This window comes from Bradyrhizobium sp. CCBAU 11434, from assembly GCF_028128895.1.
GTDB classification, from domain to species: Bacteria; Pseudomonadota; Alphaproteobacteria; order Rhizobiales; family Xanthobacteraceae; genus Bradyrhizobium; species Bradyrhizobium zhengyangense.
This window is the reverse complement of the sequence record NZ_LBJX01000095.1, coordinates 112,987-169,282: the sequence shown is the minus strand read 5'-3', so window position 1 is coordinate 169,282 and position 56,296 is coordinate 112,987. Positions and strand designations below refer to the sequence as shown.

The 56,296-nt window shown below is 63.9% G+C and carries 56 protein-coding genes and 1 tRNA gene (2 of these 57 running past the window's edge); 40 read left to right on the top strand and 17 right to left on the bottom strand.

Annotation, left to right across the window (positions count from 1 at the left end):
* Window positions 1–719, top strand: the 3' portion of a protein-coding gene (locus XI06_RS26435) for an adenylate/guanylate cyclase domain-containing protein (RefSeq protein WP_271606896.1). Its footprint begins 541 nt before the window's first position; 719 of the gene's 1,260 nt are visible here — the last part of the coding sequence; its start codon lies beyond the left edge, outside the window; the stop codon is at window positions 717–719.
* Here XI06_RS26435 and XI06_RS26430 read toward each other — a convergent pair.
* Entirely contained in the window at window positions 716–1,960 is a 1,245-nt protein-coding gene (locus XI06_RS26430; protein WP_271606895.1) for an MFS transporter, read from the bottom strand. The two genes, XI06_RS26435 and XI06_RS26430, sit on opposite strands and share 4 nt — an antisense overlap.
* A 170-nt stretch (window positions 1,961–2,130) precedes the next feature.
* Between XI06_RS26430 and XI06_RS26425 the strand changes: the two genes are divergently transcribed.
* Window positions 2,131–3,495 carry an Nramp family divalent metal transporter gene (locus tag XI06_RS26425; RefSeq protein ID WP_271606894.1) on the top strand — a complete coding sequence of 455 codons (1,365 nt, stop codon included), beginning with the start codon at window positions 2,131–2,133 and terminating at the stop codon, window positions 3,493–3,495.
* Between the two features lie 6 nt (window positions 3,496–3,501).
* On the opposite strand, the gene XI06_RS26420 is transcribed toward XI06_RS26425, so the two are convergent.
* Window positions 3,502–4,278 carry an arginyltransferase gene (locus XI06_RS26420; protein WP_271606893.1) on the bottom strand — a complete coding sequence of 259 codons (777 nt, stop codon included), beginning with the start codon at window positions 4,276–4,278 and terminating at the stop codon, window positions 3,502–3,504.
* A 130-nt stretch (window positions 4,279–4,408) separates the two neighbouring features.
* Window positions 4,409–4,957, bottom strand: a complete 549-nt coding sequence (locus XI06_RS26415; RefSeq protein ID WP_237873932.1) for an RDD family protein — start codon at window positions 4,955–4,957, stop codon at window positions 4,409–4,411.
* Between the two features lie 194 nt (window positions 4,958–5,151).
* Between XI06_RS26415 and XI06_RS26410 the strand changes: the two genes are divergently transcribed.
* Window positions 5,152–5,787: a DUF6151 family protein gene (locus XI06_RS26410; protein WP_237873931.1), complete on the top strand. Its 636-nt coding sequence runs from the start codon at window positions 5,152–5,154 to the stop codon at window positions 5,785–5,787.
* Between the two features lie 93 nt (window positions 5,788–5,880).
* Here XI06_RS26410 and hemB read toward each other — a convergent pair whose 3' ends face one another.
* A complete protein-coding gene (gene hemB, locus XI06_RS26405; protein WP_271606892.1) occupies window positions 5,881–6,942 on the bottom strand; it encodes a porphobilinogen synthase in 1,062 nt (353 codons plus the stop codon).
* A gap of 124 nt (window positions 6,943–7,066) precedes the next feature.
* Here hemB and XI06_RS26400 point away from each other — a divergent pair, with 124 nt between their 5' ends.
* From XI06_RS26400 to XI06_RS26315, 18 genes are all read left to right on the top strand, one after another.
* Window positions 7,067–7,564: a DUF6163 family protein gene (locus XI06_RS26400; protein WP_237861727.1), complete on the top strand. Its 498-nt coding sequence runs from the start codon at window positions 7,067–7,069 to the stop codon at window positions 7,562–7,564.
* A gap of 541 nt (window positions 7,565–8,105) precedes the next feature.
* Complete coding sequence (ldtR, locus tag XI06_RS26395) at window positions 8,106–8,624, top strand: transcriptional regulator LdtR (RefSeq protein WP_027529973.1); 519 nt, start codon at window positions 8,106–8,108, stop codon at window positions 8,622–8,624.
* Between the two features lie 198 nt (window positions 8,625–8,822).
* Window positions 8,823–9,059, top strand: coding sequence for a hypothetical protein (locus XI06_RS26390; RefSeq protein WP_237873930.1), 237 nt, complete (start codon window positions 8,823–8,825; stop codon window positions 9,057–9,059).
* Between the two features lie 37 nt (window positions 9,060–9,096).
* Window positions 9,097–9,318, top strand: a complete 222-nt coding sequence (locus XI06_RS26385) for a hypothetical protein (protein WP_220008799.1) — start codon at window positions 9,097–9,099, stop codon at window positions 9,316–9,318.
* Between the two features lie 299 nt (window positions 9,319–9,617).
* Window positions 9,618–10,916, top strand: a complete 1,299-nt coding sequence (gene glyA, locus XI06_RS26380; protein WP_237873929.1) for a serine hydroxymethyltransferase — start codon at window positions 9,618–9,620, stop codon at window positions 10,914–10,916.
* A 15-nt stretch (window positions 10,917–10,931) separates the two neighbouring features.
* A complete protein-coding gene (nrdR, locus tag XI06_RS26375; protein ID WP_057756398.1) occupies window positions 10,932–11,414 on the top strand; it encodes a transcriptional regulator NrdR in 483 nt (160 codons plus the stop codon).
* The gene (gene ribD, locus XI06_RS26370; protein ID WP_271606891.1) at window positions 11,411–12,559 is read left to right on the top strand and encodes a bifunctional diaminohydroxyphosphoribosylaminopyrimidine deaminase/5-amino-6-(5-phosphoribosylamino)uracil reductase RibD; all 1,149 of its coding nucleotides are present in this window, start codon (window positions 11,411–11,413) and stop codon (window positions 12,557–12,559) included. Before nrdR ends, ribD begins: the two co-directional genes overlap by 4 nt.
* A 1-nt stretch (window position 12,560) precedes the next feature.
* Window positions 12,561–13,169, top strand: coding sequence for a riboflavin synthase (locus XI06_RS26365; protein ID WP_237873926.1), 609 nt, complete (start codon window positions 12,561–12,563; stop codon window positions 13,167–13,169).
* A 121-nt stretch (window positions 13,170–13,290) separates the two neighbouring features.
* Complete coding sequence (gene ribH, locus XI06_RS26360) at window positions 13,291–13,782, top strand: 6,7-dimethyl-8-ribityllumazine synthase (RefSeq protein WP_237861737.1); 492 nt, start codon at window positions 13,291–13,293, stop codon at window positions 13,780–13,782.
* 3 nt (window positions 13,783–13,785) lie between these two features.
* On the top strand, window positions 13,786–14,280 hold the full coding sequence (gene nusB / locus XI06_RS26355) for a transcription antitermination factor NusB (protein ID WP_271606890.1): 495 nt from the start codon (window positions 13,786–13,788) through the stop codon (window positions 14,278–14,280).
* A 28-nt stretch (window positions 14,281–14,308) separates the two neighbouring features.
* The gene (thiL, locus tag XI06_RS26350; RefSeq protein WP_271606889.1) at window positions 14,309–15,298 is read left to right on the top strand and encodes a thiamine-phosphate kinase; all 990 of its coding nucleotides are present in this window, start codon (window positions 14,309–14,311) and stop codon (window positions 15,296–15,298) included.
* A 101-nt stretch (window positions 15,299–15,399) separates the two neighbouring features.
* Window positions 15,400–16,005, top strand: coding sequence for a hypothetical protein (locus XI06_RS26345; protein WP_237873920.1), 606 nt, complete (start codon window positions 15,400–15,402; stop codon window positions 16,003–16,005).
* 78 nt (window positions 16,006–16,083) lie between these two features.
* Window positions 16,084–16,692 (top strand): hypothetical protein, encoded by a 609-nt coding sequence (locus XI06_RS26340; RefSeq protein WP_271606888.1) that lies wholly within the window; start codon window positions 16,084–16,086, stop codon window positions 16,690–16,692.
* A gap of 296 nt (window positions 16,693–16,988) precedes the next feature.
* Window positions 16,989–19,109 (top strand): sodium-translocating pyrophosphatase, encoded by a 2,121-nt coding sequence (locus XI06_RS26335; RefSeq protein WP_237861747.1) that lies wholly within the window; start codon window positions 16,989–16,991, stop codon window positions 19,107–19,109.
* A gap of 255 nt (window positions 19,110–19,364) precedes the next feature.
* Entirely contained in the window at window positions 19,365–20,609 is a 1,245-nt protein-coding gene (locus tag XI06_RS26330) for a class I SAM-dependent methyltransferase (RefSeq protein ID WP_271606887.1), read from the top strand.
* A 35-nt stretch (window positions 20,610–20,644) separates the two neighbouring features.
* The gene (locus XI06_RS26325; protein WP_271606886.1) at window positions 20,645–22,195 is read left to right on the top strand and encodes an amino acid adenylation domain-containing protein; all 1,551 of its coding nucleotides are present in this window, start codon (window positions 20,645–20,647) and stop codon (window positions 22,193–22,195) included.
* Between the two features lie 35 nt (window positions 22,196–22,230).
* Window positions 22,231–23,709, top strand: a complete 1,479-nt coding sequence (locus tag XI06_RS26320) for a hypothetical protein (protein ID WP_271606885.1) — start codon at window positions 22,231–22,233, stop codon at window positions 23,707–23,709.
* A complete protein-coding gene (locus XI06_RS26315; protein ID WP_237861755.1) occupies window positions 23,706–23,978 on the top strand; it encodes an acyl carrier protein in 273 nt (90 codons plus the stop codon). The genes XI06_RS26320 and XI06_RS26315 overlap by 4 nt, the downstream gene beginning before the upstream one ends.
* 53 nt (window positions 23,979–24,031) lie before the next feature.
* Here the strand turns inward: XI06_RS26315 and XI06_RS26310 are convergent, their stop codons facing one another.
* Window positions 24,032–25,045, bottom strand: coding sequence for a Bug family tripartite tricarboxylate transporter substrate binding protein (locus tag XI06_RS26310; RefSeq protein ID WP_271606884.1), 1,014 nt, complete (start codon window positions 25,043–25,045; stop codon window positions 24,032–24,034).
* Window positions 25,046–25,176: 131 nt separating this feature from the next.
* Window positions 25,177–25,653, bottom strand: a complete 477-nt coding sequence (locus XI06_RS26305) for an outer membrane protein assembly factor BamE (RefSeq protein WP_237861759.1) — start codon at window positions 25,651–25,653, stop codon at window positions 25,177–25,179.
* Window positions 25,654–25,751: 98 nt separating this feature from the next.
* Here XI06_RS26305 and XI06_RS26300 point away from each other — a divergent pair, with 98 nt between their 5' ends.
* The 7 genes from XI06_RS26300 (at window position 25,752) to XI06_RS26270 (ending at window position 30,489) form a co-directional block, all read left to right on the top strand.
* A complete protein-coding gene (locus tag XI06_RS26300) occupies window positions 25,752–26,306 on the top strand; it encodes a ubiquinol-cytochrome C chaperone family protein (RefSeq protein ID WP_237873905.1) in 555 nt (184 codons plus the stop codon).
* A complete protein-coding gene (locus tag XI06_RS26295) occupies window positions 26,303–26,887 on the top strand; it encodes a YceD family protein (protein ID WP_237861763.1) in 585 nt (194 codons plus the stop codon). Before XI06_RS26300 ends, XI06_RS26295 begins: the two co-directional genes overlap by 4 nt.
* 298 nt (window positions 26,888–27,185) lie before the next feature.
* The gene (plsX, locus tag XI06_RS26290; protein ID WP_237861765.1) at window positions 27,186–28,247 is read left to right on the top strand and encodes a phosphate acyltransferase PlsX; all 1,062 of its coding nucleotides are present in this window, start codon (window positions 27,186–27,188) and stop codon (window positions 28,245–28,247) included.
* Entirely contained in the window at window positions 28,244–29,224 is a 981-nt protein-coding gene (locus XI06_RS26285) for a beta-ketoacyl-ACP synthase III (RefSeq protein ID WP_271606883.1), read from the top strand. The genes plsX and XI06_RS26285 overlap by 4 nt, the downstream gene beginning before the upstream one ends.
* A 133-nt stretch (window positions 29,225–29,357) precedes the next feature.
* Window positions 29,358–29,699 (top strand): integration host factor subunit alpha, encoded by a 342-nt coding sequence (locus XI06_RS26280; protein ID WP_237861769.1) that lies wholly within the window; start codon window positions 29,358–29,360, stop codon window positions 29,697–29,699.
* 24 nt (window positions 29,700–29,723) lie between these two features.
* Window positions 29,724–30,302, top strand: coding sequence for a MerR family transcriptional regulator (locus tag XI06_RS26275; RefSeq protein ID WP_237861771.1), 579 nt, complete (start codon window positions 29,724–29,726; stop codon window positions 30,300–30,302).
* A 109-nt stretch (window positions 30,303–30,411) separates the two neighbouring features.
* Window positions 30,412–30,489 (top strand) — tRNA-Pro (locus XI06_RS26270).
* A 513-nt stretch (window positions 30,490–31,002) separates the two neighbouring features.
* Here XI06_RS26270 and XI06_RS26265 read toward each other — a convergent pair.
* A complete protein-coding gene (locus XI06_RS26265) occupies window positions 31,003–31,632 on the bottom strand; it encodes a TetR/AcrR family transcriptional regulator (protein WP_237873904.1) in 630 nt (209 codons plus the stop codon).
* 121 nt (window positions 31,633–31,753) lie between these two features.
* On the opposite strand from XI06_RS26265, the gene XI06_RS26260 reads away from it, so the two are divergent.
* A complete protein-coding gene (locus XI06_RS26260; protein WP_271606882.1) occupies window positions 31,754–32,728 on the top strand; it encodes an alpha/beta fold hydrolase in 975 nt (324 codons plus the stop codon).
* Between the two features lie 142 nt (window positions 32,729–32,870).
* Here the strand turns inward: XI06_RS26260 and XI06_RS26255 are convergent, their stop codons facing one another.
* Complete coding sequence (locus XI06_RS26255) at window positions 32,871–33,110, bottom strand: hypothetical protein (RefSeq protein ID WP_237861777.1); 240 nt, start codon at window positions 33,108–33,110, stop codon at window positions 32,871–32,873.
* A gap of 318 nt (window positions 33,111–33,428) precedes the next feature.
* On the opposite strand from XI06_RS26255, the gene XI06_RS26250 reads away from it, so the two are divergent.
* From XI06_RS26250 to XI06_RS26240, 3 genes are all read left to right on the top strand, one after another.
* On the top strand, window positions 33,429–34,337 hold the full coding sequence (locus tag XI06_RS26250; RefSeq protein ID WP_237861779.1) for a dihydrodipicolinate synthase family protein: 909 nt from the start codon (window positions 33,429–33,431) through the stop codon (window positions 34,335–34,337).
* 146 nt (window positions 34,338–34,483) lie between these two features.
* Window positions 34,484–35,455, top strand: coding sequence for an SDR family NAD(P)-dependent oxidoreductase (locus XI06_RS26245; protein ID WP_271606881.1), 972 nt, complete (start codon window positions 34,484–34,486; stop codon window positions 35,453–35,455).
* A 275-nt stretch (window positions 35,456–35,730) separates the two neighbouring features.
* Window positions 35,731–36,846: an alpha/beta hydrolase family protein gene (locus XI06_RS26240; protein ID WP_237873902.1), complete on the top strand. Its 1,116-nt coding sequence runs from the start codon at window positions 35,731–35,733 to the stop codon at window positions 36,844–36,846.
* 26 nt (window positions 36,847–36,872) lie between these two features.
* Here XI06_RS26240 and XI06_RS26235 read toward each other — a convergent pair whose 3' ends face one another.
* A complete protein-coding gene (locus tag XI06_RS26235) occupies window positions 36,873–37,379 on the bottom strand; it encodes a MarR family winged helix-turn-helix transcriptional regulator (RefSeq protein WP_237861786.1) in 507 nt (168 codons plus the stop codon).
* Window positions 37,380–37,789: 410 nt separating this feature from the next.
* Here XI06_RS26235 and XI06_RS26230 point away from each other — a divergent pair, with 410 nt between their 5' ends.
* Complete coding sequence (locus XI06_RS26230; RefSeq protein WP_237861787.1) at window positions 37,790–39,274, top strand: porin; 1,485 nt, start codon at window positions 37,790–37,792, stop codon at window positions 39,272–39,274.
* 282 nt (window positions 39,275–39,556) lie between these two features.
* Here the strand turns inward: XI06_RS26230 and XI06_RS26225 are convergent, their stop codons facing one another.
* The 3 genes from XI06_RS26225 to XI06_RS26215 all read right to left on the bottom strand — a co-directional run bounded on the left by XI06_RS26225 (window position 39,557) and on the right by XI06_RS26215 (window position 41,441).
* Entirely contained in the window at window positions 39,557–40,030 is a 474-nt protein-coding gene (locus XI06_RS26225) for a GcrA family cell cycle regulator (RefSeq protein ID WP_237862559.1), read from the bottom strand.
* 73 nt (window positions 40,031–40,103) lie between these two features.
* The gene (locus XI06_RS26220; RefSeq protein WP_007603456.1) at window positions 40,104–40,301 is read right to left on the bottom strand and encodes a hypothetical protein; all 198 of its coding nucleotides are present in this window, start codon (window positions 40,299–40,301) and stop codon (window positions 40,104–40,106) included.
* Between the two features lie 198 nt (window positions 40,302–40,499).
* The gene (locus XI06_RS26215) at window positions 40,500–41,441 is read right to left on the bottom strand and encodes an acetamidase/formamidase family protein (protein ID WP_271606880.1); all 942 of its coding nucleotides are present in this window, start codon (window positions 41,439–41,441) and stop codon (window positions 40,500–40,502) included.
* 191 nt (window positions 41,442–41,632) lie between these two features.
* Between XI06_RS26215 and XI06_RS26210 the strand changes: the two genes are divergently transcribed.
* From XI06_RS26210 to XI06_RS26195, 4 genes are read left to right on the top strand one after another with little or no spacing between them, the layout of a single operon-like run.
* Complete coding sequence (locus XI06_RS26210) at window positions 41,633–42,400, top strand: YdcF family protein (protein WP_271606879.1); 768 nt, start codon at window positions 41,633–41,635, stop codon at window positions 42,398–42,400.
* A gap of 41 nt (window positions 42,401–42,441) precedes the next feature.
* Window positions 42,442–43,224 (top strand): DUF169 domain-containing protein, encoded by a 783-nt coding sequence (locus XI06_RS26205; RefSeq protein WP_271606878.1) that lies wholly within the window; start codon window positions 42,442–42,444, stop codon window positions 43,222–43,224.
* Window positions 43,225–43,247: 23 nt separating this feature from the next.
* Window positions 43,248–44,426 carry a saccharopine dehydrogenase family protein gene (locus XI06_RS26200; protein ID WP_271606877.1) on the top strand — a complete coding sequence of 393 codons (1,179 nt, stop codon included), beginning with the start codon at window positions 43,248–43,250 and terminating at the stop codon, window positions 44,424–44,426.
* Window positions 44,427–44,454: 28 nt separating this feature from the next.
* Window positions 44,455–45,630, top strand: a complete 1,176-nt coding sequence (locus tag XI06_RS26195) for a saccharopine dehydrogenase family protein (RefSeq protein ID WP_237861798.1) — start codon at window positions 44,455–44,457, stop codon at window positions 45,628–45,630.
* Between the two features lie 99 nt (window positions 45,631–45,729).
* Here XI06_RS26195 and XI06_RS26190 read toward each other — a convergent pair whose 3' ends face one another.
* The gene (locus XI06_RS26190) at window positions 45,730–46,926 is read right to left on the bottom strand and encodes an FAD-dependent monooxygenase (protein WP_237861800.1); all 1,197 of its coding nucleotides are present in this window, start codon (window positions 46,924–46,926) and stop codon (window positions 45,730–45,732) included.
* A 148-nt stretch (window positions 46,927–47,074) separates the two neighbouring features.
* On the opposite strand from XI06_RS26190, the gene XI06_RS26185 reads away from it, so the two are divergent.
* Window positions 47,075–47,551: a MarR family transcriptional regulator gene (locus XI06_RS26185; RefSeq protein WP_237861801.1), complete on the top strand. Its 477-nt coding sequence runs from the start codon at window positions 47,075–47,077 to the stop codon at window positions 47,549–47,551.
* Here XI06_RS26185 and XI06_RS26180 read toward each other — a convergent pair.
* From XI06_RS26180 to XI06_RS26170, 3 genes are all read right to left on the bottom strand, one after another.
* The gene (locus tag XI06_RS26180; protein ID WP_271606876.1) at window positions 47,520–48,776 is read right to left on the bottom strand and encodes an O-antigen ligase family protein; all 1,257 of its coding nucleotides are present in this window, start codon (window positions 48,774–48,776) and stop codon (window positions 47,520–47,522) included. The two genes, XI06_RS26185 and XI06_RS26180, sit on opposite strands and share 32 nt — an antisense overlap.
* 151 nt (window positions 48,777–48,927) lie before the next feature.
* On the bottom strand, window positions 48,928–50,469 hold the full coding sequence (locus XI06_RS26175) for an undecaprenyl-phosphate glucose phosphotransferase (protein WP_271606875.1): 1,542 nt from the start codon (window positions 50,467–50,469) through the stop codon (window positions 48,928–48,930).
* A 118-nt stretch (window positions 50,470–50,587) separates the two neighbouring features.
* Complete coding sequence (locus XI06_RS26170) at window positions 50,588–51,721, bottom strand: glycosyltransferase family 4 protein (RefSeq protein WP_271606874.1); 1,134 nt, start codon at window positions 51,719–51,721, stop codon at window positions 50,588–50,590.
* Window positions 51,722–51,915: 194 nt separating this feature from the next.
* On the opposite strand from XI06_RS26170, the gene XI06_RS26165 reads away from it, so the two are divergent.
* Window positions 51,916–54,135, top strand: coding sequence for a GumC family protein (locus XI06_RS26165; protein ID WP_237861809.1), 2,220 nt, complete (start codon window positions 51,916–51,918; stop codon window positions 54,133–54,135).
* Between the two features lie 47 nt (window positions 54,136–54,182).
* On the opposite strand, the gene XI06_RS26160 is transcribed toward XI06_RS26165, so the two are convergent.
* Window positions 54,183–55,364, bottom strand: coding sequence for a GNAT family N-acetyltransferase (locus tag XI06_RS26160; RefSeq protein WP_271606873.1), 1,182 nt, complete (start codon window positions 55,362–55,364; stop codon window positions 54,183–54,185).
* A 129-nt stretch (window positions 55,365–55,493) separates the two neighbouring features.
* On the opposite strand from XI06_RS26160, the gene XI06_RS26155 reads away from it, so the two are divergent.
* Window positions 55,494–56,296, top strand: partial view of a polysaccharide deacetylase family protein gene (locus XI06_RS26155; protein ID WP_271606872.1) — the 5' portion only. Its footprint extends 241 nt past the window's final position; the window shows 803 of its 1,044 coding nt (coding positions 1–803); the start codon lies at window positions 55,494–55,496; its stop codon lies off the right edge, out of view.

Genomic DNA, 56,296 nt, shown 5'->3' with positions numbered 1-56,296 from the left:
CGGCGCAGCAGGTCGATATCGTGCGGACGCTGGGGCGGGTCTATCTCGGGCGCGATGCCTCCGAGCAGGTCCTGCGCGGGCGCATTTCGCGCGGCGTCACCGAGCGCATCAAGGCCGTGCTCTGGTATTCGGACCTGCGCGGCTCGACTGGAATCAGCGAGAGTATCGGGCCGGACGAGATCATCCCGTTCCTCAACGATTATGCCCAGGCCGTGATCGATGCGATCCACGAGGCCGGCGGCGATGTGCTGAAGCTGATCGGCGACGGCGTGCTGGCGATGTTCTGGGGCGAGGACATGGCCGATGCGCGGCGGGCCGCGCTGCGGGCCGAGCATCTGTTTCGCCAGAATGTCGTGGCACTGAATGCACGCCGGGCGGCGGAGGGCCGTCCGACCACGTCGGCCTATATCGGGCTGCATGTCGGCGAGGTTTTCTACGGCAATATCGGCAGTGAGGACCGGCTCGATTTCACCGTGGTGGGGCCGACCGTGAACGAGGTCAGCCGTATCGCCTCGATGAGCCGTTCGGTCGATCGCGAGCTGTTGGCGTCAGCGGAATTCTACAAGGGCCTGGATGCTGCCGGCCGCCGCTATCTCGTCTCCACCGGCCGGTACGCGCTGCGCGGCATCGGCCGCGCGCAGGATCTCTACACGCTCGATCCTGAAGTCGACGCGAACGAGCCGGTGACGGGCAGCTACGAGCGGTACCTGGCGAATTAGCAGCGCGCCGCCGCTTCGTCCCCCACCATCGCCGGCTGCCGGTCCAGCGCCACCGCCGGCGACAGCCAGATCACCAGCGCCTGCACGCCGAACACGGCGGCCGCAAGGTAGAGACACGCTTCCGCGCTCCAGAGGCCGCCGACGATGGCGCCCAGCGCCGAGCCGAGCGGGCGGGCACCGTAGCTCATGATGTTGATGGCGGAGACGCGCCCCAACAGGCGCGGCGGCGTCACCGACTGGCGCAAGGTCGTGGTCGAGATCACCCACAGGATCGGCCCGACGCCGAGCAGGAAGAAACTAAGACCCGCAAGCCACGGTGAGGGCACCAGCACCGTCAACGCCATCACCACGGCGGCAACGAAACCGGTGACCGGGCCGAGGCCGACCACGGTGCCGAAGGCGATGCGCTTCATGACGCGGGTGGCGAACAGCGCGCCGATCACCATGCCGACGCCGTACATCGTCAGCACCGTGCCGACGCCGGCCGCCGTCAGGCCGAGATGGCGTACTGCGTAGGGGACGAACACCGCAATCTGCAGGAACCAGCCGGTGTTGAAGATGAATTGGGTGATGAACACCGGCCGCAGCAGCGGATGGTGGAAGACGAAACCGGCGCCCTCGCGAATGTCCTGGAACGGATGGCGTCGCGGGGTAGGCGCCCGCGCGGGTTCGTAGAGGCCCGAGAGCAGCACCACAGCGATGGCCGAGAGCGCGGCGGCAAAGCCGAAGGCTGGGCTTGCGCCCCACCATCCCACCAGTGCGCCGCCGAGCGCGGGACCGCTGGCGAAGGCAATGGTGCGCGCAAGCTCGATGCGGGCGTTCGCAGCCGGCAGCAACTCCGCGCTCACCAGCGAGGGCACCAGCGCCGGCGCGGCGACGCTGTAGACGACCGTGCCGCAGACGGCGGCAAAGCCGAGCAGCGCCAGCAACGGCAGATTGAGCGCTCCGAGTGCGAGCAGCAGAACGATGGTCGCCAACGCCACCGCACGGAGCGCTTCGGCACCCGCCATCAGGGAGCGGCGCGAGATGCGGTCCGCAAGCAGGCCGGCCGGAATGGCGAACAGGACGAAGGGCAGGGTGAGGGCGGTCTGGAGCACGCCGGTCTGGCCCTCGGCCACCCCCAGCGTCAGCACGGCGACGATCGGGGCCGCGGCCAGCGCGATCTGTTCGGCCGATTGCGCCGCAAGGTTTGACCAGGCGAGGCGGTTGAAAGTGTCGGGGAGACGGGGCGGATTTGACATGGCTCATTTCCTGCAAAGTCTTGATGGCGCCAGTATCCGCTTCCCGCGCCGGTCAAACCCACCCGCTTCCCGACAGGATCGGGCAAAGCCGGGGTGGCGGCGGGAACCAATGCGGCTAGATGCAGTTGCAAATGAGTTGCAATAAGCCTCGACTTCGGTATTCTGACCCCATGGATGCCCGATCGCCCGATCTGACCCAGGACCTGACCCACGATGCTGCCGGCTGGCGCACCGACGCGCCGGCCACCAAGAGCCTCGCCGAGGTGAATGCCACCGTCGCCATCCCCGCGGCGGGAGCGTGGTGGCGGCGGCTGCTCGCCTTTGTCGGCCCCGGCTACATGGTCTCGGTCGGCTACATGGACCCCGGCAATTGGGCGACCGACCTCGCCGGCGGATCGAGGTTCGGCTACACGCTGCTCTCGGTCATCCTGCTCTCGAACCTGATGGCGATCCTGCTGCAGTCGCTGGCGGCGCGGCTCGGCATCGTCACCGACCGCGATCTGGCGCAGGCCTGCCGCGCCACCTATTCGCCCGCTGTGAATTTTTTGCTCTGGCTCGCTTGCGAAGCGGCCATCATTGCTTGCGATCTGGCCGAGGTGATCGGCACCGCGATCGCGCTGAAACTTCTGTTCGGCATTCCCCTGGTCGGCGGTGCGCTGATCGCCGCGTTTGATGCGTTCCTGCTGCTCGTCCTGATGAACCGCGGCTTCCGCTTCCTCGAAGCCTTCGTGATGGCGCTGCTGGCCGTGATCGCGGTCTGCTTCGCGGTCCAGATCGTGGCTGCGGCGCCGCCGGTCGCCGAGGTGCTGCGCGGCTTTGCGCCGAAGAGCGAGATCTTCACCAATTCCGAGATGCTCTACATCGCGATCGGCATCATCGGTGCGACCGTGATGCCGCACAATCTCTATCTGCACTCCTCCATCGTGCAGACGCGCGCCTATGCGCGCAACGACGAGGGGCGCCGCGACGCGATCAAATGGGCGACCACGGATTCCACCATCGCGCTGATGCTGGCGCTGTTCATCAACGCTGCGATCCTCATCGTCGCGGCGGCGACCTTCCACACCAGCGGCCATTCCGACGTCGCCGAGATCGGCCAGGCATTTGAGCTGCTCTCGCCGCTGCTCGGCCTCGGCATCGCCTCGACATTGTTCGCGGTGGCGCTGCTGGCCTCGGGCCTCAATTCAACCGTCACTGCGACGCTCGCCGGCCAGATCGTGATGGAGGGCTTTCTCGATTTGCGCCTGCCGAGCTGGGCCCGCCGCCTCGTCACGCGCGGCATCGCCATCATTCCGGTGATCGTCGTCACCGCGATCTATGGCGAACGGGGGACTGCGGATTTGCTGGTGTTCAGCCAGGTCGTGCTGTCGATGCAGCTTCCGTTCGCGGTGATCCCGCTCGTGCGCTTCGTCTCCGACCGCCGCAAGATGGGCCAGTTCGCGATCGCACGCTATGTCGCTGCGACCGCATGGATCGTCGCCGGCGTGATCGTGGTTTTGAACGTGAAGCTGCTGGTGGATACGCTGTTTGGGTGAGCGTGTTTAATCCTGCGGCTCGGACGTCGCATCGCCCTGAGCGTCGATGCGCAGCCAGCCTGAGGGAGCGAGGCGCTGCTGCGGCAGGAAGCGGGCCTTGTAGTCCATCTTCTTGGAGCCCTCGATCCAATAGCCGAGATAGACGTAGGGCAGGCCTTGGCGGCGCGCGCGAGCGATGTGGTCGAGGATCATGAAGGTGCCCATCGAGCGGGAGACCTGGCCCGGCTCGAAGAAAGAATAGACCATCGACAGGCCGTCGCTGAGCACGTCGGTCAGGGCGACCGCGATCAGCTCCTCGCCGCGACCGGTGAGGCCGCTGTCGGGGCCGCGCCTGCGGTACTCGATGATGCGGGTTTCGACATGGCTGTCCTCGACCATCATGGCGTAGTCGAGCACGGTCATGTCGGCCATGCCGCCATGGCGATGGCGGGCGTCGAGATAGGCGCGGAATACCGAATATTGCTCAGAGGTCGGCACCGCGCTGCGCTGCTCGCCGATGATGTCGGCATTGCGCGCCATCACCTTGCGGAAATTGCGGGACGGGCGGAATTCGTTGGCGACGACCCGGACCGAGACGCAGGCCCGGCATTGGTCGCAGGCCGGCCGGTACGCGATCGACTGGCTGCGGCGGAACCCGCCATGGGTCAGGAGATCGTTGAGGTCACCGGCGCGTTCCCCCACGAGGTGCGTGAACACCTTGCGCTCATGCCGGCCCGGCAGATACGGGCAGGGGGACGGCGCCGTGAGGTAAAATTGTGGGGTGTCGCGCGAGTGCTGGGTCAAGGGACGTCGTGGGCCTCCGAAGTGGGTATCAGCATCGCGCTACGAAAGCTCCCGGTCAATCGGTCTGCTTGGCTGGTCAGATCAGTCAGTCTAGCGGATCCGGGTTAGTAGGTTCTTGACCTTCAGATTCTCACCAGGTCCTTGCGGTCTGGGACACGGGCGCGCGGACGGAATTGTTGATCACGACCGTTCCCAGCACGAAATCGTGCAGCAGGCGCCGGCGGCCGTTGAAGAGGCCGACAAGAACCACGAAAGGCGAGAGGAACGAGACCGAGACCCAGAACAGCACGGCATGGGTGGCGCCAAGGACAAAGTAGCCGGGCGCGCCGTACCAGGTGCGCAACTCCAGGTCCATGATCCGCATCCCGACTGTCGCCGAGGAGGGGCCACCGATGCAGGCGCCGTAATAGACGATCGCCCAGATCACGGAGGCCGGCCAGGCGAGCCAGAACAGCGCCCAGCCGATGCCGAGCGTCACCACGCCGAACACGGCGATGAAGATATAACCGAGGATGACGGGTACGGAGATCACGACCATGTCGATCAGGAACGCAAATGCCCGCCGCGTCGCGACGCCGCGGAACAGTTCCGGATGCAGATAGGGATCGTAGGCGTGCGACTGCGCGCCGCCGTCATTGCGCCAGACGCCGCTGTCATTTGGCGAACCCGAGTAGGACATGAGCTTCCCTTCCGCTTTCGGACCTCTCACCCGGCAGCACATGGGAACCATCCGGCCACACGCCAAGGCTGTCAGCCGGTCGATCCAGCAAAATATTCCGGCGATTCGACGGCCGCCGATGCTTGCGCGGTCCTTGAATTGCATCATGCTGCAGGGGCGAGGGCACACTTCCGGCCCAGGACAGGACGATTTTCATGGGTGGTCAGGTCGAATTGCGCTGCCGCTGCGGCAGCGTCCGCGCCGCGATCTCGGGCGTGTCGCCACGGACGGTCAATCGTGTGGTCTGCTACTGCGATGACTGCCAGGCTTTTGCACATCAGCTCGGCCGCGCCGACCTTTTGAATGCGAACGGCGGCAGCGACATTGTCCAGGTCGCGCCGTCGACACTCGCCTTTGTGCAAGGACAGGACCGGATCGCGGGGGTGCGACTGAGCCCGAAAGGCCTCTACCGGTGGTATGCAAGCTGCTGCAACACGCCGGTCGGCAACACGGTCTCGCCGGCCATTCCTTTTGTGGGCATCATCGCGCAGGCGTTCGCGGGTGGCGCGCCGGCCGTTGACGATGTCGCGGGCCCGCCGATCGGCGCCATTCTCGGCAAGTACGCGGTCGGCGAGCCGCCGGCGGGCTCAACGGGACTCAATATCTCTCTTCTCCTGCGCGCGATCGGCAAGGTGCTTGTGTGGAAAGTGCGCGGGAAGACATGGCCGCATCCATTCTTCCAGCGGGAGCCGCGCGAGCCGATCTATCCGATCACCGTGCTGTCGCGCGAGCAACGCGACGCGCTACGTCCGCTGTGTGGGCCTCGGCCTGCGGCGCAAGCGACGGATTGATTGGTGGAAGGGCGCAGTGCCGCGCCTGGAAGCGCTCAGCGCTCGTTGGCTGGGATTGGTGGGCACGCTTGCGCTTAGCCACCCTACGGCGCCTCATCCTTGGCTGCGCAGCTTCTCTGCCGCCTTCGGCGCAAAATAGCTGAGCACGCCGTCGGCGCCGGCGCGCTTGAAGGCGAGCAGGCTCTCCATCATGGCGCGGTCGCCATCGAGCCAGCCGTTGTTCGCGGCGGCGGCGATCATCGCGTATTCGCCCGAGACCTGGTAGGCGAAGGTCGGCATCGCAAAGGTGTCCTTCACGCGGCGGACCACGTCGAGATAGGGCATGCCGGGCTTCACCATCACCATGTCCGCACCTTCCGCGATGTCGAGTTCGACCTCGCGCAGCGCCTCGTCGGTATTGGCGCTGTCCATCTGGTAGGTGCGCTTGTCGCCGGTCAACGTCTTGGCCGAGCCGATGGCGTCGCGGAAGGGGCCGTAGAAAGCGGAGGCGTACTTTGCCGCATAGGCCATGATCTGCACGTCGAGCAGGCCGGAGCGGTCGAGCCCTTCGCGGATCGCGGCGACGCGGCCGTCCATCATGTCGGACGGCGCGATGATGTCGCAGCCGGCTTCGGCCTGCACCAGCGCCTGACGCACCAGCACCGCGACCGTCTCGTCATTCAGGATCTTGCCGTCGGAGATCAGGCCATCATGGCCGTGGCTGGTGAAGGGGTCGAGCGCGACGTCGCAGAGGATTCCGATGTCAGGAAACTCTCTCTTGATCGCGCGCACCGTCTGGCAGACCAGATTGTTCGGATTGGTCGCTTCCGAGCCTTGCTCGTCGCGCAGGGACGGGTCGGTGTAGGGAAACAGCGCGATGCAGGGAATGGTGAGCTTCATCGCGCGCTCGGCTTCGCGCACGGCCTGATCGACGCTGAGGCGATCGACGCCGGGCATCGAGGCGATGGGCTCGCGCTTGTTGTTGCCGTCGATCAGGAACAGTGGCCAGATCAGATCGTCGGTCGTGAGCACATTCTCACGCACCATGCGCCGGGCCCATTCGGCCTTGCGGTTACGGCGCGGGCGGACGGTCAGATCGAGGGCATGGGGCACCGCGGCACCCGTCCCGCGCGCGACCTCGCGCAGTTCGATCGGACGTCCGTATTTGATCGCCATTACTCTTCCTCCGGCTGGAATTATTCTTATACCAGTTCGCATGGTTCCCGTCACCGCGGCTTGACCTCCCGCAAGGTGATGGCAGCCGATTGATTTTGCGGGGCGAAACAGCCAGAAGGGGGCCATGTCCGAACTCTCCACCCGCGATGCGGCCCGCGACAATGCCAGGGATGCCGTCAGGGACAGCGCCCGAGACAGCGCGATGTCGGTCGCTGCGATCTCGTCGGAGCGGCCTGAGTCCGACGACAATGTCTGGACGCGGCGGCTCGTGCTGTTCCTGCGGGTGATGGCGCTGCTGTCGATCCTCAAGGGACTCTATCACTGGGCGCAGGTGACCGGCTTCGTCGGCGGTGAGGACGAGGCGTTCGAGAACCAGTCGATGGCCTGGCAGGCTTCGACCATCTACTTCGCCGTGATCGAGCTCGTCGCCGCCGTCGGCCTCTGGCTCGCCACGCCCTGGGGCGCGGTGGTGTGGCTGACGACCGTGGTCTCGATGGCGGTGATCGAGTTGATGTTCCCGGGCATCTACGGCGGCAGCCTGATCGTCGTCGGCGTCGAGGCCTTCATGCTCGCCGCCTATCTCGCGCTCGCCTGGATGGCCGCGCGCGAACGGCCGCCGTAGGCGACGTCGTCACCGCCAAAATTACGCTCGTGCCCTGGACGCAGCGCAACACCATAAGCGCGTTCACGCGCGTCTTCGACGCGCTATGGTGGTGCGTTGCCGAGCTGGGGCCTATTACTCGACGATCTCGTTTGTGGCTTTCTGTGTCCCGGCTCTGCGCTTCGCTTCGCGGCGCTTGTCCGGGACACGAGAATGTTGCGCTTGGTTGACCGTTGGTTGCGTAAAATTCGCCGTAACTTTTCGCTAACCCAGCCCGATCCGCCACAGCTGTTACGCGTGCGTTTCGAAACAGGGCGGGGCTGTTCTGGAATGTGACAGAAGGCGCGGACGGAGAGTGAACAGGACCTTGCCACGGTCAACAGACGGTTGCGAAAAATGCTTGTGGCACAGGCTTAATCAGCAATTCACTGTCTTAAATTCATGATCTCTTTATTCTCTTATTTAAGCCGATCTTCAAACGGCCCCCTTAAGTTGGACCTATCAGACGGAACACAAGTTGCGTCGAATAAGTGTCGATAAAAACGACAACAGGGGAAGTGTCATGATGAAAGCCGTCGCAACTGCGGCAGATACCGCAGAGCGCGTTTCGGGCCCGCAGGGTTCGGTGCAGTCGCTCTATCTGGAAGCTTTGACTCTGGTGGAGCGGCTGCATCGCCGGCTCCTCGACGTGATCAAGGACGAGTTCGATCGTCGTGGCCGCGCCGACATCAATTCCGTGCAGGCGCTTCTGCTCTATAACATCGGCGACAAGGAGCTGACCGCGGGCGAGCTGCGCACGCGCGGTTACTATCTCGGCTCCAACGTCTCCTACAATCTGAAGAAGCTCGTCGAGCTCGGCTTCCTCGATCATCAGCGCTCGCGCGTCGATCGCCGTTCGGTGCGCATCCGCCTGACGCCGCAGGGCCAGGAAGTTCGCCGCATCGTCGACTCGCTCTACCAGAAGCACGTCAAGACCGTTGAACAGGTCGGCGGCATCTCCGGCGAGGAGTTCTCGACCCTCAACAAGTCGCTGCACCGCCTCGAGCGATTCTGGACCGACCAGATCCTGTATCGTCTCTGATATTCCAAGGGATCAAGGCCAAGCCGGCCCGCAACAAGACCGGCAAGCCTCCCAACGTGCCTGAACTTCCCCAAGCGCGTCGGCCGGCTCCGCCCGGACCGGCGCGTTTTGACGTCTTCTCGCAGTTGCGAAAAAATCGGCCAGTAGGGTGGAACCAGGTCCTCGCGTCGCAGTTGTCTCCCGGGATCGGAGGATACAATGCTGGTCGAGCGCGGGTTTCAGGCAATGAACGTCGAACTCGTGAGCGATGCCTACGCCATCGCCGCGAATTACCTCCGCCGCTCCGGTGCGATCCCCGACACGCTCGTCACCAACGAATGTCTGCTCGAAATCATCGTCAGGCTGCTCCAGCACGGCGAACTCAACAAGATCAGGCTCGCCAACAAGGCGATCGCTCGGTTCGAGGCGCAGGCCGAGGCCCGCGCGGTTGCCTGATCAAGACTCCCAGAACATCGATGAACCAGAGGGTGCCATGGAAGCTGCCATCGACCGCATCATGCAGACCTATGACCTGCTCGCCAACCGGACCGCGGCGGCGAGCGAGGAGGCGCGGATTAAGGTGACAAACTACCTGAATACCCTGATGGAAGCCGGCGAGAAGGACACCCACAGGTTGACGGTCTGCGGCTTGACCTATCTGCGCCAGCTCGACGGCAGCGTGGACCCAGTGAAGGCGGGGTATACCGGGCTGTAGACCAAGCGGCCTGAAGGGCGGCAAGCCCGGCCCAGTTCGCGCCCTGATGGGCACCGGCCGCTTTCGTTTGGGATTGGGCGGATCAACCGGCCAATCAGCCCCTTTGCGCCGGGCAGTCCCGTAAGCTTGCGGGACTCGAAGTCCTAGCACTCCACCATATCTGGCATAATTCCCGAGCCCGACCCGCAAATGCTTGGCCGGGGGCGGGTGATGTGGTAGATCGCGCTCGCCGCTTCCGATCGCCACACCAAGACCCCGTAGCCCGCAAAAAGGGCTGCGGCGGTGGAGATATTCGCACGATGACCCTTGCCAAGACCGCCAATGCGCCCGATTCGTTTTTCACCGCCTCGCTCGAGCAGGCCGACCCGGAAATCGCCGCCGCCATCAAGGGCGAGCTCGGCCGGCAGCGTCATGAAGTCGAGCTGATCGCCTCCGAGAACATCGTCAGCCGGGCCGTGCTGGAAGCGCAGGGCTCGGTGATGACCAACAAGTACGCAGAGGGTTATCCGGGCGCGCGCTATTACGGCGGTTGCGAGTGGGTCGACGTCGCCGAGAACCTCGCGATCGATCGCGCCAAGAAGCTGTTCGGTGCTGGCTTCGCCAACGTGCAGCCGAACTCCGGCAGCCAGATGAACCAGGCGGTGTTTTTGGCGCTGCTGCAGCCCGGCGACACCTTCATGGGTCTCGACCTCGCGGCCGGCGGCCATCTCACCCACGGCTCGCCCGTCAACATGAGCGGCAAGTGGTTCAAGGCCTCGCACTACACCGTGCGCCGCGAGGACCAGATCATCGACATGGACGCGGTCCAGAAGCAGGCCGAAGAGGTCAAGCCGAAATTGATCGTGGCCGGCGGCTCGGCCTATTCGCGCGCCTGGGACTTCAAGCGCTTCCGCGAGATCGCGGATTCGGTCGGCGCTTACCTGCTCGTGGACATGGCGCACTTCGCCGGTCTCGTCGCCGGCGGCGTGCATGCCTCGCCCGTGCCGCATGCTCACGTCACCACGACCACGACGCATAAGTCGCTGCGCGGTCCGCGTGGCGGCCTGATCCTCAGCAATGACGAGGTGCTTGCCAAGAAGCTCAACTCGGCGATCTTCCCGGGCCTGCAGGGCGGCCCCTTGATGCATGTGATCGCGGCGAAGGCGGTCGCCTTTGGCGAAGCGCTGCGTCCGGACTTCAAGGTCTATGCGAAGAACGTCGTCGAGAACGCCAAGGCGCTGGCCGAGGCGATGAAGAGCCACGGCTTCGACATTGTCTCCGGCGGCACCGATAACCATCTGATGCTTGTTGACCTCCGGCCGAAGGGTCTGAAGGGCAACGTCTCGGAGAAGGCGCTGGTTCGCGCCGCCATCACCTGCAACAAGAACGGCATTCCGTTCGACCCCGAAAAGCCGTTCGTCACTTCGGGCCTGCGTCTCGGCACGCCCGCGGCGACGACCCGCGGCTTCGGCGTCGCCGAATTCCAGCAGGTCGGCGGCATGATCGCCGAGGTCCTCAACGCGATCGCGCAGGCCGACGACGGCAAGGCGCCACTGGTCGAGGCCGCGATCAAGGAACGGGTCAAGGCGCTCACCGATCGGTTTCCGATCTATCAGTAAGGCTGGGTCCAACGGATGCGCTGCCCGAACTGCAACAGTCTCGATACGCAGGTAAAGGACTCGCGTCCGACCGAGGATTCTTCCGTCATCCGCAGGCGGCGCGTATGCATCGCCTGCAATTTCCGCTTCACCACGTTCGAGCGCGTGCAGCTGCGCGAGCTCACGGTGATCAAGCGCAACGGCCGTCGCGTGCCGTTCGACCGCGACAAGCTGATGCGTTCGGTATCGATCTCCTTGCGCAAGCGGCCTGTCGAGCCTGAAAGGGTGGAGAAGATGGTCTCCACCATCGTGCGCGAGCTTGAGACCGGGGGCGAAGCCGAGATCTCGTCCGAGGTGATCGGCGAGACCGTGATGGAGCATCTGCGCACGCTCGACGACGTCGCCTATGTGCGCTTCGCCTCCGTCTATCGCAATTTCCGCGAGGCCAAGGATTTCGCCGACGTGCTCGGCGAGCTCTCCGGTGAGGAGGAAGCGCGGCTCGCCGCGATCCGCAAATGATCTTCCGCATCATGGAAGATCAGTTCGCCGCGAGGATCCGCGAATCCAAGGACGCCGATCGCCGCTTCATGCAGCTGGCGCTGGCGCTCGGCCGGCGCGGGCAGGGCCGCGTTTGGCCCAATCCGGCCGTCGGTGCGGTCATCGTCAAGGACGGCGTCATCGTCGGCCGCGGCTGGACGCAGCCCGGTGGGCGGCCGCATGCGGAGCCCGAGGCACTCCGGCGTGCAGGCGAGGCGGCGCGCGGCGCCACGCTCTATGTCACGCTCGAACCTTGCTCGCATTTCGGCAAGTCGCCGCCGTGTGCCGATGCGGTGATCGCGGCGGGCATCACACGCGTGGTGGCGGCGATCGAGGATCCCAATCCTGAGGTGGCGGGGCAGGGCCACGCGCGCCTGCGCGCTGCCGGCATCGCCGTGGATGTCGGCCTGTGCGCGGCGGAGGCGGCGTTTGACCATGCTGGCCATTTCCGCCGCATCAGGGACAAGCGTCCGCATGTGATCCTGAAGCTCGCGGTCTCGCCCGACGGCAAAATCGGCGCTGAAGACGGCAAGCCGCTGGCGATCACGGGCGAAGCCGTCCGCGACCGCGTGCATCTGTTGCGCGCCTCGAGCGATGCCATCCTGGTCGGCATCGGCACGGTGCTGGCGGATGATCCGCAGCTCAACTGCCGCCTGCCGGGCATGGAAGCGCGTTCGCCGTTGCGCATTGTCCTCGACCAGAACTTGCGAATTCCGGCGTCCAGCCAGCTTGTTCGTTCTGCGCGCGAGACGCCGCTCTGGGTGATGGCTTCCGAGCTAGCGGAAGCCGCCGCGGCGACGCGCCTAGGCGCGGCCGGTGCGCAAATCATGCGCATGCCGCCGAATGGTGCAGTCGGGCTCGACCTTCCGGCCGTGCTCCATGGTCTCGCCGACAAGGGCATCACGCGGCTGATGGTCGAGGGCGGCAGCCGCGTTGCGGCCTCCTTCGTGTCGGCCGACCTCGTCGACGAAATCTGGCTGTTCCGCGGAGCGGAAGAGGTGGGTCCCGAAGGCGTCGATGCGCTCGATGCATTGCCCCTGTCGAAAATCACGCAGTCGCAGGCCTACAAGGTTCATGCTAGCGAGACATTCGGCCACGATACTCTCACCGTCTACGAGCGCGCCTAACATGTTCACCGGCATTGTCACAGATATCGGCGAAATCGTCAGCTTCAAGCCCGTGGCGCAGGGGCAATTGCACCGTTTGCGCATCGCTTGCGGCTACGACCAGACCACCATCGCCGATGGCGCCTCGATCGCCAGCAATGGCGTGTGCCTGACTGTGGTTGCTTCCGGCGTCGCGAACGGCAAAACCTGGTATGACGTCGATGCCGCCGCCGAGACGCTGGCGCTGACGACGGCCAAACGCTGGAAGCTCGGCACCAAGCTCAATCTCGAGCGTGCGCTCAAGATCGGTGACGAGCTCGGTGGCCACATCGTCGCCGGCCATGCCGACGGCATTGCGACCATCGTCAGCCGTGAGGACCTGCCCGACATGGCGCGGTTCGAGCTCTCCACGACGCGGGAGCTGGCTCGGTTCATCGCCACCAAGGGCTCGATCACGCTCGACGGCGTCTCGCTCACAGTCAATACAGTGAAGGACGTGACCTTTTCGGTGCTGATCATCCCGCATACGCTCGAAGTCACGACGATCGGCGGCTGGAAGGCGGGCACGGAAGTCAATATCGAGGTCGATCTGATGGCCCGCTACGCGGCGCGGCTGACGGAAATGAAGTGACCGGCGAAGGCGTCATTCCGGGTTCGGCTCTTCGAGCCGCCCCGGAATGACAGTTTCTAACTTGGCTTACACACCTGCGGCGACTACATAACGCGCCGACCCAGTAAAACGGATTTAGACGATGGCTGACGCGCGACGCGCACCCCTGAAGGACCAGACCGACATTTCCGGCGCGCGTGCGCTGGTGGTCGAGGCGCGGTTCTATGACGATCTCCAGGATGCGCTTCTGGACGGCGCGGTCACTGAACTGAAGGCGGCCGGCCTGACCCATGACGTCATCACGGTTCCGGGCGCGCTGGAGATCCCAGCCGCGGTTGCGATCGCCGTCGACGCAGCTGCGGCGAACGGCAAGCCTTATGATGCGGTGATCGCGCTCGGCTGCGTGATCCGCGGCGATACCATTCATTTCGAGATCGTCTCGCAGGAATCCTCGCGTGCGCTGATGGACCTTGCGGTTGCGCGAAAACTGCCCCTCGGCAACGGCATCCTCACCGTCAACAATGAGGAACAAGCCTGGGCGCGGGCGCGCGCCAGCGAGCTCAATAAGGGCGGCGATGCCGCGCGCGCGGCACTTGCGATGCTGCGCATCAAGCGCCGCCTGGCGCGGGCCTGAGCCATGGCTGACATCAGGAAACCGGCTGCGCCTCCGGAGAAGAAAGCGAACCGTCGCGGGGCGGCGCGGCTCGCAGCCGTGCAGGCGCTGTACCAGATGGATATCGCCGGTGCCGGCATCAACGACATCTTCGCCGAGTTCGAGAGCCATTGGCTCGGCAACGAGGTCGAGGGCGACACCTATCTGCCGGCGGAAGCCGCGTTCTTCCGCGACGTCGTCTCCGGCGTCGTGCGCGACCAGAAGACGCTCGATCCCCTCATCGACGAGGCGCTGTCGAAGGGCTGGCCCTTGAAGCGGATCGAGGCGATCCTGCGCGCGGTGTTGCGGGCTGGGGCCTATGAGCTGCAGCATCGCAAGGACGTGCCGGGCCGCGTCGTCGTGTCCGAATATGTCGATGTCGCCAATGCCTTCGTCGACCGCGAGGAGACCGGCATGGTCAACGCCGTGCTCGACCAGATCGGCCGCCAGTTTCGCGGTGACGAGTTCGGGCGGGGGTAGGTGACGCCGGAGGTTGGGACTGACATCGATGACCCCTCTGCACAATCCTTCCGCCGAAGACTCCCTCATCGCGCGCTATTTCAAGCCGCTGGCGACCGATCCCGGTGCACTCGGGCTGGTCGACGACGCCGCGATCCTCTCCTCTTCCGGCGACGACATCGTCGTCACCACCGACGCCGTGGTCGAGGGCGTGCATTATCTTGCCACCGATCCCCCCGACACCGTCGCGCGCAAGGCGCTGCGGGTGAACCTCTCTGATCTCGCCGCCAAGGGCGCTTCACCTGCCGGCTTCGTGCTGACGCTGGCGCTGCGCAGCAAGGAGGATGCCTGGCTGAGACCGTTCGCCGATGCACTCGGCGAGGACGCCAAGACCTTTGCGTGTCCGCTGCTCGGCGGCGACACGGTGTCGACGCCGGGACCGCAAATGATCTCGATCACCGCCTTCGGCCGGGTACCGAAAGGGCGGATGGTTGGCCGCACCGGCGCAAGACCGGGCGACCTTGTCTTTGTGACGGGGACGATCGGCGATGCCGCGCTGGGCCTGGATGTGCTGACGGGTGGTGCGGCCGCGTCCGCGGTGACCGACCCGGCTGCTCGAGACTATCTGATCGGCCGCTATCGCGTTCCGCAGCCACGCAGCGCATTGGCGCACATCGTGCGAGAGCATGCGAGCGCGGCAATGGACGTGTCGGATGGCCTGGCAGGCGATCTCGCCAAGCTCTGCGCCGCCTCTGGCGTCAGCGCAATGATCGATGCGCACCAGGTCCCGGCGTCACCGGCCGCCGCCATCGCGGTCTCCGCCGTCGGGCTCGAGACACTGGTGTCGGGCGGCGACGATTATGAGATCCTGTGCGCGGTTCCGGAAGGACGCAGCGCAGGCTTCTCGCGAGACGCCGGGCAGGCCGGGGTTCAGGTCACGATGATCGGTACAATCATTTCCGGCCAGGGAGCGCCGCAATGGATCGACGCGCAGGGCCGCGAGGTCACGCTGCGGCGCTTGTCCTACAGCCATTTCTAGACCCGGATATATCAGTGGTTCGCCGGGAGGCGAGCGCAGGCTCTCCGCTTTTCGCGATATCAGGGTAATATCGGCAATCGCAACGGACGGGCTTGATTCGGATGACGGCAGCTTCAACTGCGGGCACACTGCAGATTGTTCCCGGCAGGGAATGCGGAAGCTGCTCGCTGTGCTGCAAGGTCTACGACATTGTCGAACTCGGGAAGGCCGCCGGCAAATGGTGCGGGCAGTGCAAGCCCGGCCGTGGCTGCAAGATCCACGACAATCTGCCGACCCAATGCGCGGAGTTTAACTGCCTTTGGCGAACCGACGCGGCGATGCCGGCGCAGTGGAAGCCCGACCAGGCGAAGATGGTGGCCTCCATTCACCCGATCACCCGGAACATCCAGATCCAGGTCGACCCGGGCCTGCCGTCGGCTTGGAGCCGGCAGCCCTATCACGATCATCTGCGGCAGTGGGCCAAGCAGAACATGCCGAAAGGCATTTACGTCGTGGTCTTCGTCAATGACCAGGCGACCCTCGTGCTGCCGGACCAGGACGTGCCGCTGGGCCCTCTGACACCGGAACAGGCCATTGTGGTTCGCCTGGAGCCCGGTCCGAACGGGGGCGTCTATGAGGTCAAGGTCTCGACCACGCGGACCATGCCGGACGGTCAAACGGTCGAAGTCGGATCCACGTCCCGCTATCCCGTGAGGTCGGCGGCCTAAGACCAGCCTCTCACAATCCCCGCGAAAGCCTCTCGATGTATCAGCGCCAGGAGGTGGGCAGCTGATGGATATGTTCGGATGACGGCGGTCATTTCGGGGTCGGGCGAGGCACCGGTCGCTCAGGAGCGCGCGTGCGGAAGCTGCACGCTCTGCTGCAAGGTCTACAATGTGGTCGCTTTCGGCAAGCCCGCCGGCACGTGGTGCTCACATTGTGAGCCCACCTTGGGCTGCGCGATCCACGATGTCAGGCCAAGCGAATGCGCGGCGTTCGACTGCCTCTGGAAAACCACGCCGGCACTGCCCATGCATTGGAAGCCCGATCAGGCGAAGATGGTGCTGACGGTGCATCCAAAGACCAACAACATCCAGGTCGTGGTTGATCCCGACCTGCCATCGGCCTGGACGCGGCAGCCTTACCACAGCCAGTTGCGCGTGCTGGCGAAGAGCAACATGGCGAAAGGCCATCTTGTGATTGTGTTCGTTGGCGAGCAGGCGACGCTGATCCTGCCCGATCAGGATGTGCCGCTCGGCGTCCTCTCGCTCGACCAGGTCATCTCGGTGACGCTGGAGCCGGGCGTCGGTGGCGGCGTCTACGAGCTCAAAATCTTCAACCGACGCACAACGGCTGACGGGCAGACGTTGGAATTGGCGTCTTCATCCCGGCATCCCGTGAGGGCGGCCGCTTAGGCCAAGCCCGCTGACGCCAAGCCCGCTGACGCCAAGCCCGCTTACGCCAAGTCCTGCCAAGCGTGGCGGCCGGCTGCGGGAGCTGCCGGCCCGGCGCTCGGGATTAGGTCTAAATACTTGCCGAGATCGGCTTTTTCGCACCTCTACGGCGTTGCACCCTCAATTTGATTTTGGCAAGCTTGTGGCTGACTAAAGCCGCCTGCGGGCGGCTTTGTTCAAAATCAAGGCGCCGCACCGCACGACGGACAACAAAAGGCGCCGGGGGTCGTACATCAAGGATCTGAGGCAAAAATCAAATGACAGCATTATGGTTGATAGTGCTCTGCGGAGTGCTTTCCGTCGTCTACGCGATTTGGGCGACGTCTTCGGTGTTGAGTGCAGATGCGGGGTCGCCGCGCATGCAGGAGATCGCGGGAGCGGTGCGTGAAGGCGCACAGGCCTATCTCCGGCGCCAGTACACCACGATCGGCATCGTCGGCATCGTCATCTTCGTGCTGCTCGTCTATTTCCTCGGCCTTTATGTCGCGATCGGTTTTGCCATCGGCGCCATCCTGTCGGGGGCGGCCGGCTTCATCGGCATGAACGTCTCGGTTCGCGCCAATGTGCGCACCGCCCAGGCCGCCACGACGTCGCTCGCCGGCGGCCTCGAGCTCGCCTTCAAGGCAGGCGCCATCACCGGCATGCTGGTGGCGGGTCTCGCGCTGCTCGGCGTGACCCTCTATTTTGGCTTCCTGGTTCACTCGCTGAAGCTTGCGCCCGATAGCCGCACGGTGGTCGACGCCATGGTGGCGCTCGGCTTCGGCGCCTCGCTGATCTCGATCTTCGCCCGTCTCGGCGGCGGCATCTTCACCAAGGGTGCTGATGTCGGCGGCGACCTCGTCGGCAAGGTCGAGGCCGGCATCCCCGAGGATGATCCGCGCAACCCCGCCACCATCGCCGACAATGTCGGTGACAACGTCGGCGACTGCGCCGGCATGGCGGCCGACCTGTTCGAGACCTATGCGGTGACCGCCGTCGCCACCATGGTGCTCGCGGCGATCTTCTTCGCCAAGACGCCGATCCTCGCCAACATGATGACCCTGCCGCTCGCCATCGGCGGCATCTGCATCATCACGTCGATCATCGGCACGTTCTTCGTGAAGCTCGGGCCGAGCCAGTCGATCATGGGCGCGCTCTACAAGGGCCTGATCGCAACCGGCGTCCTCTCGCTGATCGGCATTGCCGTGGTGATCTACTACCTGATCGGCTTCGGCAAGCTCGAAGGCGTCGATTATACCGGCATGGCGCTGTTCGAGTGCGGCGTGGTCGGCCTGGTCGTCACCGCGTTGATCATCTGGATCACCGAATACTACACCGGCACCGACTATCGCCCGGTGAAGTCGATTGCGGCGGCGTCGGTGACCGGCCACGGCACCAACGTGATCCAGGGTCTGGCGATCTCGATGGAGGCGACGGCGCTGCCCGCGATTGTCATCATCGCCGGCATCCTCGTCACTTACAGCCTTGCCGGCCTGTTTGGCATCGCGATCGCGACCGCTACCATGCTGGCGCTGGCCGGCATGATCGTCGCGCTCGACGCGTTCGGTCCGGTGACCGACAACGCCGGCGGCATCGCCGAGATGGCGGGCCTGCCAAAAGAGGTGCGCAAGTCGACCGACGCGCTCGACGCGGTCGGCAACACCACCAAGGCGGTGACCAAGGGTTACGCGATCGGCTCCGCCGGTCTCGGCGCGCTGGTGCTGTTCGCGGCCTACAACCAGGACCTCAAGTTCTTCATCGCTGACTCCGCGAACCACCTCTACTTCAAGGGCGTCAATCCGGACTTCTCGCTGAACAATCCTTACGTGGTGGTGGGCCTGCTGTTCGGCGGCCTGCTGCCATATCTGTTCGGCGCGATGGGCATGACGGCCGTGGGCCGTGCGGCCAGCGCGATCGTGGAAGAGGTGCGTCGGCAGTTCCGGGAGAAGCCGGGCATCATGCAGGGCACCGACAAGCCTGATTACGGCAAGGCGGTCGACCTGCTGACCAAGGCGGCGATCAAGGAAATGATCATCCCGTCACTGCTTCCGGTGCTGTCGCCGATCTTCGTCTACTTCGTGATCTACGCGATCGCGGGCGGCGGCCCGGCCGGCAAGTCGGCGGCGTTCTCGGCGGTCGGCGCCATGCTGCTCGGCGTCATCGTCACCGGCCTGTTCGTCGCGATCTCGATGACCTCGGGCGGCGGCGCCTGGGACAACGCCAAGAAGTACATCGAAGATGGCCACTACGGCGGCAAGGGCAGTGATGCCCACAAGTCCGCGGTGACCGGCGACACCGTCGGCGATCCCTACAAGGACACGGCCGGCCCCGCGGTGAACCCGATGATCAAGATCACCAACATCGTGGCTTTGCTGCTCCTGGCGATCCTGGCGCACTGAGGCACGATATCGCGTCGAACCAGGACCCCCGTGGCGCAGGCTGCGGGGGTCCTTGCTTTTGGGACGGCCGGGCGCCGTGCTTTCAGCCTCGTTCTGGCCCGGAGCGCCCGTACCGGTTACCGGGAGCAGCAGGGCCGGGGTGGATCCCAGCACCGTATTTAAGGTTGCTTAACCGCCTGCATTCTAGAGTTTCGAGAGGTTTCTGACGGCATTTCAGCAACGTTCCGGATTGCGCATGTGGGGCGGTCCCATGTCGTGGACGGCGCGATGCGCTCTCAACGTGCTCGGGCGCGCCTTGCCTGTCGACTGCAAGAGGAGGTCCCGTTGCGTGCGCTCCCAATGAACGAGATTGAGCGGGCACTGGCGGCGCACCCGGACGTGGCGGACGCCGTCATGAGCGTCGAGGAGAGCCACGATGGCCGCCAGTTCAAGGTCGCTTTCGCGGCCATTCATCCCGATCGTCTGAGCGCCGGCAAGGCGAAGCGCCTTCAGGCCGAGACGGATCGCAGAGTGACGCAATGGCGTCGGGCTTTCGACCAAGTGTATCGCCACAGCCCTGACAGTGTCGCGCCGTCATTCGTGGGCTGGACCAGCAACTTCACCAATAAGCCCATTCCCGAAGCCGAAATGATCGATTGGCTGGATTGCACGATCGAGCGCATTCGGGCTCTCGGTGCGAGACGGATATTGGAGGTCGGGTGCGGGGTTGGATTGCTCGTCGAAAGGCTCGCGCCCGGGTGTGAGGTCTATTGCGGGACCGATCTCTCGCCAGTGGCGGTTCACCGATTGCGCGCCTTTGCGCAGTCGAAGGCCGAGCTTCGGCATGTCGAATTTCTCGAGCGGGAGGCCACGGATCTCGGCGGCTTGTCGCCGCAATCGTTCGACGCGGTGGTGATCAACTCGGTCGTGCAGTACTTCCCCGGCATCGAATATCTGCACACGGTGCTGGAAGAGGCCGTCAAGCTGGTGGCTCCCGGCGGTCATATTTTCGTCGGCGACGTTCGCAACCTCGAGCTCTTGCCGGTCTTCCACCGTGAGGTTCAATCCACAAAAGCGTCGGCGGGCGCCACGCCTGCGTCGCTCGAGCGCAAGATCCTGCTGTCGATTGCCCAGGAGCGCGAGCTGGTTATCGACCCCCAGTATTTTAGAGCGATCTCCGAATCCATTCCGCAGATTTCGGCTGCCGAAATCCAGCTCAAGCGCGGATCGAGCTATGAGCTGACCCGGTATCGGTACGATGCGGTGCTGCGTGTCGATCCCGAGGCTGTTTCTGCGCGCGGCATGAGCCGGGGCCTCGCGCCGCAAACGGAACCCTGGATCAGCGAGGGGAGGCCGTTGGCGACCGACCCGATGGCTGCCGCGTTCCTCCAGCAACTCGGCATGGAGCTCAGCGAGGCGTTGCGGGGGGCAATTCTCCGAGGAGCAATTGCCCGCGGCCGTGATTGCACTGAGCCAGCGCGATTTTGCCGACATGATGCCGGCGCCTTCGATCGTGCCTGATGATCCCGTCCACCAGGAGCAGGTTGAGGCCTAAGATGACGGCTCATAATCTGGCGCTGCATTTTGAACAGGTCGTCGCGTCCTCGCCGGACGCCGTCGCCCTGCTCTGCGAAGGCGAGAGCTTCACCTTTTCGGAGCTCAACAGTTCCGCAAACCGGCTGGCGCGATGGCTGACCTCGCAAGGCGTCGACAGGGGCGCGGTGGTCTGTCTCGAGTTGCCGAAGATGGCCGAAGCCTATGCTCTCGCCATGGCTTGCATCAAGATCGGAGCGCCGTATGCGTTCCTTGATCCGGCTGCCCCCGCGGAACGCGCCCGGCTGATGCTGGAGCGATGCCGCCCGGCGCTGATTGTCAGTGTGCGCGAGGGATTTGGCGCGCGGGCAGTGATTGGCGATGCCGACGCCCGCGCGGCCTTGCGTGATGCCGTGTCGCGCCTTGACGATTCGAACCTGCCGCAAACCGCTTTGATCACCGGGGTTGATCCGGCCTACGTGATGTTCACGTCGGGCTCGACGGGCGAGCCGAAGGGCGTGGTCATCCCGCATCAGGGCGTGCTTCACCTGATCGCGTGGGCGAAGCACGATCTTGGCATTGGATCCGGCGATCGGTTGACGAATGTCAATCCGATCTACTTCGATAATTCAGTCTTCGACATCTATGCCGGATTGCTGAACGGGGCCGCGATCGTTGCGCTCGACGCGCTGAAGGGGCGGCCTCCGGCCGAGCTAGTGTCGGAGATCACGAAGCATCAGTGCACGTTCTTCTTCGCCGTTCCGACACTCTTCATGTTCCTGGACTCCATGCACCTGTTGAGTCCCGATTGGCTGCCGAGCGTCAGCCGGTTCATGTTCGGCGGCGAGGGATTTCCGCTGGCGCGACTTCGCCGGTTCTATGACGCGTTCGCCGGCAAGGCGAAGTTGATCAATTGCTATGGCCCGACCGAAACAAGCTGCATCTGCAGCGGTTTCGAGATCGTCGAATCCACCTTCGACACCGTCGAGGGGTTGGCTCCCTTGGGGAAGCTCAATCCCAATTTCAGCTACCGGATTCTGGACGACGACATGAAACCCGTTCCCGCAGGCACGGCGGGCGAGCTGTGGCTGGGAGGTCCGGGCGTTGCGCTCGGCTATATCAACAATCCGCAAGAGACCGCTCGTCGCTTCCGTCAGGATCCATTGATTGAGGGCTACCGATCGATCCTTTATCGCAGCGGTGATCTGGTCGAGGCCGAAGCTGGCACTGGTGTGCTCCGCTTTCGTGGCCGTGCCGACAATCAGGTCAAGCTTCGGGGATACCGGGTCGAGCTCGAGGAGATCGATCACGCGCTGGTCGCATGCAAGGGGGTCACGCGTGCGCTGGCCGTCGTGCTTCACGATGCCGGAGGCGCAAGCCGGCTACTGGCCGCCTATGCGGGTGCGAAAATGACGGAGAGCGAGTTGCGCCAGCACTGCGCCGCGCATCTTCCCGCCTACATGGTGCCGAGCCGGTTCATCTGGCTCGAAGACATTCCCGTCAACGCCAATGGCAAGGCGGACAGGCGCTCGGTGGCATCGCTGCTCGGTGAAGCTGTCGCAAGGGCCTCGTAGATGCCAAAGCCCGCAGCGTCCACACGCGTTGTCCGATGAGCGTCGAGAGCCAGCCCTATGATGGTGCGGCGACGGGTTTGCTCGCGAAGCCGCCATGGCGGCTGATCCCTCAAATCGATCGTGACCCGACACTCGTGGCGGGTGTGCAGGAGGCTCGCGGCCGCGTGTTGCTTTTCTGCGCGGTCGGGCTGCTGGCGTTGCTGTTCTGGCAGATCAATATCGACTTCTCGGCCGCGGGTCTGGCGCTGGCCTGCGCCTACGCGGGGCGATATCGGCGCGTCCTGATCTTTCTGGCGACCTTGCTCCTGCTTTGCAGCAACGGCTTCCTGGTCGACCGCGCGTTTCTTGCCCGGATGGCAATCGACGAAGGCGTTGCGGACCGGATCGACCAGCCGCTGCTTGACGCGGCCATGGTGGCCGTGACGTTTGTGCTGTTCTCGGGATTGCTGGCCATGCAAAGGGCGGGAGCCATCACGCTCCGCCGCCCGACGCTCAGCCTGCTACTCGCATTCCTGGCGCTTGTTGGCGTCACGCAGGCCAGTTTCATGGCCGGCACACCGCGCGTTCTGCTGTGGTCGTTCCTGATGACGTTTCAGCCGTATCTGTGGTTCCTTGCCTACGGTCTGATGGATTCGGTCAAGGATCGATCTCCGGTGTGGCAGCACCTGAGCGTTTTTCATCCCTTCTGGGGAGCGACGCTGACGCCGTTCGGCAAGGGACTGTCCTATCTCCGCCGCTTCGAGGCCAAGACGTCGGAGGAGCTCGCGGTCACGCAGCTCAAGGGCGTCAAGCTTGCGGCCTGGGTCCTGATCCTGGCGATCGGCAAGATCTGTATCGGCGAATTTGTCCACGGTCAGTTGCGGCTTCCGATGTTCGACGACAATTTGCTGCAATATCTCGCAGGTCATCCCCAGCCGCGCCTGGTGGGGTGGGCGAGCGTTGTGGTCTTCTTTGTCGACGATCTGCTGAGCATGACCGTGTTCGGCGGCACCATCGTCGCGACGGCGCGTCTCGCCGGTTTTCGGCTGTTGCGCAACACCTATCGTCCCCTGGAGTCGGCGACGCTGGCCGAGTTCTGGAACCGTTATTACTTCTACTACAAGGAGCTGCTGGTCGATCACTTCTTCTACCCGACCTTTGTTCGCTATTTCCGCGGCCATCGCCGGCTTCGCATGTTCTTCGCCACCTTTGCCGCGGCCTGTGTCGGCAATTTGCTGTTCCATTTCATCCGCGACATTCACTTCGTCGGCGAAATGGGGCTTTGGCGGGCCGTGATCGGCGAGCAATCCCACGCATTCTACACGTTCATCCTGGCCGTCAGCGTGGGGCTCTCGCAGATGCGTCGCGTACCGCAGCCGGCGCCGAAAGGATGGCTGCGCGGCCGTTTGCTGCCTTGCCTGTGGGTCTCCAGCTTCTTCTGTCTCATTCACATCTTTGATGCGCCGTTGGACCGTGAGCACTCGCTCTGGCAACGCGCCGAATTCCTGTTCTATCTCCTGGGAGTAACGACATGACCACGACAGCGCGCCCTGAAGTCAGATCGCGGATGCGGCACTACATCACGCAGCGCCTCATCATGAAGGGCGACAGTTCGCCGCTGAGTGACGACGATCTTCTGTTCACCAGCGGGCGTCTCGATTCACTCGACGCGGTCGAGCTGATCATGAGCATCGAGACCGATTACGGGATCAATTTCTCCGACATCGGTTTCGACCTGACGCGCCTGGACTCGATTTCGGCGATTGCCGGTCTGGTGCAGCAGCCGTCGGCCGAACCTGTCTGAAACCAGCCCGGAAGCAGGTCGGAGTTGCGGCACAGTGTTGTCCACCCGAGGAGCTACTGCACGTCCATCTGCAATCCTTCCTTCTGGATGATGCCGGCGAACTTCCTCGTCTCGGCGTCCACGAAGTCCGCAAATTGCTGCGGTGTGCCGTAGTCGGCGCGCGCACCCATGGCGGTAATCTGCTTCCTGATGTCGTCGCGCTCCAGCATCGCCTTGACCTGGAGATTGAGCGCGTCGAGCACGGGCGCAGGGACGCCCTTTGGCAGAAACACCGAGAACCACGACGACACGTCGAAATTCGCAAGCTCTGGTGCGCACTCCCGCATGGTCGGCAGGTTCGGTGCGAGCTCGCTGCGCTCGGTGGTGGTGACGCAAAGGCCGTTGAGCGTGCCGTTCTGCACCTGCGGCAGGCTCGGATAGAGATTGTCGAACAGGACCTGGATGTCGCCGGCGAGCGCGGCCTGGAGTGCGGGGCCTGCGCCGCGGAACGGGATGTGTGTCATCTTCAGCCCGGTGAGCTGGAGGAACCAGGCGCCGGTGAGGTGAGGGCTCTGGCCGACGCCTGACGAGGCGTAGCTAAGCTTGTCCGGATTGGCCTTCAGATAGGCGATCAACTCGGCGACCGACTTGATGTCGGTCTTCGGATGCGCCGACACGATGTTGGGGATCCGGATCATGTTGGAGACGGGCTGGAGCTGGTCCGGCTTGTAGGTGAGGTTCTTGAAGATGCTGTAGGCGATCGCATTCGGACCGGGGTTGCCGATCAGAATGGTGTGGCCGTCGGCCTTGGAACGAACGACCTCGGCCGTCCCGATCGTGCCGCCGCCGCCCGAGCGGTTTTCCACGACTGCGGTCTGGCCCCAGGCGGATTGGAGATGAGCGGCGAGCAATCGGCCCATCACGTCGGTCGAGCCGCCGGCCGCAGCCGGCACGATGATACGGACGTTCTCGGTCGGCTTCCAATCGGCAAGGCTCGGTCGCGGCAGGATTGCTGCGGCCGTCAGGCCCGCGGCGCCGACGAGTACCCGACGGCGGGACAACAATCTCGTCCGAAGCTTCTTAGGCACCTATCCTCTCCCTGCTTTTTGTTTTGCAGAGAGCGTAGGGAACCGGGCGCACAACGGCAAGTCGCGTGCAAGCGCAAGCGCCGCGCGAAGAGCGTCACGACGCCGCAGGCAGACGGTGTCAGCTCACGATCTCAGTTGAAGCTGAGCAGCTTGAACAGCGGCGCGAGATAGCTCATCTCCTGACCCGACGTCGGCGTGGTGCGACTGATGGAGTCGAAGATCTTGCCGTCCTGGAGGCCGTAATTCGCAAGCCGGCGTACGCGCCGGTTCTTGTCGAAATAGATCGCGATCACGCGCTGATCGACCACCTTCTGGTTCATGAAGGCGACCACGCGCTCCGAGCGCTGCGAGATGTAATAGAACACCTCGCCGTCCAGCGTCGCGACGGTGGAGGGCGTGCCCATCACGATCAGCACCTGGTCCTGGCTCGCGCCGATCGGAATCTGCTCGAGCGCGCCGGGCGGCAGGATGTAGCCCTTCTGGAATTGTTCGCCGGTGCAGCCCGCAAGGGCGCCGCCGACCAGAGCCACGGCCACGAGCATGCGCCAGCGTGCATGAAGGCCGCGCCGCCGAGTTGCGCGCAGGCTGGTCTGGTTCGTTATCGTCATAGCGGAACTGATTCCGTCCCCTTGCGTCGCGCGAGGCGCTGAAGTACCGGGCGGAGGCTCTGAATGCAACTCGCGCGCGCCCGCTTGCGGAAACCACAATGCTTTGGCCGTTCAATCACTTCAGGAAACCCCGGCTAGCCCCGGCCGGCACCATTGAAGCCATCTATGGCATGATCGTGACGCAGGCGCGAGAACCCATATTTTACCGGGACTTGGGCGTGCCTGATACGGTTAACGGCCGTTTCGACCTGTTGTTGCTGCACCTCTGGCTGTTGCTGCGGCGGCTGCGGACTGTCGTCCAGGGCGGTGCGGAGCTGTCGCAGGCCCTGTTTGATCGCTTTTGCGAGGACATGGACGACAATCTGCGCGAGATGGGCGTGGGCGACCAGACCGTCCCGAAGCGGATGCGGGCGTTCGGCGAGGCTTTTTACGGCCGCGTCCAGGCTTACGACCAGGCGATCGCGGCGGGCACGGAGGCGCTGGCGCAAGCGATCTGCAAGAATATCTTGAATGGCTCAGGGCTGGATCAGGCGAGGCGGCTCGCCGCCTATGCGGAGGTGGCTGATGCCGATCTCGGCCAGGCCGGCGATTCCGCCCTGTTGCAAGACTCTTTCAGGTTTCCCGCGCCGCTTCGGGAGGATGAGACGTCATGAACCGATCGATGACCGGGTCCGGACCGGATCCCTGGCGTTCACCCGTAACGGTGGCGCAAATTCCCGATACGGGGCTTCACCGTGAGCTCGAAGCTTCGGCGGCCGAGCGTCGGGCCATGGCCGATCTCGCCGGCCTGCGCGACATTCTGTCGGCCCATGCCGATTTCGACGTCGAGCCGAAGAGCGGCGGCCGGGTCCAGGTCACTGGCCGGGTCCGGGCTAGGGTCGGCCAGACCTGCGTGGTCACGCTCGATCCGATCGAGAGCGAAATCGACGAGGAGGTCGATCTGACTTTTGCGCCTGAGGCCGAGACGCGGCGGCTGGAGGACCTGATCGAGCAAGGGCAGGACGACGACGGGGAGCCGTCGGAGGTCGCCGATCCGCCCGAGGCCATCGTCAACGGGATCATCGACCTCGGCCGGATTGCGACCGACGCGCTGTTCCTGGCGATCGATCCTTATCCCCGCAAGCCGGGTGTCGTGTTCGAGACTGAAGTCACTGCTCTCGATCCCGAGGACCATCCGTTCGCGGCGCTCAAGGCGCTCCAGGACAACCAGCAGGGCAAGAAGAAAGGCAAATAGCTGGGCATTCCCCCGTAAGACCGCTGTCCCGCGTGGCGTGAGGTCCTTACTGGACCGGTTTGAAAGGCCGGCTCATCCGTTTGATTATTATGATATTTCTATAAATCTGAGCGCCGGCCAGCAGGTCGCCCTTAGTCCAAAAGGCTGGGGGCAAGAGGTTGTTTCGGGATAACAAAACGCTATTGTCGCGCCCCGGTCCGGGTGCGGCGTGGCGCTTGGCCGGTCGCCATGTCCATGGCGAACCCATTTTGCGGCCCGCTCGTTCAGGACCGCACCAGACCAGGTTTCCGGGACTTTTATGCCAAGCAAGGTTCGCATCGCGCTGGACGCCATGGGGGGCGACGACGGCGCTGCCGTGGTCATTCCAGGCGCAGCCATTTCCCTCGCGAGGCATCGGGACACTGAATTCCTGCTGGTTGGGGACCGCGCCAGGATCGAGCCCGAGCTCGATCGGCATCCCCAGCTCAAGGCCGTATCGAGGATTATCCATACCGACGTCGCCGTCAGCGGCTCGGACAAGCCGAGCCAGGCCCTGCGACGCGGCCGCAAGACCTCCTCGATGTGGCTCGCCATCGACGCGGTGAAGAAGGGGGAGGCCGATGTCGCGGTCTCCGCCGGCAACACCGGCGCGCTGATGGCGATGGCCCGGTTCCATCTGCGCACCCTGCCTGGCATCGATCGCCCGGCCATTTCAGCGATATGGCCGACCACGCGCGGCCAGTCAGTGGTGCTCGATCTCGGCGCCACGATCGGGGGCGATGCGCGCCATCTGGTGGCGCTCGCGGTGATGGGCGCAGCCATGGTGAGCGTGGTGTTCGACAAGAAGCGCCCCACGGTCGGCCTGCTCAACATCGGGACCGAGGAGATCAAGGGGCACGAGGAGATCCGCGAGGCCGCCGAGATGCTGCGCGCGATGAACCTGCCGGAACTCGAATATATCGGCTTTGTCGAAGGCGACGGCATCGGCAAGGGGATGGCCGATGTAATCGTGACCGAGGGCTACAGCGGCAACATCGCGCTCAAGGCCGCCGAGGGAACCGCGCGCCAGATGGCGGAATTACTTCGTCACGAGATCCAGCGGAGCTGGCTCTCCAAGATCGGCTATGTGTTTGCCCGCAATGCCTTCCAGGCCCTGCGCGACAAGATGGACCCGAACAAGTCGAACGGTGGGGTTCTGCTCGGGCTGAACGGGATTGTGGTCAAGAGCCACGGCGGAATCAACGCCGAAGGCTTTGCCTATGCGATCGATGTTGGCTATGAGATGGCTCACTACGATCTCCTGAACAAGATCAATCAGATGCTCAACCGCGAGGGTAGTGCACTCAATTCCGTGCAGACCGCGCAGGAGGCTGTTTCGTGACTCAAATTCGTTCGGTCGTGCTCGGCTGCGGCTCTTATCTGCCGGAGCAGGTGGTGACCAACGCCCAGTTGGCGGCGCGTATCGACACGTCCGACGAATGGATCGTCCAGCGCACCGGCATTCGCGAACGGCACATTGCGGCCGAGGGCGAATTCACCTCCCATCTGGCGATCAAGGCGGCGCAGGCCGCGCTTGCCGATGCCGGCGTGGATGCGCAATCGATCGAGCTGATCGTACTCGCGACCTCGACGCCCGATAACACCTTCCCTGCAACGGCGGTCGCCGTGCAGCACGGGCTCGGCATCAACCATGGTGCGGCGTTCGATCTGCAGGCCGTGTGCTCGGGCTTCGTGTTCGCGCTGGCCACCGCCGACAATTTCCTGCGCACCGGCGCCTTCAAGCGCGCGCTGGTGATCGGCGCCGAGACGTTCTCGCGCATCCTCGACTGGAACGATCGCGGCACCTGCGTGCTGTTCGGCGACGGCGCGGGCGCCGTTGTGCTGGAGGCACAGGAGCAGCCGGGCAAGGCTGCCACCGACCGCGGCGTGGTGACGACGCATCTGCGCTCTGACGGCCGGCACAAGGCAAAACTGTTCGTCGACGGCGGGCCGTCCTCGACCCAGACGGTCGGTCACCTCCGCATGGAGGGCCGCGAGGTCTTCAAGCATGCGGTCGGCATGATTACCGACGTGATCGTCGACGCCTTCCAGGCGGCCGGGCTCAATGCCGACAGCATCGACTGGTTCGTGCCGCACCAGGCCAACAAGCGAATCATCGACGCCTCCGCGCACAAGCTCCATATCGCGCCGGAGAAGGTGGTGCTGACGGTGGACCGCCACGGCAACACCTCGGCGGCCTCTATCCCGCTGGCGCTGTCGGTGGCGCGCAAGGACGGCCGCATCAAGCGCGGCGACATGGTTCTGCTGGAGGCCATGGGCGGCGGCTTCACCTGGGGCTCGGCGCTGGTGCGCTGGTAAAGCCACATCAGATAAAATTTTGCCGGAATCTGCGCCGATATCGATGCGTCTGCATTGATGAACGGTGTTGACCGCCGTAACGTAAGTTCATAATTTCAGACAACAATTGTTCGCCGTGATGTGGGGCAGGGCGATGACCGATCAAAGTAAAACCGTAACGCGTGTGGATCTCTGCGAGGCCGTCTACCAGAAGGTGGGCCTGTCGCGGACGGAATCGTCTGCGTTCGTGGAACTCGTGCTGAAGGAAATCACCGATTGCCTTGAGAAGGGCGAGACGGTGAAGCTGTCCTCGTTCGGCTCCTTCATGGTCCGCAAGAAGGGCCAGCGCATCGGCCGCAATCCGAAGACCGGCACCGAGGTGCCGATCTCGCCGCGCCGGGTGATGGTGTTCAAGCCGTCGGCGATCCTGAAGCAGCGGATCAACGCCCAGCACCGCACCAATGGCGATGCCAGCAAGACTCAACCCGAGGCGTAACCGCCATTCGGAAAGGACGGGCATTTGGACAAGGCGCCGGATGCGTTCCGAACCATCAGCGAAGTAGCGCAGGAACTCGACATTCCGCAGCACGTGCTGCGGTTCTGGGAGACCCGCTTCTCCCAGATCAAGCCGATGAAGCGCAGCGGCGGACGCCGCTATTACCGCCCTGACGATGTCGACCTGCTCAAGGGCATCCGCCGCCTGCTCTACGGCGAGGGCTACACCATCCGCGGGGTGCAGCGGATCCTGAAGGAGCACGGCGTCAAATCGGTGCAGGGCTTGGCCGACGGTGCAGCCGCGGTCTCGTTCGGGGCGATCGAGGACGCCATCGGCGCGAGCCTGATGGAGCCCGACGACGAGCCGCCCATCAAGGGCATCACGGATGCCGACGATGACGACTACCAGGGCGACGAGGAGGAAGGCATCGACTTCCGCTTCACGGAGGTCGACGACGAGGAAATCCTCACCACTTTCCGCAAGGGCGGCACATCAGCCGCGCCGGCCGGCCCCAGCGCGCTGGACCGGGAACGGCTGGGACGGGTGCTCGCCGATCTGGTCGCCTGCCGGGAAATGCTGGATCAGGCGCTGAAGGACGGTTGACCGCGCTTTACCTCAGCTTTGCGGTCAGTTCCGGAGCTTTGAGCGAAGACACCAAAATGGTGTGGCTCTCCTTGCGCATCGCTCCGATCCTAGCTAATGGAACGACGTTCGGAGCGTGGCGCAGCCCGGTTAGCGCACTAGTCTGGGAGACTAGGGGTCGGAGGTTCAAATCCTCTCGCTCCGACCATTTTCTTCAGAGAATGGCCAAGTGCTTGCGCGATCGCGGGATCGGCAAGCGATCGGCTGTCCTTCAAGCAATCCGTTGTTAGTAGCTGGCGGTCAGCACCCGCCGCGCGGACAGGACAGGTCCGCAGGAGGCTTGCCACGAGCCCAGGTCGGGACGGCGAAGGCAAGTTGATACTGTCCCATCGTGTCCACGAGGGAGGCTTGCGCGCTTTGGAGGCGTTTGGTCAGCCCGCCGACGTTGAGGTCCAGCGTTGCGTCGATGGCCAAAAGCGACATCGAGACGCACGCAACGGTCCCTGCGATGGCGATCGCCTTCCATTCTGGTGACTGAATCATCTGACTTTGTCAGGTAATTACCTTCCGTGCAGGATTCAACCCCGGCATAGCTTGGCGCACGCTTTCTTGAATTGCGGCAGTTAGGTAACGAGGTGAGGCGTGTCGCTCTGGTCGCCCGCGAATCGATCGCGGCCTTGATTCGATGACGTCCAGCGACGACCTGGTTCAGGAACGAATGCTAGGCGGATGGCCGCAGATATCCCACCACCATCCGCGTCGTCTCATCCACCAACGTCCGCACGATCTTGTCCGGCAGCGTCTCGGCCTGGTTCAGTACCGTGTTGTGCGCGACGGCTTCGATGGCGCTGACGCAGATGAAGGTCGCGACATCGAGGTCGATCCTGCGCATTTCCTTGCGACGGCTGTCGAGATAGGCGCGCACGAGCGCGTGGACCTCGCGGTTGAAGGCTTCGACGTCGAGCTTGCCCGCGCGCGGGATCTGCTCGGCGAGCACGCGATGCAGTTTGGGGTTGATGCGGTGCGCGTCGATCGCGACGGTGACGAGGCGACGCACGGCTTTCTCGATCGGCATGTCGGCAACCTCGAGGAGCGTTGCACGGACGATCGCCATGATCTCCTCGTTGTGACGATCGATCACGGCCGCGACGAGCGCCTCCTTGCTTGGGAAATATTGATACAGCGAGCCGACGCTGACGCCGGCGGCCTCGGCGATCCGGTTGGTGCTCGTCTTCTCGAAACCGTCCTTGACCAGAATGCGAGCAGTCGCCTCGACCAGCGCGTCGACGGTGGCGCGGGATCGCCGCTGCGAGGCGCTTTTTCGGGGTTTTGTCGGCGCTTTGTGGGCCACGGCCTTGTGATCCGAATGCGAGTTGGAAAAGCGAGCGAATGCTCGCATTATAACGGCAAGTGGCGGCGGGTCAGCAAGCCTCTTTGTCGCCGCGTCGGACGAGCCAGATGGGGATGTGGCCATGAGCGTTGCCAGGATCGTATCGGCCTTGCAGTTTTGCCCTGAGGGTTGCGTGTTCAGTCCGCGCGCCCGGCGCGATCCCGCGCCGAGCCTGCAGAGCCGGCTGTTCAACTTGCTGCTGCGGCAGCTTCCCTACAAGCAGCAGCTCGCCTCCGCGGAAGCCGTGCAGGCACGTGTGCAGAAACTCGCGCTGGAGCCTGCATCATTCGAGCCGACGGGTTTGGGGCCCGGCGTCGATGCGATGCTGACCAAGATGGGCGGCTGGCCGGTCTATTACACCGCGCCGTCGTCGGGCCATGAGGGCTGCAACTTCGTCATGTTCCTGCATGGTGGCGGCTACATCAACGAGATCGTGCCGGCGCATTGGCGCTTTGTCGGCCAGATGACACGCGAAGCGGGCGTCGTCTGCGTCGTGCCGATCTACCCGTTGGCGCCGCGCGCCACTGCGAAGGATGTCGTGCCTGCGACGGCCGAGCTGTTGCGGATGCTGCTGGAGGATGCGGGGCAGGCAAAGGTCACGGTGGTCGGCAATTCGGCCGGCGCGGGTCTTGCGCTTGCGGCGTGCCAATGGCTGCGCGATCGCGGTCACCGCCAGCCGAACCGGCTGGTGCTGATCTCGCCTGGAGCCGACGCGTCTGTCAGCCGCCCCGAGCAAGCGGAGATCGCCGCGCGCGATCCGATCCAGGACATTCCCGGCATCATCGAGGCCGGGCGGCTCTATGCCGGCGAGCTCGATGTCGGCCATCCCTTCGTCAGCCCGCTCAACGGCGCGTTCAGAGAGCTGGCGCCGATGACGATCTTTTCGGGCACACGCGATCTGCTCTACCCTGACAGCGTCGATCTCGCCGCGCGAGCACGATCAGCTGGTGTGCCGGTCGAGTTGCATCTGTGGCGGAACCAGCCTCACAATTACGCGCTGATGCCGACGCCGGAGGGCCGGCGGGCGCGTGCGATGATTTTGGGTGCGGTGGTTTAAGAGGGAGCGTGACTGGTGTCACGCTGCGCGCTGCCTCGCGCGAGACTTTGGTGCTGCGAGACCTTGGCGCCGGTCGTGCCGCGCGGAGGGACGGTGCGGCCCCCGGGGGGCGTCTCCTCGGTATCGGTAGTTTTGCGGGGCCTTAGGCGTGCCCCTTGATCTCGTAGTGACCCGGCACGCACTTGTAGCGCTCGAGGCGCCAATTGACGTGATAGATCGGATGCTCGTCCATCCATTTTGCGAGCGGGGCCTGTGCACCGACTGCACATGCCATCATCGACATGTCGGGCGTCATGTTGCTGTCGGTCACGATTTCCTCGACGCAGCTGCCCGAGGCAGCAGCGCCAAGCCGGCAGAGCACGGCAACGACGGTTATGAACATTCCAGTCACCTCATCGGTAGTTTCGACCACGAGGAGGATGCAAGCCGAGTGCCACAGCCTGTGTCGGAAACGACACGCCGGCCGGGCCTGCTCGCCCCAGTGCCCCATTTGACGATTCGGATTGTAAAAAAATTGCTCCTGAACCGAAGCCGGACAAATACGGGAACCGCAGGGGAATCGATCCGTAGGAATGCTGGATTTCAGGGGCAGCTTCGCGCCGCCAGCGCTTCTCAGGTCTCGCGCAGCCGATAGGCTTCTCGTGGACACCCGCCGAGAGAGCGGGCCGCCACGAGGGTTTTGGAAACGCGAGGGCAGACCATGAAGGCACGACCGACCGGCGTGATCCCGCCGATGACGACACCGTTTCGGAGAGACGGCGAGATCGACTACAAGCTCGTTGCGCCCCAGGTCGACTGGATGATCGGTGCTGGTGCACATGGGGTCGCGGCCGGTGGTTCGACCGGCGAGGGTCACACGCTCGACCACGAGGAATATCGCGACCTGATCGACGCGACGGTCGAGGCGGTGAACGGACGCATTCCGGTCATTGCCGGCATCATCGTCGATTCCACGCGCGATGCGATCCGCCGCGGCAAGCTGGTGCGCGACATGAATGTCGCGGCCCTGCAGGTGACGCCGGTGCATTATCTGTTCAAGCCGGATGACGAGGCGATGGTGGCGCATTTTCGCGCCATGGCTGAAGAAACCGGCATGCCCATCATCATCTACAATGTTGTGCCGTGGTCATACCTGTCGCCGGCGCTGCTGACGCGGATCATGACCGAAGTGCCGCTGGTGGTCGGCGTCAAGCAGAGCGCGGGCGATTTAAAACTGTTCGCGGACCTCATGATGATGGCGCCGGACAAGCTGATCTACAGCGCGGTCGATGCGCTGATGTATCCGTCCTACACGCTCGGCGCCCACGGCTCGATCGCCGCGATCCTGACCGCTGCGCCGCATGCTTCCGTGGCGCTGTGGAATGCCGTGAAGGCGGGCGACCATCCGCGCGCGCTCGAGCTGCACAAGAAGCTGCTGACACTGTGGAACGCGATCATTGCCGACAATCTGCCGGCCTGCACGCGTTACGCGCAGACGCTGCAGGGCCTGCCCAGAACCTATCCGCGTGCGCCAATGCCGGAGGCTTCACCCGCGCAGCAGGCGGCGACCCGCAAGGCGCTGGATGCGCTCGGCGCGCTGGACGGGCCGCAGATCGAGGCAGCCGAATAGTCCGCACGCCGAAATAACTGATGTCGAGACACAGCGCCGATCCGCTTTTACCTGCGGATGCGGCGCTGCTACATTTTGCGCGCGTCGCATGCGCGGCGCGCCAACGACGAAGAAACAGTCCGACAAGGGGAGGGGCCGAAAGTCCCATGAAGGAATTTGCTGGAAAGATCGCAGTCATCACCGGTGGCGGCACGGGCATGGGGCGGGAGCTCGCGCGGCAGCTCGTGGCCGAGGGCTGCAACGTTGCGATGTGCGACGTGTCGGAAGCCGCGATGGCCGAGACCAAGCGGCTGTGCGAGGTCGAGAAGCTTCCGCAGGGCCTGCGCGTGACCACCCATGTCGCCGACGTCTCGATCGAAGATCATCTCAAGCGTTTTCGCGACGAGCTCGCCGAGCAGCAGAAGACGGACAAGATCCATCTGCTGTTCAACAATGCCGGCATCGGCGGCGGCGGCAGCCTGTTCACCAACACGCGCGAGCAGTGGGAACGCACCTTCAACATCTGCTGGGGCGGCGTCTATCTCGGCGTCCGCACCTTCCTGCCGATGCTGGTTGCGGCGGACGAAGCCCACATCGTCAATACCGCCAGCGTCAACGGCTTCTGGGCCTCGATCGGCATGGGCCAGGCGCACACCGCCTACAGCTCGGCGAAATTTGCGGTGAAGGGATTCACCGAAGCGCTGATCAACGATCTCCGCCTGCACGCCCCGCATGTCAAATGCTCGGTGGTGATGCCCGGCCATATCGGCACCTCGATCGTCTCCAATTCGCGCAAGGTGCAGAGCGGCGACGGTTCGGAGCGTCTCAACGCCGACGAGGTCGCGCTGACCCGCAAACGCATGGTCGCGGCCGGTGTGCCAGATGCTGACAAAATGTCGGACGAGGACATCCGGGCGGTGTTCACCGAGCGCGCCCGCAGCTTCCTCGAGGATGCACCGACGACCGCTGCGCAGGCTGCCAAGATCATCCTGGATGGCGTCAAGGCAGAGCGGTGGCGCATACTTGTGGGGGATGACGCAAAGCGTCTCGACGAGCGTGTCCGCGCGACGCCCGAGCAGGCCTATGACCGCGCGTTCTACGAAAGCTTTACCCAGGAGGTCGGCTGGCGGCTTGGCTGACGCGCTTTGGCGGAGGCGGTCGATAACGGCGCGCGTAGGTAGGCATGATCATCGTCATCGCAAGGGGTAGGCAACACATTTTACTCGGGATTTGTGGCCGCCCCTTGCTTATCTTAATGACCTTATGACGCAACGGAATGTGACTCATGCAATGATATTCCCGCGTTCAAGCGATGGTGATCTTGTTCGGGTCCCATTCGGCCTGCCGCAGCTTGGTCGGTGAACTAAAATAGTTTAGTGAATCAGGGGTAATGCCACTATAGAGCGCCGCTCCGATGATACCCGCATGCCTCTCCGACGATTTCATCCTCTGCCCGGAGAGAGAGGATATCTCCGCTGAGTTCACCCGGTTGCTGACCGCGGCACAAGAGGGCGGCGCCACCATCGCCGAATGCCTGATGATCGCGCGGCAGCTCAAGCGCGGCGACGAACAGTCCTGGCATCGCGAGTGGAAGAAGCTGGCCCAGGCCAACAGGCACCGTGCCGAGGCGGCCTTCGCGGAAGGCCACATGGTCACCGCGCAGCGCAATTGGCTGCGCGCGATGAACTATTACGGCGCGGCTGCGATGCCGCTCGATCCCGCCGACGAGCGCCGCTGGGTCGCGGTGCTCGCGATGCAGGAATGCGCTCGCCGTTTCCTCACGGCGCGCGGGCCTGCCGGCGAAGTCGTGACAATCCCGTGGGTCGAAGGGCATTCGTTGCAGGGCTATTTCCTGCCCGCGCCTGCGGCGAGCGGTCGCGCACCGACCGTGATCTGCATCGGCGAGCCCGGGCATCGCAAGGAAGAATTCCTGGTCAAGCTGGCCCCGCATGCACGCGAGCGCGGCTTCTCGATGCTGGCGCTCGATCTGCTGGGCGACGAGCGCGACGATTACGTGGACGTGCTGCTGCAGCGTCGAGATATCGAGAGCTCGATTGCCAGCGTCATGGATTACCTGGAGCTGCGCAGCGATGTCGATTTCGATCGCGTTGCGATCGTGGCCGACGGGTGGGGCTCATCCTTCGTCGCGCGCGCCGTGTTGCAGGAGCCGCGGTTTGCTGCCGCCGTTTGCGATGGCGGTCTCTGGGATCTGCACGAGCGGTCGTTCTTTGCCAGCCGTTTCGCCATGAGAGACCTCAGCATCGTCCCGGTGCCGCATGCGCCGCTGATGGCTTCAAGCGCGGAATGCCCGGTGCTGATCACGCTGGGCGAGGACGGTTGGCTCGAGGCCGACCGGGCGCAACAGATCGTGCAGAAATCCCGGCTCGGCAGCTCGGACATCGTGCTGAAAGTGTTCACCGCAGCGGAGACCGGCGCGGCACAGGCGCATGCCGACAATCCGAGCCTTGCGAACGAATACATCTTCGACTGGCTCGAATCCCAGCTCGGCGCCACCGGCAAGCGTATCTGAGCGCGGCCTTCGAGCCGAGAATCGCCTCAGAAGTCCAGGGAGATTCTGACGCAGGCCTTCTCGAGCCGGCTCTTCAGCGTCGCGAGCTTGGCGGTGAATTCCGTCAGCTCGTTCTCGTCGAACTCCTGGAAGACGAATTCGCGAATCGTCTTGTACTGCTCGTTGAGGCTCGCGATGTGTTTCTGCGTTTTCTCGACCAGCGACAGCCGCACCACGCGGGCGTCGGTCGGTGAGGGGCGGCGGCGCAAGAGACCCTTCTTCTCCAGCAGCTTGGACTGGGTGGTGACGAAGGACGGGTCGACGTGAAGCAGCTTGGACACCACGTTGACGGGCACGCCATCGTCCTTGTCGAGATCGGAAATCGCCATCAGGATCAGCCATTGCGGTCCGCTGATGCCGAGCGTCCTGGCCCAGAACTGACGCAGCTCCTCCAGGTACATGTTGATCGAGGATATCTCCCAGGTGAATCGCCTGATGATATCGAGATTGCCGGCGGAGCGGAGGCGCGCCCCTTCTTTCCTCGTCGCTGACACAGCGTCACTCCCGCAAGCTGATTCATTCTCGCCAGTTTTCGCGGCGGGCATAGTCCACGCAAGTCTGCCCTGACGCAAGTGCAGAGCAGGGTAATTGTGTCACGGAAATTACAAATATGAGCGGGTCAGCATTTTCGCCCATCTCCGGTGTTGCGCCGCAGACACAGGGATAGTGAAACAACAAAGCTGATCTAATAAACTATTTTGATTAACGGAATGGTGCAGGCATATTGATCCGTGACGGTGGGGGGTTCTCGATCGTCCCGTTGCAGGTGGTTCGCTCACGTCCCTCGCGTCTCAAGCAGGTGCGTCCGAAAGCGCGAAGCGGCCGAGCGGATTTGATGAAGAGACGGGGATCTGGGGGGCCTTGCGGTCCGGTCTCCGTAAAATGAGCAACTTGGAGGTTTTAAATGAAAGTGGTGAAGAGCCTTTTGCTCGGCACTGCGGCGGGTTTGATCGCCGTCGGTGGAGCTCAGGCGGCTGATCTTCCGGTCAAGGCCAAGGCGGTCGAATACGTGAAGATCTGCTCGCTGTACGGTGCGGGTTTCTACTACATGCCGGGCACCGACACCTGCATCAAGTTCGGTGGTTACGTCCGCGCTGACGCGATTCTCGGCGGCGCCGGCGACTACGGCTTCAATAACAGCACGAGCTCTGCGAACGGTGGGTCGAACAACCGCCTGACCAACTACTACTACAGCCGCGCTCGTTTGGACCTCAACGTCGATACCCGCACTGCGACCGAATACGGCGTTGTGCGGACCTATGCCGACATGGTCTTCACCTATGATACGTCCAACGTCACCGGCAGCAACCCGTCGGCGATCTCGAGCAGCTCGGCTTCGCTCGGTCTCTACCACGCGTTCATCCAGTTCGCCGGCTTTACCTTCGGCCGCACGGTCTCGATCTTCGACGCCCCGTGGCAGAGCTATCCGGCTGGCGGTCCCGACAGCATTCCTGGCGGCTCCAACCACGTCAACGGCGTGAACCAGGTTGCCTATACGGCTGACTTCGGCCAGGGCATCACCGGTTCGCTCGCGTTGGAAGACGAAACGTCGGCGTCGAACGGCCAGTCGAATCTCTGGAACGTATCGTCCGGTACGGCCGCTCAGTTCGTGACCGGTGTCTATGGTGCCAACTCTTGGGGTGGAACACGTTCACCCGACATCATTGGTGCGGTCCGCGTTGATCAGGCTTGGGGTCTGGCCCAGCTGTCGGTTGTCGGCCATGACATCCATGCCGGCTATTACGGCGCGACGGAACCCAGCGGTCATCCCGGCGACAAGTGGGGCTGGGCTGTCCAGGGCTCGTTGTCGATCAAGAACATCCCGACCGGTGCGGGCGACTCCATCAACCTGCAGGCCGTCTATACGGACGGTGCGACACGCTACAACTTCCAGAGCCTGTTCCCGCAGAGCTTCTTCATGTTCGGCGGCAGCAGCTCGGCGTATCAGAGCATCGGCTTCGCCGGTCTTGCAGACGGCGTCTTCGGAACCGGTACCAGCATCGATACCGTCAAGACCTGGGGCGTCCGCGGTGGGTACACCCACAACTGGAGCCCGAACTGGGCGAGCGCCATTTACGGTGGCTATGCTTCGGCGAGCTATGGCTCGACCGGCAAGACCCTGATCTGCGCCAACTTCGCGACGATCGCCGTAGCCGGTGCAACCTGTAACCCGGACTTCAACTTCAGCGTTCTCGGCGTCAACACCGTGTGGACTCCGGTCAAGAACCTGGCGTTCACGGCTGACGTGAGCTGGTCGCGTCTGGATCAGAAGTACGCCGGCTCGATCACTGCTCCGGCGATCGCAACCGCTGCCAAGCCGGCTGCGGTGTATGAGCTGAAGGACCAGAACTCGGTCACGATGATGCTGCGCGCCCAGCGCAACTTCTGATCATCGATCGCGTCAGTTCGATCAGAGCCTCGGCGGGCAACCGCCGGGGCTTTTTTCTTGATCAATGCTGATTTTGTAAATCAGAAATCTCCTCCGCGGGCGACGAAGACGAGCTATGCGATTCGATCGCCACCAATTTTATTTACTTACCTGAGTTGGTCAGCTATATAGGGTTCAGCCGATTTCGAAAGTCACGGCTCTTAGCTTCACGCTAAGCCTCCAGAAACCTCCGGTAGTGCCCTGCCGGAGGTTTTTCGTTGTGGGGAGAAGGCACACGCCTTATCAGCGCATGACGCGCGCGCGGGAGTTCGGCCGATAGGCGATGCGGCTGTGGCCGGTGCAATAGGGCTGGCCGTCGTTCGCGGAATTGCCGCAGAAGCAAAAGTCCTCCGCGCCGGGCGTCGAGATCGGCCAGCGGCAGCGAGTCTCGTCGAGCTCCATCAGTGAGCAGCGGTTGGTGTCGTCGATCGGCCCAGTCACGGGTGCCGCGTCCGCTTCGCCGTAGATCGTGGCGAGCATTTCAAATTGCAGCCGGGGCACCGCTTTTGGCGCGCGTGGGGCGGAAGCCCTGTCCTGCAGCCTGCGCTCGTCGACCGAGCGACCACGTGTAAGATTGAGGCGCGACAGCTTGCCGATGACGGCGTTGCGGCTGACGCCGATGTCGGCGGCGATCTCGCGGCAGGACAGGCCGGCCTCGAAGTGTTGCTTCAGCAGTTCAATTCGTTCGTTGGTCCAGGTCGGAGAGAGCACAGGCATTTGTAACGGTCCCAGGTTGCGACATCTGGCCATCAGTCGCTCGAGCTCCGTCCGCTTCACGCTCGTCGCACGCTCACGTCCTGCCATTGTCGCGAATCGACAAAAGTCCGTCCTTGATGGCGAGACGGATGCCTTCCTCGATCAATGTCCGTGCGACGCCGGGAACGCTGGTGCCGTGGGTGCCCTGTCTCACCAGCTTTTCCAGATAGGTGATGGTCGAGAGCGCCAAAGTTACGGGAATGCGGTCAGTCTCGGCTTTTTCGGTGGCCATGGCCCGAACGCTAGCCTCTTACTCAGGTACATAAAAGTAACGATTAAGACTCTATTTAGGTTCAGGGGTAGAAGTCAAATCCGGGCTTTATCGGTGGCACAGCGCGTTGGAATCGCTCAGAAAAGTTGACGCGCGCCGGCGCGCCGCGCGGATTGCGGGCGGCGCGTGGCGTCAGCGGGGCAGGAGGTTCGTCCGGACTCAGCCGTGCACGATGGCCTTTTCGATCATGCAATGGATGCCCTTGGAGCCGTTGACGGTCTGGGTCACCCGCAGATCGGCCGCGAGGCTGCACAGCGTATAGGCGTCTTCGCGGGAGAGGTTTCGCGTTTCGCCGAGCAGAGCGATCATGTCGCGCAGCGCTCGTATCGCGCATTGGTCGAGGTCGGGGTCCATCGCCATGGTCATGTAGTGCGTCGGCGTCTCCGCGCGCGGATAGGAGAACCGCAAATCCTTGCGCAGCGTCAGGCGGAAGAGGCCCGAGAGCGCGGTCTCGATTGCGGTGACGCAGACCTCGCCGTCGCCCTGCACGCCATGGCCGTCGCCGCAGGAGAACATCGCGCCGGGGACGAACACTGGCAGATAGAGCGTCGCGCTGGCGCCGAGCTCCTTGTTGTCGAGGTTGCCGCCCATGGCGCGCGGGACGAGCGAGGAGATGCGGCCCCAGGCAGGGGGCGGCGACACGCCCATCACGCCGAAAAACGGCTTCAGCGGCAGGTCGAGGCCCCAAGGCATGCGGCCGACCATCCGCTCCCGGTCCAGCGGGATGTTGAGAAGTCGCGTCTCGTGGAAATCGTCGGGCAGGGTGCCGGCTAGCGGCTTGATCAGATTCCAGCCCCAATCCTGCCGAAGCTGGACGTCGAGGATATCGACCTGGAGGACGTCGCCGAGTTCGGCACCGTCCACCGCGATCGGCCCGGTGAGGATGTGACCTGGCACCATCCGATCGGATTTCGCATGCACCTCGGACATCTCGGGCGGAACGTGAAACCGGCTGCGGTCAGGGACCACTTCAGGCCCGCCGCTGATGGTGTCGACCGTGACCTCGTCTCCACTTGCGACGGTGAGGACAGGCTTGAGCCTCGCTTCGAAGAAGCCCCAATGGCAGGTTTCGGCGCTCGCATGCAGGTGGTGATGGGTCATTCGCGGTGTCCAGTCGTTTTCATCCGAAAGCGCTTGAGAACTTGCAATGCCCGGGCTTGACCCGGCAATCGATCCTCTTCCAAGAAGATTTCTGAAGATAAGCGGGCGGGTCAAGCCCACGTGTCACAGCTACGATCATTTCAGCGAGGTTTCTCCTGTTCTTCGTTCTTTCCAAGACGCTTGGCGCCGCGGTGCTGCCGCTCAATCTTCTGGTCGAGCTCGGGATCATCTCGGTCGTGCTGATGGCAACGCGCTTTGCCGGGATCGGCCGGAAGCTGGCCGCGACCACGCTGGTCCTGCTCGCGCTCGCCGCATTTTCGCCGCTCGGCAATCTCTTGCTCTATCCGCTGGAATCTCGCTTTCCGCCGTGGGATCCGTCGCGCGGCGCGCCAGACGGCATCATCGTGCTGGGCGGCTCCGTCGATACCGATCTGTCGGCGGCGCACCAAACGCCGGTGGTTTTGCATGCGGCCGATCGCCTGTTGGCGCCGGCCGAGCTTGCCCGCCGTTATCCGAATGCGCGTATCGTCTTCACAGGAGGCTCAGCCAACCTGATCTCGACCCACGCCAGAGAGGCCGACTATTCGGTCCCGATTCTGGAAAGCATCGGCATCCCAAAAGAGCGCCTCGTCGTGGAACGGGACTCGCGCAACACTTACGAGAACGCGGTCTTCACGAAGCGTCTGGTGGCACCGAAGCCGGGCGAGCGCTGGCTGCTCATCACCTCGGCCTACCACATGCCGCGTTCGATGGGTATTTTCCGCAAGGCTGGCTTTGACGTCGAAGCCTATCCGGTCGACTGGCGGATGGGCGGGCGCGACGAGCTGTTTTCCTTCACCAATATCAGCGCGGACGGTCTCGGCCGCACCGATGTGGCCGTGCGCGAGTGGATCGGCCTTCTGGCTTACCGCCTCATGGGCAGGACCAGCGAGTTGCTTCCGGGACCTGGCAAGGACTAGAACAGATCGCAGAAACGCAAACGACCCGTCGGGAGGCTTTCGTGCAACAGCAGAGTGCAGACAGGATCGATCTTGCCGGCCTCGTGGCCGATCTCAACAATCTGCTGCGGTTGAAAACCACGGTGATCGGCATGAAGCTGTTCGCGCGCGCCGAAGACATGGAGGCGGTCCCGAAGATCCGGCGGCCGAATGCGGTCCACACCACCGACCAGATCGTCAGCATGGCCTCGCGGCTCGGCTGGACCGTGGGCATCACCGGTGACGATCTCGTCGGCAACCAATGCCGCGCCGTAATCGGCCTCGCACCCCGGGACGAGAAATGGCTCGCCGGCGAAAACTACGTCGGAGTGTGGCATGGCACGGCGGAGGATGCGCGCAAGCGCCAGGAGGCACTGGACGTCGTCCCGTTCGGGCAGTATCAGGCGCTCGCGGTCAGCCCGCTCGCAAGCGGCCGGCTCGATCCGCCCGACATCTGTCTCGTCTACGCGACGCCCGGCCAGATGATCATCCTGATCAACGGGCTGCAATATACCGGCTACAAGAAGTTCGAATGGGGCGTGGTCGGAGAGACCGCGTGCGCGGATTCCTGGGGGCGGGCGCTGAAATCAGGCGAGCCCAGCCTGTCCTTGCCATGCTATGCCGAACGGCGCTATGGCGGCGTGCCTGATGAGGAGATGCTGATGGCGCTGAAGCCGCATCATCTCGCCAAGGCAATCGAAGGCATGAAGGCGCTGGCCAAAAACGGCCTGCGCTATCCGATCCCGCCCTATGGAATTCAAAGCGACGTCCGTGCCGGCATGGGCGTGAGTTACGCGAAGAAGTAAAGGCGAAGAAATAAGGGACGACCATGAGCTCTGCGAAATTCGACATCGTCGTCTATGGCGCGACCGGTTTTACCGGTCAGCTCGTCGCCGAATATCTGGCGGCGCATTACAAGAACGACACGCAGCTCAAATGGGCGATGGCCGGACGCAGCCTCGACAAGCTGAAGTCAGTGCGCGGCGCGATCGGCGCGCCCGCAGACACGCCGCTGATCGTGGCGGATGCGTCCGATGCGGCCTCGCTGAAGGCAATGGCAGAGCAGACGAGATCTGTCATCACGACGGTCGGTCCGTATCAGCTCTATGGCGAGGAACTGCTGGCTGCCTGCGTTGCTGATGGTACGGACTATTTCGATCTTTGCGGCGAGCCGATCTGGATGCGGCAGATGATCGACAAATACGAGGCGGCTGCGAAAGCGAGCGGCGCGCGCATCGTGTTCTCCTGCGGCTTCGACTCCGTGCCTTTCGAGCTCGGTACGTTCTTCGTCCAGGAAGAGGCCAGGCGCGTGTTCGGCGCTGTGGCACCGCGCGTGAAGGGCCGCGTGCGCGATATGCGCGGCACGCTCTCGGGCGGCACCGCGGCGAGCGCGAAGGCCACCTTCGATGCGGTTGCCAAGGACATGAGCCTCGTCGCGATCCTGAACGATCCGTTCGCGTTGACGCCTGGCTTCACCGGACCGAAGCAGCCGAGGGGCAACAAACCGCTGGTTGAGGAGGATCTCAATTCCTGGGCCGCGCCGTTCATGATGGCATTGATCAACACCCGCAACGTCCATCGCTCCAACATGCTGATGGGCTTTCCCTATGGCCAGGACTTCGTCTACGACGAGATGGTTTTGACCGGACCCGGCGAGAAGGGCGAGACCAACGCCAAGCGAGTGATGGCGGCGAATGCCGAGAAGACCGGCCCGAGCGCGCCGAAGCCGGGCGAGGGGCCATCGAAGGAGGAGCGCGAGAACGGGCTCTTCAATTTGCTTTATGTCGCGATCGCGCCCGACGGCCGCATGGTTCGTGCCGGTGTGACCGGCGATCGTGATCCCGGCTATGGCTCGACCTCGAAGATGATCTCCGAATGCGCGATCTGCATGCTGCGTGACGCGACTGATGTCGCGGCCGGTTTCTGGACGCCGGGTGCGGCGATGCAGCACAAGCTGATCAAGCGGCTGCGGGACAATGCCGGGCTGACGTTCGAGGTGGAAGCTTAAGCTCCGCGTTTCCGAAAGGGGCTGATCGATGTCCGCGACGTTCGACATCGTCGTCTACGGTGCGACCGGATACACCGGTCAGCTCGTGGCTGAATATCTCGCGGCGCATTACGTTGGCGAGGGTGCGCCGACCTGGGCGCTTGCCGGGCGCAGCAGAGACAAGCTTGCCTCCGTTCGCGATGTGATCGGCGCTCCCGCTGACACGCCGCTGATTGTAGCGGACGCCGCCAATCCGGCATCGTTGCGGGCCATGGTCGATCAGGCGAAGCTGGTCGTTACAACTGTCGGTCCCTATCAGCTTTATGGATCCGATCTGCTCGCCGCCTGCGTCGCCTCGGGCACCGATTACATGGATCTCTGCGGCGAGCCGATCTGGCTGAAGCAGATGATCGACAGGCACGAGGCGGCCGCCAAGGCGAGCGGCGCGCGCATCATGTTCTCCTGCGGCTTCGATTCCATGCCGTTCGAGCTCGGTGCGTTCATTGTCCAGGAGGAAGCAAGGCGCGTGCTCGGTGCACCGGCGCCGCGCGTCAAAGGGCGGGTCCGCGACCTCAGCTGGAAGTTTTCCGGCGGCACGTCCGCCAGCGCAAGGGTCACCTTCGAAGCGGTTGCGCAGGATCTCAGCCTGGTGTCGATCCTCAAGGACCCCTTCGCATTCACGCCCGGCTTCGAAGGGCCGAAGCAGCCGCGCGGCAACAAGCCTGTTTTCGAGGAGGATCTGCAATCCTGGTCCGCGCCGTTCGCAATGGCGATGCTGAACACGCGCAACGTTCACCGTTCCAACATGCTGATGGGATTCCCTTACGGCCGGGATTTCGTCTACGACGAGATGGTGCTGACGGGGGCGGGGGACGAGGGGCAGGCCAATGCCAAGCTCGTTATGGCCGCCAACAGCGAAAAGACCGGCCCTGAGGCGCTCAAGCCCGGCGAGGGACCATCGAAAGAAGAGCGCGACGCCGGTCATTATGACCTGCTCTATATCGCGATTGCGCCCGATGGCCGTCAGTTTCGTACTGCGGTGAAGGGCGATCTCGATCCTGGCTACGCGTCAACGGCCAGGATGATCTCGGAATGCGCGATCTGCCTGCTGCGCGATGCGCCTGATGTCCCACCCGGTCTCTGGACGCCGGGCGCGGCGATGCAGCACAAGCTGATCAGGCGCTTGCGGGAGCACGCGGGGATGAGGTTTGAGGTGGAGAGCTAGCCCGGGCAAAGCGAAGCGTGCTCACGACTTTTTGCACGACCGAGGAGAGATGGTGGGCGCGGCGCGTTGCGCCTCACCCTTCGGCAGCCGAGGTTGCCGCTACGCCGCCCTTGCGTCATACGCGTACATGAAATCCATGCTCTTCGATCCCAGCGGCAGCAGCCATTTCATCATCTGATTGCGGATGAAGGCGCCGGCGGCGCTGAACTCGCGTTTGCTGTTGCCGTTGCGACGCGCGATGGCGACAATCTTCTCGGCGCGGGGGCGTCGCTCGGCCTCGAAGGCCTGGAACGTCGCCGTCAACTCCTGACCCTCCTGCATCAGCCGAGCGAGCCGCATCGCATCTTCCAGCGCGAGCGACGCGCCCTGGCCGGCATGCGGGCTGGTTGCATGCGCGGCGTCGCCGATCAGGAGCGAGCGCTTGCGCGACCAGGTCGGCAAGGTCGCGACATCGAGCGTATCGGTGATCACGATGTTCTCGGCCGCCTCGATGATCGCGGGGATCGGATCGTGCCAGCCGTGATGGAAGCTCCGCAGATGCTGCTTCAGCGTCTGTGCGTCGAGTGCGCGAAACATCGCGGCATCCATGCCGTGCGCGGGCTGCGTGCTCCACCACATCGCGCCGTCCATTGGATCCGGGCTGCAATAGCCGTAGCCGAAGTAGCCGCTCTGTCCGAACGTGGTCTCGACACGTCTGCCGATCGCCCTTCCGTCGAGGACCGAATGAGGGACGAACCCGCCGAAGCCGATCAGGCCGGTGTTGAAGGGTTTGGGACCATCAGGCACAACCTGGCGCCGCGTGATCGAATGCACACCATCGGCGCCGATCAGAAAATCACCCTCCGCGGTGGTGCCGTCGGCGAAATAGGCGATCACAGGCTGGTCGCCGCGATCCTCGACCTTGATCAGCCGCTTGTCGAAATAGAGCGAGACGCAGGCGCACCAGGCCTTGTCGATCAGCATCTCGTTCAGCGTGGCGCGGCAGACATTGACCGCAGGTTGGCCGAAGCGCCGTGCCATGTCGCGGTTGATCGAGCCGAGCCTTCGGCCTTCTTGCGAATAGAAGTCGAAGGACTCCGCGATCGAGCCGCGGCTGGTCAGCTCGTCGGCAAGCCCGATCTCGTCCATGACCTGCATGCCGTTGGGGGCGATCTGGAGGCCGCCGCCGATGCCCTTCGAGTAGGGCCAGGCCTCGTAGATTGCGGACTCGATGCCGGCGCGACGCAGCAGAATCGCGGCGACGGGCCCAGCGATGCCCGCGCCGATGATGAGGGCCTTGCGGGGACGGTGAGGCATTGGCTTGCTCCCGACGTTTCCGTGGTGCTAGGAGAAATTAAGGTCACTAAATCTCTTAGTGACTAAGATATATATCGACTAAGATATGAGGTCGGCCTTGTCAAGGGCAAAGGCGCGCGCGGCGTTATTGGGGGAATTGGAAGAGGCGATGCGGCGGTCGTCCGCGCAGGGCGTGCTCTATGGGCAAGCCGTTGCGAACGTAGCCGGAATTGCCAATTCCGACCTCGAATGCATGGACATTCTCTATCTCGAGGGTCGCGTGACCGCGGGGAGGCTTGCCGAGGTGACGGGGCTCACGACGGGCGCCATCACCGGCGTGGTCGACCGACTGGAGAAGGCTGGCCTCGTGCGCCGCGAGAGGGACGAGCATGATCGGCGCAAGGTCTTCATTTCGGTGATACCGGAGACCGGGGCGAAGATTGGCGAACTCTACGTGCCGATGCAGCAGGCGATGGAGAAGGTGTTCAGCGCCTATAGCGACGAAGAGCTGCGCCTGCTGCTGCGGTTTGCCAATGAGGGCTACAAGGGTGTGCTCGCAGCGACCACGGCATTAAAGGGCCTGCTCGATACGCCGCCCGAAAAGAGGCCCCAGCTCAAGCTGAAGAAGCATCCTCGCCAGACGTGATCTTGTAGGCCTGCGCCGCGGCGATCATGCCCCACATCGCGCCCAGCATCATCCAGAAGTGGCGCCAGTGGTCGGTGTCGATCACAAAGCTTTCGCCGACGGTGCCGACGAAGGCGGAGAACACCGCGAGGTAGGCGCGCTGCCAGGGCACACGGACGAAGATGTGGCGGAAGCCCATGATGACGGTGGTGAAGACCAGCGCCGGATAGCAGACGCCGCAGAGCCAGCCGCCTGACATGAAGGCGTTCAGGTAGGAATTGTGGGTGTCTTCAGGGAAGAAGCGGTGGAATTGCAGGGGGCCGATGCCGAACGGCAGATCAAGCGCCATCTCCGCGCCCAGGATGTGCCGGCCGAATCGGCCAAAGCGGCCCTCGTCATAGCTCTGGTCGAAGCTCGCGCGCTGCTTGAACATCTCGGCGACGGAATCGAACGACAGCAGCACCGCGATCAGCGCCAGCCCCAGCACCACCGCGACGATCGCCATGACGATGATGCGCGAGCGCTGGGCATTGGTGCGGCTGGTCAGCACCATCAATGCCAGCATGAACGCCGAGGTCAGGATCAGCCCGCCCCAGGCCGCGCGGGAAAAGGCGAGCAGGATGGCCAGCGACATGATGCCGAAGGCGAAGGCGTTGCGAAAGGCCTTGGCGAGCTTGTCGGAAACCACGCTTTGGAGCGCAAACAGCGCCGGCAGGATCAGGAACGCGCCAAGCACGTTCGGGTCCTTGAAGGTGCCGCGGGCGCGCTCGTAGAGCGTCAACAGATCGTGGCCGCCGGGGACCAGGTTGAAATAGCCTGCAATCGCTGAGAGCGAGGCGATCATCGCGCCGACCACCAGGCCGCGGCGCAGCATGTCGAGCCGCGCCTCCGTGTCCTCGGAGGTGACCATGGCGAAGAACACCACGGTAACAGCCATGTACCAGGAGGTCGCTATCCAGCTTGCGACCTCTGACTGGTCGAGCAACGGGATAGCGCTGATGGTGTAACCGACATTGAGCAGCACCAGAGCCAGTACCAGCGGCATCAGCACGAGCCGCAGGCGCAGGCCGGTGGCGAAGAAGGCGACGGTGGCGAGCAGCGTCGCGATCTCGTAGGGGCTCGGCTCGATGAAGACGATTGCGCCCGATGCGCCGACCAGCCACACCAGCGCGCGCTGGAGGGCGAGCACGCCGGGCGCAGCCGGTGCGGCTACGTTCATTCCACCGGCTGTTGCCGCATACGCCATCACACGCTCACACGCCTAACTCTCACGCCACAAACACCGCTGTCATCGCCCGGCTTGACCGGGCGATCCAGTACTCTGCGGCGCCTGTTGTGGAGATGGCTGGCGCCACGGCGTACTGGATGCCCCGGTCAAGCCGGGGCATGATGAAAGCTCAATACGCGTTCTCGTTCTTGGTCAGCAGCGAGATCGGCGTCTTCAGGAGAATGACAAGGTCGAACAGGACCGACCAGTTCTCGATGTAATAGAGGTCGAACTCGACGCGCTTCTGGATCTTCTCTTCATTGTCGATCTCGCCGCGCCAGCCGTTGATTTGGGCCCAGCCGGTGATGCCGGGCTTGACGCGGTGGCGGGCGAAATAGCCGTCGACGGCCTCGTCGAACAGTCGACTCTGGAGCTTGCCTTGCACCGCGTGCGGACGCGGGCCGACCAGGGAGAGATTGCCCGAAAACACCACGTTGAAGAGCTGCGGCAGTTCGTCGAGGCTGGTCTTGCGGATGAAACGGCCGACGCGGGTGACACGCGAATCGTTCTTGGTCACGACCTTCGATGCCGTCGGATCGGCCTGGTGGTGATACATCGAGCGGAATTTGTAGACGTCGATACGCTCGTTGTTGAATCCGAACCGCTTCTGGCGGAACAGGACGGGGCCGGGGCTGTCGAGCTTCACGGCCAGCGCCACCAGCGCCATCACGGGAAGGGCCGCGAGCAATGCGAGGCTGCCGACGACGCGGTCGAACAGCCATTTCATCACCAGATCCCAATCGGTGATTGGCGCCTCGAACACGTCGAGCGTCGGCACTTCGCCAAGATAGGAATAGGAGCGGGGGCGGAAGCGCAGCTTGTTGGTGTGGGCGGAGAGGCGGATATCGACCGGCAGCACCCAGAGCTTCCTCAGCATCTCCAGGATGCGCGTCTCCGCCGAGATCGGCAGCGCGAACAGCACGAGATCGACACGGGTGCGCCGGGCGAATTCGACGATGTCGTCGACCTTGCCGAGCTTGCGCGCGCCGGCGCAGGTATCGAGCGCGCGGCTGTCGTTGCGGTCGTCGAACACGCCGAGTACGTGGATGTCGGAATCCTCCTGCGCCCTCAACGCCTCAACCAATTGCTCGCCGTTGCTGTCGGACCCGACGATGATGGTGCGGCGATCGAGCCGGCCCTGGCGCGCCCAGTTGCGCACCAGCGAACGGAGGATGAGGCGCTCGACGACCAGCGCGGCAAGGCCAAGGAAATAGAAGGCGGCAAGCCACAGCCGCGAGATCTCGCTGCCGAACTTGGCGAAGAAGGAGACGCCGATGAACAGCAGGAAGACGAACGACCAGGACGAGATCATCCGCGTCATCTGCCGGAGCTGGCCGCGGAACAATTGCACCTGATAGATGTCCGCGGCCTGGAAGCAGACCACGGCTGCGACTGCGACGATCTCTATCGGATAGATCCAGCTAAAGCCGTTGTGCGGCATGACATAGCCGACATATACGGCGATGCCGACCACGTTGAGCAGCGCGAAGTCGATGGCGCGCACGATGCCGGCAATCACGATCGGCGAATAGGCGCGGGCGACTTTCTGGTTGACGACCTCGAGCGCAGCCGGCGTGAGGCGGCGGCGGCGTTCGACGAAATTCGTCTCGGCAGGCTTGGCCGCGGCGCTGGTCGCGGCATCGAGCATCGAGCGTGCGTTGAGCGGTTCCACGGGCGTCTACGTCCATTTCAAGGCCCCGCGGGCAGCGACTTTGCTCCCCGGGCATGCATCCCCAGGCACTCGATTATCGGACAAATCGGAAGATTCTCTAAAGCCGGCTTAAGGATGGTTAATGATTGGTAAATGCGTCGCGGTAACCCGCGAGCACGCCATCGACCATCGCCTGCTGGGAGAAGTGCGCCGAGATGCGCTCGCGCAGGGCCGCTGCGCGCTGCGCAGTCGCCTGCGCATCGTCGAGCGCGGCCGCGATCGCCTCGGCCATGGCTTCGGCGTTGCTGGCCGCGAATAGGGCCGGGCTGTCGGCCCCGAAAATCTCAGGGATGCCGCCGACGCGCGCTGCGATCATGGGAATGCCGGCCGCGCCGGCCTCGATGACGACATAGGGCATGGAATCGCCGCGCGAGGGAACGACCAGCAGTCGTCCCTTGGAAAAGCCGTAACGCGCCTTGACGTGTCCGATAAAGCGGATCGCATCCTTTAGGCCGAGCCGCTCGACCTGTGCCTTCAGCGCCGCAGTCTCCTCACCGTCGCCGCCAAGCGTCAGCGTGACTTGCTTGCCGCTCTCGCGCAGTCGCGCCACCGCGTCGACCAGGAGGTCCGCGCCCTTGATGTGCCTGAACTCGCCGACATAGCAGAGGTCGGTGGCGTCATCGGCGATAACGACAGGTTCGAATTCTTCCGGCGTCACGCCGTTGAAGACGCAGTGCACCACGCCCTTGGGCGTGCCAACGATGCGCTGGTAGGTGTCGCGCGCAAAGGCGCTCTCGAACAGGAACAGGTCGGTCGCATCCATCAGCGAGCGTTCGAGGCGTGCGTAAAACTCCCCCTTCAGGGTGTTGAGCGGATAGTGCAGCGAGCCACCATGGGGCGTGTAGATGCGGATGGTGTCGTCGGCGCGGCGCCGCATGCGAACGAAAGCGCCGGCCTTGGCACCGTGGCCATGCATGACGTCGGGCTTGAGCGCTGCAATCAGGCGGCGCATGCGCAACCAAACCAGAAAATCCTCGGGCGAGGGTTCCCGGCGGATCGCCATCCGATGCACGCCGAGCTTCAAGCGCGGCGCAAGTTCGGCCAGCGCCTTGTCCGCACGCTCGCCACCGGTGAGGCTGTCGGCGAGAATCCCGACGTGATGGCCGCGGTCAACCTGGCCGTTGGCGAGGTCGAGGATGTGGCGGAAGATGCCTCCGACGGGTGCGCGTACGGCGTGCAGAATGCGAAGCGGCTGGTCAGGAGAGGGAGGCATGATCAAAACCAGCGCACGAAACTGGACAAAGTTCTCGAAATATCGATGCGATTAAGGACCCTCGTGGTTAACAAACGATGACGAGCGTGCCCACGTTGGCTGCCGGAGGTCGCGATTAACTCAGCGGCAACCTTAATGGAGTGTAATCGGCCTCATTGAGGTCCACGAGTGGCGTTGCCCTGCGGGAGTGTTCGATGCGTTTAGCGTTCTGGCGTGCCGGCAAGGACAAGGCCGTCATCGAGCGGGCCGTTTCGAAAGCCAAGCTCGAGACAAAGCCCAGAGCTGAAGCCAAGCCTGCGCCGATTGCAGCGAAGCAGGCGCCAGCCGAATCCGGCGACATCGATCTGCATGCGCTGGGCGGCGCGCTCGCGCGCAAGCGCAGCTGGATCATCGTGCCGACGGTATTGGCCCTCGTCGCGTCCGTCGCCATCGTCAATCTCATCACGCCGCGCTTCAAATCCGAATCGCGCATCCTGATCGACGGCCGCGAGAACGTCTTCCTGCGGCCGAGCAGCGATCGCAGCACCGAGGAGCGGCAGGCGCTCGACCCCGAGGCCGTCACCAGCCAGGTGCAGCTCGTGCTGTCGCGCGATCTCGCGCGCGAGATCATCAAGAAGAACAAGCTGGCCGAGCGGCCGGAGTTCGATCCGGTACTGCAAGGCATTTCGCCCCTGAAATCGCTCGCGGCGCTGGTCGGCATCGTCCGCGACCCGTTCTCGATGACGCCGGAAGAGCGGGTGCTCGACGCGTACTATGATCGCCTTCAGGCCTATGCCGTCGACAAGTCGCGTGTGATCGTGGTCGAATTCCAGTCGCAGGATCCCGAGCTCGCCGCGCGCGTCGCCAATTCGATCGCCGACGGCTATCTGGTGCTCCAGCAGAATGCGCGCCAGGACCAGGCGCGCAATGCCAGCCAGTGGCTCTCGGGCGAGATCGACAATTTGCGCAAGAAGGTTTCCGAGGCCGAGGCGAAGGTCGAGGATTTCCGTTCGAAGTCGTCGCTGTTCATCGGCACCAACAACACCACGCTGTCAAATCAGCAGATGGGTGAGGTCAACACCCAGCTCAACAACGCACGCTCGCTGAAGGCGGACGCGGAATCCAAGGCGAGGCTGATCAAGGAAATGCTCCAGAGCGGCAAGCCGATCGAGGCATCCGAGGTCGTGAACTCCGAGCTGATGCGTCGCTTGTCGGAGCAGCGTGTGACGCTACGCGCGCAGCTCGCCGAACAGTCGTCCACGCTGCTCGGCAATCATCCGCGCATCAAGGAGCTGAAGGCACAGCTGAGCGATCTCGATGGTCAGATCCGCGACGAGGCTGCCAAGATCTCGCGTTCGCTCGAAAACGACGCCCGGATCGCCGGCGGCCGGGTCGACGGCCTGACCACGAGCCTCGAGCAGCTCAAGAAGCAGGCGACATCGACCAACGGCCAGGATGTCCAGCTCCGCGCGCTCGAGCGCGAGGCCAAGGCGCAGCGCGACCTGCTCGAGACCTATCTTGCCAAATATCGCGAGGCGAATACCCGCGAAACCATCGATACCGCGCCGACCGAGGGCCGCATCATTTCGCGCGCAATCGTCTCGAACACGCCGGCCTATCCGAAGAAGCTGCCGATCGTGTTGATCGCGACGCTGGCGACGCTGCTGTTGTCCTCCGGTCTCGTCGTCACCGGCGAGCTTCTGCGCCAGACCGCGCCGCGCGTCGTCGCGACGCTCGCCCCCGCGACGGCACGCCGCGAGCCTGTTGTCGATCCGGTGGAGACGGATCCGGCGCCGCTCCAGCCGGAGATGACCGACGATGCCGACGTCAGCGAATTGGCCGAGATCGGGCAGCTGGCCGAGAGGCTGAAGGCTGCTGGCGCGAGCGCCAAGAAGGTCACCGTGCTCGGCACCGCTTCAGGAGAGGCGATCACGCTGTCGGCGCTGACGCTCGCCCGGCATCTGGCGCGCGAGGCGCGTGTCGTCGTGGTCGATCTTGCCGCATCCTCGCCGACGATCGTCGCGGTGTCGGTCGATCCGACAGCGCCCGGACTTGCCGAGCTGATGCAGGGGCAGGCCTCGTTCGCGCAGATCATTACTCGCGACAAATTCTCGCGGCTGCATCTCGTTCTGGCCGGTCGTCCAGGCTTCGACCAAAGTCTGCTTCAGTCGCCGCGAGTGGCGCTCGCAATCGATGCCTTGCTGCGCGCTTACGATTACGTGTTGCTCGACGCCGGTGGCGCATCCGAGCTGCCCGCAGAACTCTTGACGACGAATGCCCGCGCTGTCGTGGTCCCCGACGCGTCGATGGAGGCTGATGCGCGTACGCTCATGTGCGAGCAGCTCAAGGGCGTCGGCTTCAGCGAGGTGACGATGTTGAGGCGGCCCGTGCAGCCATCGGATGCTGGTGAGACAGCGCGCGTGGTGGCGGCGTAGGTCCCGTTATCCTCTCGCGCCGCCCACGAGGCGAGAAGGGAAAGTCGCTACCCGAACGTCTGCCTCAGCCGTCGCGCCAGACCGAACAGCACCTGGTTCTGCTTCACCAGGCGCTTGCCGCGGTTGATGGAGGACATCGCCATGGCCGCGAGCCTGCCGCGCGGGGTCAGGGGCACGAAGCTGTCGAAGATGTCCTCGTCGTTCTTGCAGAACATGCGCTTGTAGTCGTCCGATCCGATGCCGAGGTCGAGGGAGCGGTAGCCGCGCTCGCCGTACCGGTCGATGATGTAGCGTATCAGGATCAGGCCCGGGCTGTAGCGGGCGTGCTCCGACATCGTGTAGGTGTTGAACATCATCGAAAAGCGCTGGCCGTCGGCGACGCCGGCGAAGATCGCGATCACTTCCTCGTCGCATTCCAGCGCATGAATGTCGATGACGCGGCCTTCGCCGCGCGGCGCCAGGCAGGCACTGCGGATGAATTGCTCGACGCCAGGCTCGGCGAAGACATTAGGCAGCTTCTGCTCCGCCATCCGCGCCGGTTTGACGCGGAAGAACCAGTCGAGCAGGCGGGTGACGTCCGCGTCCGTTGTCGCAAGGTGATAGCGGTAGCCGGGAAGAGCCTGGAGCTTCTTCTCCTTGCTCTTGAGCCGGCGGCGGAAGGAATTGCTGATCCGCGATGCGGGCGGGCCGCCCGGCTCCATGATCAGCATGGGGCAGCCGTTGATCGCGCTCTGCTGCGGCAATAGCGCAAACGGATTCTGCTGATCGTGCCAGCGCTTCGGTTGCTGCGTCAGCGCGAGCACGTCGACCCGGTTGCACAGCGGTGCGATCAGTGCGTCGAGGTCGGTGGCGACGGCCTGTGCGGCGAACTCGGCGTTCCACAGTCCCATGTTGAAGGTCGTATGCTTGCCGCCCATGAAGCAGGCCGTGCGCACGCCATGGCCCCGGCGCAGCGCCAGCGGAAGCAGGGCGAGCGGAGTCCGCTCGGCATCGCGCGCGATCACGACGAAGGGGCGCGCGCCTTCGTGCTCGCCGACCGATCGTTGCCAGGTGCCCAGGAGATCGAACCGCTGATACGGCGTGAAGAGGTGACCGGGCTCCTCGAGCGCGCGCCAAACCCTCTCGGCTTCACCGAGATCGGCGATGATATCGACACGCGCAATACGGCTCGCTCTGGACCGCGCTGGCGATTCTGCCGTCCGGCTTTGCATCGCCGCAGCCATGGTCATTCACGAAACCTGTCGAGAAAGCGAAAAATACGTATTTCGGCCTGTGGCCGACCTTTGCAAATAAATGTCAACAAAGGGTAATGACAATGGGTCAGGGAGCAGGCTGCCGGCGAACGCGAAGGTGGGGTATTGGCATCCGACGACAGATGGCTGGAGCGGTTGCGGCTCGAACTGGCCTGGTCCTCGGGCCTGGCCCTGCTGCGCAGCCGTGGCGCGGGCGCCATCCTGCGCCTCGCGCACGTACGGCCGGGGCGGAGCGGCGCGTTCCAGCCGTTGCGCGAACACGAGATCACGCCGCAATTCCTCGATCGCGCCATTCGTGCGCTGAAGCGCTGGAACTATGACTTTCTCGGTATGGACGAGGTCTGCCGGCGCGCGGTGACGCTGCCGGAGAAACAGCGCTTCGTGGCACTCACTTTCGACGGCGCGCCGAAGGACTTCATCAGCTTTGCCTATCCGGTGCTGGCGCGCCACGCCGTACCGTTCACGCTCTATGTTCCTACCGCTTTTCCCGATGGCGTTGGCGAGGCGTGGTGGCTTGGGCTCGAGCGGGTGATCGCGCGCGAGAGCCGCGTCAGCCTGATGATGGGCGACAAGGAGCAGCGTTTCACCGTCACAGACAATGCCGAGAAGCAGGCGCTGTTCTCGCATCTCGAGGGCTGGCTGCGCTCGCTGCCGCCTGCGGATCTGTCAGCCGCGATCGCTGATCTCTGCACGCGCTACAGCATCGATCTTGTCGCACTCTCTCGCGAGGCGTCGATGGATTGGGAGGATTTGGCGAAGCTCGCTGCCGATCCGCTGGTCACGATCGGCAGTGCGACCGTGAACTATCCTAACCTCGCCAACATGAAGGATGCGGCGGCGATGCGCGAGATGACGATGGGCAAGGCTGTGGCGGAAGCCGCGTTTCGCCGCGAGGTCCGGCACCTGGC

Bases quoted from the DNA above. Each gene is read 5' to 3' on its own strand.
- XI06_RS26430 (WP_271606895.1), bottom strand. From the start codon at position 1,960: ATGTCAAATCCGCCCCGTCTCCCCGACACTTTCAACCGCCTCGCCTGG.
- XI06_RS26425 (WP_271606894.1), top strand. From the start codon at position 2,131: ATGGATGCCCGATCGCCCGATCTGACCCAGGACCTGACCCACGATGCT.
- XI06_RS26415 (WP_237873932.1), bottom strand. From the start codon at position 4,957: ATGTCCTACTCGGGTTCGCCAAATGACAGCGGCGTCTGGCGCAATGAC.
- XI06_RS26410 (WP_237873931.1), top strand. From the start codon at position 5,152: ATGGGTGGTCAGGTCGAATTGCGCTGCCGCTGCGGCAGCGTCCGCGCC.
- hemB (WP_271606892.1), bottom strand. From the start codon at position 6,942: ATGGCGATCAAATACGGACGTCCGATCGAACTGCGCGAGGTCGCGCGC.
- XI06_RS26400 (WP_237861727.1), top strand. From the start codon at position 7,067: ATGTCCGAACTCTCCACCCGCGATGCGGCCCGCGACAATGCCAGGGAT.
- ldtR (WP_027529973.1), top strand. From the start codon at position 8,106: ATGATGAAAGCCGTCGCAACTGCGGCAGATACCGCAGAGCGCGTTTCG.
- XI06_RS26390 (WP_237873930.1), top strand. From the start codon at position 8,823: ATGCTGGTCGAGCGCGGGTTTCAGGCAATGAACGTCGAACTCGTGAGC.
- XI06_RS26385 (WP_220008799.1), top strand. From the start codon at position 9,097: ATGGAAGCTGCCATCGACCGCATCATGCAGACCTATGACCTGCTCGCC.
- glyA (WP_237873929.1), top strand. From the start codon at position 9,618: ATGACCCTTGCCAAGACCGCCAATGCGCCCGATTCGTTTTTCACCGCC.
- nrdR (WP_057756398.1), top strand. From the start codon at position 10,932: ATGCGCTGCCCGAACTGCAACAGTCTCGATACGCAGGTAAAGGACTCG.
- ribD (WP_271606891.1), top strand. From the start codon at position 11,411: ATGATCTTCCGCATCATGGAAGATCAGTTCGCCGCGAGGATCCGCGAA.
- XI06_RS26365 (WP_237873926.1), top strand. From the start codon at position 12,561: ATGTTCACCGGCATTGTCACAGATATCGGCGAAATCGTCAGCTTCAAG.
- ribH (WP_237861737.1), top strand. From the start codon at position 13,291: ATGGCTGACGCGCGACGCGCACCCCTGAAGGACCAGACCGACATTTCC.
- nusB (WP_271606890.1), top strand. From the start codon at position 13,786: ATGGCTGACATCAGGAAACCGGCTGCGCCTCCGGAGAAGAAAGCGAAC.
- thiL (WP_271606889.1), top strand. From the start codon at position 14,309: ATGACCCCTCTGCACAATCCTTCCGCCGAAGACTCCCTCATCGCGCGC.
- XI06_RS26345 (WP_237873920.1), top strand. From the start codon at position 15,400: ATGACGGCAGCTTCAACTGCGGGCACACTGCAGATTGTTCCCGGCAGG.
- XI06_RS26340 (WP_271606888.1), top strand. From the start codon at position 16,084: ATGACGGCGGTCATTTCGGGGTCGGGCGAGGCACCGGTCGCTCAGGAG.
- XI06_RS26335 (WP_237861747.1), top strand. From the start codon at position 16,989: ATGACAGCATTATGGTTGATAGTGCTCTGCGGAGTGCTTTCCGTCGTC.
- XI06_RS26325 (WP_271606886.1), top strand. From the start codon at position 20,645: ATGACGGCTCATAATCTGGCGCTGCATTTTGAACAGGTCGTCGCGTCC.
- XI06_RS26320 (WP_271606885.1), top strand. From the start codon at position 22,231: ATGAGCGTCGAGAGCCAGCCCTATGATGGTGCGGCGACGGGTTTGCTC.
- XI06_RS26315 (WP_237861755.1), top strand. From the start codon at position 23,706: ATGACCACGACAGCGCGCCCTGAAGTCAGATCGCGGATGCGGCACTAC.
- XI06_RS26305 (WP_237861759.1), bottom strand. From the start codon at position 25,653: ATGACGATAACGAACCAGACCAGCCTGCGCGCAACTCGGCGGCGCGGC.
- XI06_RS26300 (WP_237873905.1), top strand. From the start codon at position 25,752: ATGCTTTGGCCGTTCAATCACTTCAGGAAACCCCGGCTAGCCCCGGCC.
- XI06_RS26295 (WP_237861763.1), top strand. From the start codon at position 26,303: ATGAACCGATCGATGACCGGGTCCGGACCGGATCCCTGGCGTTCACCC.
- plsX (WP_237861765.1), top strand. From the start codon at position 27,186: ATGCCAAGCAAGGTTCGCATCGCGCTGGACGCCATGGGGGGCGACGAC.
- XI06_RS26280 (WP_237861769.1), top strand. From the start codon at position 29,358: ATGACCGATCAAAGTAAAACCGTAACGCGTGTGGATCTCTGCGAGGCC.
- XI06_RS26260 (WP_271606882.1), top strand. From the start codon at position 31,754: ATGAGCGTTGCCAGGATCGTATCGGCCTTGCAGTTTTGCCCTGAGGGT.
- XI06_RS26255 (WP_237861777.1), bottom strand. From the start codon at position 33,110: ATGTTCATAACCGTCGTTGCCGTGCTCTGCCGGCTTGGCGCTGCTGCC.
- XI06_RS26250 (WP_237861779.1), top strand. From the start codon at position 33,429: ATGAAGGCACGACCGACCGGCGTGATCCCGCCGATGACGACACCGTTT.
- XI06_RS26245 (WP_271606881.1), top strand. From the start codon at position 34,484: ATGAAGGAATTTGCTGGAAAGATCGCAGTCATCACCGGTGGCGGCACG.
- XI06_RS26240 (WP_237873902.1), top strand. From the start codon at position 35,731: ATGATACCCGCATGCCTCTCCGACGATTTCATCCTCTGCCCGGAGAGA.
- XI06_RS26230 (WP_237861787.1), top strand. From the start codon at position 37,790: ATGAAAGTGGTGAAGAGCCTTTTGCTCGGCACTGCGGCGGGTTTGATC.
- XI06_RS26225 (WP_237862559.1), bottom strand. From the start codon at position 40,030: ATGCCTGTGCTCTCTCCGACCTGGACCAACGAACGAATTGAACTGCTG.
- XI06_RS26220 (WP_007603456.1), bottom strand. From the start codon at position 40,301: ATGGCCACCGAAAAAGCCGAGACTGACCGCATTCCCGTAACTTTGGCG.
- XI06_RS26215 (WP_271606880.1), bottom strand. From the start codon at position 41,441: ATGACCCATCACCACCTGCATGCGAGCGCCGAAACCTGCCATTGGGGC.
- XI06_RS26200 (WP_271606877.1), top strand. From the start codon at position 43,248: ATGAGCTCTGCGAAATTCGACATCGTCGTCTATGGCGCGACCGGTTTT.
- XI06_RS26195 (WP_237861798.1), top strand. From the start codon at position 44,455: ATGTCCGCGACGTTCGACATCGTCGTCTACGGTGCGACCGGATACACC.
- XI06_RS26190 (WP_237861800.1), bottom strand. From the start codon at position 46,926: ATGCCTCACCGTCCCCGCAAGGCCCTCATCATCGGCGCGGGCATCGCT.
- XI06_RS26185 (WP_237861801.1), top strand. From the start codon at position 47,075: ATGCGGCGGTCGTCCGCGCAGGGCGTGCTCTATGGGCAAGCCGTTGCG.
- XI06_RS26180 (WP_271606876.1), bottom strand. From the start codon at position 48,776: ATGGCGTATGCGGCAACAGCCGGTGGAATGAACGTAGCCGCACCGGCT.
- XI06_RS26170 (WP_271606874.1), bottom strand. From the start codon at position 51,721: ATGCCTCCCTCTCCTGACCAGCCGCTTCGCATTCTGCACGCCGTACGC.
- XI06_RS26165 (WP_237861809.1), top strand. From the start codon at position 51,916: ATGCGTTTAGCGTTCTGGCGTGCCGGCAAGGACAAGGCCGTCATCGAG.
- XI06_RS26160 (WP_271606873.1), bottom strand. From the start codon at position 55,364: ATGACCATGGCTGCGGCGATGCAAAGCCGGACGGCAGAATCGCCAGCG.